The following is a 57671-nucleotide window of genomic DNA, read 5'->3' on the forward strand; positions in this document are numbered from 1 at the left end:
ATAAACAAGTTCAGCACTTTTAAAAACGCTAAAGGTGTTAAACAACTGAATGCGCAGTTAAGCCGCAACCCTGCTTTAGCCAAAAGCTATGTAGAGGGTTTATACGCTTTCCAAATGAAAGACGGCCGCTTTGGATTAAAAGCAGACTACCGCATTGATTTAAACAAGATAGACTTTAAACGTTACGGCTCATTATTAGAGAGCTTTTATAAAGAGACTGCTTTCCACAGCTTTTACATGCAGCACGAAGGCATGTACAGCGAAATGGTAGCCAAGGCAAACAATGCATTCACTTTGGCAGCAGCACAAAAGTCAGTAAGCGCACAAGGTTACCAGGTAGTGGTATCAGCATTAGCCAAAGGCACCAATACCATGAGCATCAAAGGCCATGCCTACACTGAGGGTGTGATCTTTGCAGGCATGCAAGCTGAGGCTCAAAGCACTCCTGCACAGGTACTGGCCAGCAGAGAATAAACTGCAAAGCAAATAAAATATAAAACTCTATTATTAACTCAAATAAAGCAAGAGGTCGTGTCGAATTGATACGGCCTCTTTTACATTATATCATTGGATTAGCACTGTAAAGCGTCCATAGCTCATCAAGTGATTTTCCGGTCAGTTGCTTCCAGCTATCGGTGTTGTAGGTATGATTCCGCAATTGCTTATCTAGTTCTTTTACTACACCTTCCTTTTGCTTTTGCTCAATCCAGTTCAAAAACCTGGCGGTAACCCTGTAACTATTGGTATAATACTGCGTTGCTTTGTATTCAGGAAGTTTCCAGTTTGCTGCGTTATTATTAACGCCAAATTTGTACCGTACGTAATCGGCAATACCCTCAGTAAGCCATCCTGGTCCTACACTTTGCTTATAGTCTTGTACTATGTGCATCCCTTCATGCGTTACTACATCAATATCTTCAGGATGTGTTTTAAACCAGCCGGGGTTATAAACAATACGACCATTTGAAGTTGCTGCCACCCCTTTGTAGGCCGTATCAATAACAAAAGTCACTTCTTTAAGCGTTTTATTATTATACTCTTTGGCAATCTTAGGGTACACGTCAAAGAACGTTTCAATAAGTTTTTGCTTAACCGTGGGATTAAAACTGTTGTCATTGCTCGTAAATACTAATGTGTAACCCTTACGTTTAATGGTTTCCTTGTTTTGAGCATAAGTATTGTTAAAGGCAACCAGTGCCGTTAAACACAAGCTTAAGTAAAGTGCATGCTTTTTCATATGGCAATTTACGGTCATAAAGCCAAATCGCATAAGCAGTGTTAACATATACTATGTAAAAAATCATATACATTTGCACTGAATGCGTTAACGCCTTTAAGGCCAAAGCACCTTTATGAATACCATTGAAACACTATATAGCGAGGCGGTCAACCTGTTGAAAAGCCTAATTTCTACCCAGTCATTCAGCAGAGAGGAGGATAAGACTGCCGATATTATTGAAGCTTTTTTTAAACAGCACAACATCGGTACACAACGCAAGCTTAATAATGTATGGGCGTATAACAAGTATTATGACAAGGCAAAGCCAACTATTTTGCTTAATTCTCATCATGACACTGTGAAGCCCAATTCGGGTTATACACGTAACCCGCTTGATCCTGCGGTTGAGGACGGAAAACTTTATGGTTTAGGCAGTAACGATGCCGGTGGATGCCTGGTTTCACTTATCGTAGTGTTTATGCATTTTTACGAGCAAACCGATTTAAAATATAACTTCTGCATTGCTACCACCGCCGAGGAAGAGGTATCAGGGACTAACGGGCTTGAATTGGTGATACCTGATTTGGGTGAGCTTGAATTTGCCATTGTGGGCGAGCCAACCCTTATGCAACTAGCCATTGCCGAACGTGGCCTGATGGTGCTTGATTGCACAGCACATGGTAAAGCCGGGCACGCCGCCCGCGAAGAAGGAGAAAATGCTATTTATAAAGCCCTGGCAGATATCGAATGGTTCCGTAATTACCGTTTTACTGAAGAATCGGAGTTATTTGGCCCTATCAAAATGTCGGTTACTATTATAAACGCAGGTTCGCAGCATAATGTGGTTCCGGCTACCTGCACTTTCACGGTAGATGTGCGCGTTACCGATGCTTACCGCAACGAGGAAGTACTAAACATTATTCAACAGCAGGTAAGCTGTGATGTTGTACCACGATCTATAAGACTTAAGCCATCATCTATAGATAAAAACCACCCAATAGTGCAAGCCGGCATAAAGCTTGGCAGAAGCACTTACGGATCGCCAACCACATCAGATCAGGCTTTACTTGATATCCCGTCATTAAAAATGGGGCCTGGCGATTCGGCAAGATCACATACCGCCAATGAATTCATTTACCTTAAGGAAATTGAAGAAGGTATAGAGCTATACATCAAATTACTTGAAGAAATTGTTTAACAGCATATGGAGTTTGGCAAAGTAGCACAGCAGCAGCTTAGTTTTATTGATTACACTTTGCCGCCCGATATGCCTGTAACCGCGGCTTCGCTACAGCGAAAAAACTCTGCGCAACCTGAGGTTTACGTTGGATGTTCGAGCTGGGCACAAAAAGTTTGGAAAGGCAATTTATACCCACCCAAAACGCGGGACGCTGACTTTTTACAAGAGTATGTTAAGCATTTTAACATGATTGAGCTTAACACTACCCATTACCGTATGTATGATGCGGAAGCCATACGTAAATGGAAGGATAAAGCGTCTGCCAACCCTCATTTTAAGTTTTGCCCAAAGTTTAACCAATTAATAAGCCATATTAAAAGGCTTAAGGGTGCAGATGAGATAACTACCGATTTTTTGACAAGTATGCTGGCCTTTGAAGAAAAGCTGGGTCCGCTGTTTTTGCAGTTGAATGATAATTTTACTCCTAAGGATTTCTCGGTGTTGAAAGCTTTTCTTGAAAGCCTTCCGCGCGACCTGGAGATTTTTTTGGAGTTGCGTCATCGTGATTGGTTTGGTGTACCACAAACCCGGGATGCCGTGTTTGAATTAATGCACCGTTTGGGGATTGGCGCAATTGTAACCGATACTGCCGGCCGGCGCGATGTAGTGCATATGGGCTTACCAACACCTGCTTTATTTTTACGTTTTGTAGGCAACGCTTTACACCCTACTGATTACGTGCGAATGGATGAGTGGATTGAGCGTATTAAAGAATGGAGTAAAGGATGCCTTAAATCGGTTTACTTGGGCATGCACCAGTCTGACGAAGTAGCCGCGCCGGTGCTGTGTGATTATTTTATTGAGCGTATAAACAACGAACTTAACATGAGCATTGCCCGGCCGTTCAATACCCCTGAGCCAAATACATTGTTTAATCAGTAATAAAAACTTTATTAGTTTTCAGGAGCTGGCGAAGCTTCCTCTTCTTCCAGTAACTGCTTTTCATAAAGGTCAAAGTAAATGCCTTGCTTTTCCATCAGTTCCTGATGCGTGCCTTGTTCGGCTATGTGACCCTCATCCATCACCAGTATCTTTTCAGCATTACGAATGGTTGAAATACGGTGCGCAATAATTACGCTGGTTTTGCCTTTCATAACCCGCCCTAAGTTTCCTAAAATTTCCTCTTCGGTACGTGTATCAACAGCCGAAAGGCAGTCATCAAAAACAAGAATTTGTGGTTGTTTCATTATGGCACGGGCAATACTAACACGCTGTTTTTGTCCGCCCGAAAGGGTTACACCGCGTTCACCTATCAACGTTTGAAACTGCTGTTCAAGCTCCATGATATTCTTGTACACGGCAGCATCTTTAGCAGCCTGTTCTACAGCATTGATATCAAGTACATCGGCGCTAAATGCTATATTATTAGCAATGGTATCTGAAAACAGGAATACCTCCTGTGGTACAAACCCTACCTGCGATCGGTATCCTTCCAGGTTCAATTGCTTTAAAGGGTAACCATCAATCAAAACTTCGCCAGCAGTAACGTCATACATCCGCATAAGCAAGTTGGCAATGGTAGATTTACCCGAACCCGTACGGCCTATAATTGCCACCAGCTGCCCGGGTTCAACACTAAAGGATACAGACCTGAGTGCTTCAATGCCGGTATCAGGGTAAACAAAGCTTACGTTATTAAACTCTATTTTACCGGTTACAGGTTTTGGTAACACCGCAGGCGAAAATATTTCGGGCTGCTCAAACAAGAATTCATTGATGCGCTTTTGTGATGCCGCTGCACGCTGTATTAATGACGACACCCAGCCTAACGACATTACCGGGAAGGTAAGCTGCCCTAAGTAAACTATAAACTCGGCTATATTGCCCGAGGTTATATTACCTTTCATTACCTCTACCCCACCAATGTAAATAATAAGCACACTGCTAATCCCTACAAGCAATAACATCATTGGAAAAAACAAAGCCTGAACCTTGGTTAATTCCATTGACTGCGTTTTATAGTTTTCGCTTTCGTGACTAAATTTCACGTTTACAAAGTCTTCGCGAACGTATGACTTTATTACCCTGATACCTGATAGATTTTCCTGTACAAAGCTTGAAAGGGCCGAGAGGCGTTCCTGTATCTTTTCGCTACGAAGCTCAATTATGTTATTTACATAATATATACTCAGCACCAATAAAGGCATTGGCAATAACGAAAAGAAAGCTAAACGGGTATTTACGCTCATCATGGCGTAAACAGTAAGCACAAACAATACAACAGTGTTAATGGCATACATTATACCCGGACCAAGATACATACGCACCCTGCTAACATCTTCGGTAACACGGTTCATTAAATCACCGGTGTTGTGCCTGCGGTAAAAAGCCAGCGAAAGAAGCTGGTAATGCTCATAAATTTCATTCTTAAGGTCAAACTCAATATGCCTGGACATAAGGATGATGGTTTGACGCATAAAAAACAAAAACAAGCCTCTTAAAAGCGATAATGCTAAAACTAATACGCCAAAAAGTAACAAGCTGGCTCCAAATATATCGTAAATAACATACTGCCGCTCAAAGCCTGCATACAGGTGGTATATTTGTATATTTTCGGCCACCAGGTTGAAAGATATGCGTATAACCTGCGCCGGTAAAACTCCAAAAATATTGGATATAATTACAAACAGCACACCCGGCACCAGCCTCCAGCGGTACTTGTAAAAGAACTTATTTAAGTAAGCAAGGCTTTTCATAAGCTTGGCAAAGGTAGTAAAAAACACGCAGCGCCCTTAAATGTTCGTCACTGTGAAAAACAGACTTTAGGCTTCCGTGATCAGTTTCATGTAAACAAGATAACACATACCCCTAGGCACCTATTTAGCCAACGCCGTTTAGGTTTAATCAAAAAAATATCTACTTTTGCACCAGCATTGGTTAACTGGTTTATTAAAGCAATAATAGCAGCAAGCTGGCGTTTATTTTTTGCAATTACAGCAACAAAACAATTGCTCAACTGCTTAACTTAATTCAACCCGTAACCGAAACATTAATTAGTACCGAAAAAACCGTTCTTACCCATGTTAAACAGAAGGCACCTTAGGGTTAAAGTATTACAGGCATTATACGCTTATCATCAATCTGAGCCAAAAGATAAGAAACAGCACGAAAAGCTTTTGTTGCAAAACATTGATAAGGTTTTCGAAATGTACATCTGGATGCTGTCATTAATTGATGAAGTAATACAATATGCCGCCAACGATGCCCAGGAACGCGCTAACAAGCACCTTCCTACCGCCGAGGATCTAAATCCTAATCTTAAAATTCTTGAAAACCGCTTTATTGCTTCGCTGCATGTAAACAAAGATTACATTGCTGCTATCAAAAAATACAAAGTATCGTGGGATTTTGAACCTGAGCTGGCAAAATCATTATTTATCACGCTGAAGAACTCTGACGACTACCGTGCGTACCTTCAAAAAACCGACGATACGCTGCAAACCGATAAAGACATCATTAAATTTATCTTTAAAAAGGTAATTCTTAAGTCGCAGTTAGCTGAGCAGGTTTTTGAAGATAAGTTTATTGCCTGGCCGGTTGATAAAGACGTATTGCAGGCATTGATAGCTAAAACTTTCAAAAACTTCTCATACGACGATCCGAAGCAGAATAAACTGGCTGATGTTACAGGTAACTGGGCAGAAGACCAAGACTTTATAGTTGACCTGTTTGAGCTGGCCGTGCGTTATGACGCCGACTACCAAGGCATGATTGGCCAGAAAACCCAAAACTGGGAGCCTGAACGTATTGCCATGATGGATACCCTGCTAATGAAAATGGCAATCACTGAATTTATAAACTTCAACTCAGTACCGGTTAAGGTTACTATAAATGAGTACCTGGAGATAGCCAAAGAATTCAGCACACCAAAAAGCAACTCGTTTATAAACGGTATTTTAGATAAAATTTTATTCGAATTAAAAGAGCAGAACCGTGTGCGTAAAACAGGCCGCGGACTTATTGAATAACAATGATCAAAAAAATTACCGCAGGTTTATGCCTGGCAATTGCCCTCAGCGCCTGCAACCAAACCAATAATACACAGCAAACTGCTGATAGTACAGCCGTTGCCGATGGGGCAGTAGCAAAGAGCTTAAGTGCAGCCGAGGCTCCGGTTATGAAGTTTGAAACAGAAGCTCATGATTTCGGAAAAATAAAACAGGGTGATAAGGTTACCTATGAGTTTAAATATACCAATTCGGGTAAATCACCTTTAATTATTAAAGATGCGTACGCAACCTGTGGCTGTACTGTACCTGAATTTGACAAAACACCAATAGCGCCTGGTGCCTCGAGCGTAATAAAGGTTACGTTTGACAGTGCCGGAAAAATTGGTATGCAGGAAAAAATTATAACCGTAGTAGCTAACACTGTACCGGCCGAAAACCGGGTACGCCTTATTGGCGAAGTTTTGGCAAAAGATGCGGTAAAAACTAAGTAGTACTTATTTAAGAATATATAGAATGTTAGGAACAATTTTATTACAAGCTGGCGGCGGTATGGCTACTCAGCAAATAGTGGTAATGGTTTTGATTATTGTGGTGTTTTATTTTTTTATGATACGCCCGCAAATGAAGAAACAAAAAGACCAGAAAAAGTATGTTGAGGAACTAAAAAAAGGCGATCGTATAGTTACAACAGCCGGCATACACGGCCGTATTGTTGACCTAAATGAAACCACCTTTTTGGTTGAAGTTGATAACGGCCGAATTCGCTTTGATAAAGCAGCCATTTCACTTGATGCCTCAAAAGCACTAAATGCACCGGCTAAAGAAAAAGAAGCCAAAGCTTAATAAACAGAATATTGAAAATGCCGTTTCTTTTTTTAGCAAGAGAAACGGCATTTTAATTTTGCGGTAAACCAAGCTACGCAAAGCGTTATAACTAAAGCACTATTTGCCTATGCCCATCATAAAACTATCTGTATCTGAAAGAAGGCGTTTGTCGGTATTTATCACCTGCTTCCTTATTGCCACAGTGGCATGGATTTTAGCTACCTTATCGGGCACTTATAGTTTTACAGTTAAACAGGCAATAACCTTTAAAAACGCACCACAAAAGCGCGCCTTCAGGGCATTACAGCCCGATACGGTAGAAGCAATAATGCAGGGCACCGGCTGGCAGGTATTATTTTCAAAAGTAAGTTCATCTACCGAACCGGTAAAGGTTGATTTGCATACCCTTGAGCATAGCAATTACATTGCTTTGAACACTCAAATTGCACAAATTAACAAAGTGATGGACGCGCGTCACAAAATAATTGCCTTCACACCCGATACGTTGTATTTCGATTTCACAAACCGGGTAGTTAAAAGGGTACCAATTGAACCGGTATTAAATTTAACTTACCAGCAGCAGTATCAGCAATCAGAGAAAATTCAGCTCAAACCGGCTTACGTTACCTTAAACGGGCCTGGTAATGTAATTGAACATATTACATCCTGGAAAACTGATACGCTTAAGCTTGATAACGTTAATCAACCAATCAATACGACGCTTGGCTTGCAACCGGTAAAAGAGGGCAACATTAGCATATATCCTAAAAGCACTCAACTTAAAGTACCGGTTGAGGAGTTTACCGAGAAGACGCTTAGCATACCCGTGAAACTTATAAATAACGTGCATTACTACAATGTAAAGATGGTACCGCATAGGGTTAATATTACCTTCACAGTTCCATTGAGCAGATACACAGAGCTTGACGAGGATTTTTTTGAGGCCACTGCTGATTTTGGATTATGGGAACAAGGCTATACCGTTTTACCTGTAAACATAACCCGTGTGCCTGCTTACTGCCGCATTGTTAAAACTGTTCCGCGTAACATTAACTTTCTTGTAAAAAAATAAGATGCTAAAAATTGGTATAACCGGCAACATAGGCAGTGGCAAAACAACAGTATGCCGTGTTTTTGAGCTTTTAGGCATACCTGTTTTCTACTCAGACGACGCTGCCAAGCAAGTGATGACTACTGATACGCAACTTATTAAAAACTTAAAGCAGCACTTTGGCAACGAGGCATACTTTGACAATGGCACCTTGAATAAAAAATTTATAAGTTCAATTGTGTTTAATAATGCCGCTGAGCTTAACAAACTTAACAGCCTAGTCCATCCTGCGGTATTCAGGGCATTTGATGCCTGGATAATTAATCATACTGCTGCTCCATACGTTTTAAAAGAAGCTGCCATATTGTTTGAAAGCGGCTCTTACAAAGATTGCGATCACACTATACTGGTTACAGCACCTACCCCAGCCCGGCTACAGCGTGTAATAGAGCGCGATAATATTACCATTGAACAAGCCGAAGCACGCAACTCAAAGCAAATGCCGCAGGAGGAAAAAGTAAAGCTGGCTGATTACATTATCAATAATGATAATTCAGCTCTGGTTATTCCGCAGGTACTGCACCTTCATAAATTATTTACCCGGCAATAACACCCAACTGTTTATTCATGATTTTAGAAGATTTTATTGCCTTTGATGCTAACGGGCTTTATTGTCGTTATGGCAACTTCTATTTAGATCCGCAGCAACCTGTAGAGCATGCCATAATTAGTCATGCACACGGCGACCATGCCGTACCTGGCAACCACAGCATACACTGCACTGCACCTACCCGTGATTTTATGCAGTTACGGTACGGTAAAAATGCTGGTAAAAACTTCGCAATACATGCATGGCATGAATACTTTGATGTTGGTGGGGTACGAATCAAATTCATATCGGCCGGACACATGCTTGGCTCAGCCCAAATAGTAATGGAATACAAAGGTGTTACTTACCTGTACACCGGCGACTATAAGTTACAGGCTAATCCTACCTGCCAACCTATTGAATGGGTACACGCCGATGTGCTTATTACTGAAAGTACCTTTGCCAATCCTCAAACCCTGCACCCTGATCCCGTTGCCGAAATAAAGAAACTGGACGATATTAAAACAAACATTTTACTGGGTGCTTACGGCTTAGGTAAAGCACAACGGTTAATAAGAATGATAAATGATTTTGTTCCGCAAAAAAAAGTACTTGTACACTTTCGTATCTCGCCACTAAATGCCATTTATGAAAAACATGGGGTTAATTTAGGAAATTATGAGCTGTACAGCCGCAAGCTGATGAAAGTGCAAAACGAGTACGTTTACATTGTTCCGCCGTTTACATTTGATAGTTACTACAAGGCTACAGGTGTCACAAGGCTGTTTGCTTCGGGATGGAAAAACCTTCAGGTGAATGAAAAAGACACGCTGTATATATCAGACCATGCCGATTGGAATGATGTTTTACAAACCATTGAACATGTAAAGCCCCAACAACTATGGACTTTGCACGGTGATGGCACGCATCTGAAAAAGCACTTTGCCGGTAAGTTAATTACTAAATCATTGTCTTAAAACATACGTATGATATTTGTCCTTAACAATTTGGAATCGATAGCGTAATTGTACAATCCTCTCTTGCCTTAGCTAAAAAATTAACTAATATTTGAATTTAATAAATTAAACAGCAAATTTACGCCGAAGATTAATAAATGCTATCTTACTTAAATTCAAGGTTTTTGATGTATTACAAAATCTTCAATACAAAATAATAAGCGGTTTTATAACCTTAAACAAAATTTAAGCAGGTAAATGTTACCCTCTTATTTATTATAATTGTAGTTGAATGAAAATAGAAGACGAAATACAGAGCAGCAAATTTGAAGATAATTACCACAAAGCTGTAATTAATATATCATACACTTCGGGCTGGCTAAGTAATTTGCTACGTTTAAATTTCGAAAAGTATAACCTCACCAGTCAGCAGTTTAACGTACTGCGTATTTTACGCGGACAAAGACCCAAACCTGTAACCATAAACATGATTAAGGAACGCATGATAGACAAGATGTCTGACGCATCGCGTATTGTTGACCGATTGGTTCAAAAGGAGTTGGTATCTCGCTGCACCAATAACATTGACCGGCGTGCGGTTGATATACATATTACCAATAAAGGCCTTGAAATTTTAGACAAGATGGATGTTGAATTTAAAACATCAGACTTGTTCAGGCATAACCTTACCGAAGACGAGGCATCACAGCTTAGCGACTTATTAGACAAACTTAGAGGATAGCAACTTGCCTATTACGTTTTGCCAAACGGTTTATTAAACAATAAACTTCCAGTTTTAGGGTTAATGTAAAAAATGTTAAACAATGCCTTTAAGTTAGGTAGCATGTTTTTAGCATAGTATATTTACCACCATTACACCATTGGAGTTTTCCTGATGATATACCGTTACGCTTTATTTATTTTTATCATATCCCTGTTTAGCTCTCCTGTATTTGCACAAAAGCAGGATAGTGTAAGCCTGAACAGCATTATCGAAAAAACAGGCAAAATGGCCAGCTCGCGGCCTATTGAAAAACTGTACCTGCATTTTGATAAACCTTACTATGCTGTTGATGATACCGTTTTTTTTAAAGCATACTTAACAGACAACTATAAGCAACCCTCTCAACTGAGTAAGGTTATATACGTTGAGCTGATGAATAGCCGCGACTCATTGGTGCAAATGCTTAAGCTGCCTGTAAAAGAAGGCGTAGCTTACGGAAGCATACCCCTGCCCGAACTTACTTTTAGGCAGGATAATTATCACATACGTGCCTACAGTAAGTGGATGGCCAACTTTGATGCCGCGTACTTCTTTACCAAAACGCTGCCTGTTGGCAATGCTATTGACAAGCAAATAAACACTTTCATTAGCTCCACAAAAACCGGTTCAGATAAATCCTTACAAGTTACATCACGTATAGTATTTAAAGATACGGATGGCAACCCTCAAGCCGGTAAAAAGGTTACCTGGGAAGTTAGCAGCAATGTTGATGATGTAGCCAAAGGCAAAGGCACAACCGATCAGAACGGCGCAATAACCGTAAGCTTCACCAACAACAAACAGGTTGACTTAACTGGTGCGGCAATTACTGCATTCATTGATTTAGGTAGCGGAAAAAGAGCGGGCCGAAACTTTCCGCTTAAATCAGTATTAGGCAATGCCGATGTACAGTTCTTTCCTGAGGGAGGAGAATTGCTTAATGGAACCCGTACGCGTGTTGCAGTAAAAGCCGTATCATCAAACGGACGCGGAATTAATTTTACCGGTGTTATAACTGATAACAGCGGCGCTACGGTTGCTAATATCAGCTCACAACACGCGGGCATGGGCTCATTCACCATGCTGCCCGAAACCGGCAAACAGTATAAAGCAAATATTACATTTACCAATGGCTTAAAAGCAAGTTATGACCTGCCTAAGGTGCAGGTTTCAGGTATCAATTTAAGCATGACAACAGCTGATGCTCAAAATGTAACGCTTAAAATGCTGGCCAGCCCTGCTTTCTTTGAAGCTAATAAGGGTAAAGTTTTTTATATCATAGCGCAAAGCTCAAACACAGTCTGCTTCGCAGCGCAAACAGCTTTAAAAGAGCAGATTTTTTCTGCCAATATTCCATCGAGTAAATTTCCTACGGGCTTAGTACAATTTACTTTGTTTACCAGTACAGGTATACCGGTAAGTGAGCGTTTGATATTTGTTCAGCATAAAGATCAGCTTAACCTCAATGTAACCAGTGATAAGCCTGCATATGGTGTAAGACAAAAGGTTAAATTTAATGTAACTGCCAAAAACAAAACCGGACCAGTTGATGGAAACTTCTCCGTATCGGTAATAGATGAAAGCAAGGTGCCTGTTGATGAGGATGGCGAAACAACCATACTAACCAGCTTGCTCCTAACGTCTGATTTAAAAGGTTACATTGAAAAACCAAACTATTATTTTAACAAGGTTAATAATCAAACCGTGTCCGACCTTGATGTATTGATGTTGACACAAGGATATCGTCGTTTTTCATATACTGATGTAATAGCAGGCAGGTTACAGCCCATTACCTATTTACCTGAGCAAGGCATTGAAATAGCAGGCACGTTGCGTACGCTTAACGGAATGCCTTTCAAAGGCGGAAATGTGCGTTTATACATCCCTGATAAGTATTTTTCGGCCAATGCCGTAAGTGATCCGGAGGGTCGTTTTAAATTCAGCAATTTGTCCTTCCCCGATTCTATGAAGATAATTGCTACTGCTAAAAATAACTATAACGGCAAAAACCTGATGTTGATGCTCGAGCCTATTACCTACCCGGCCATTAACAAAAATCAGCTTTACCCTGATGAGGTTGCCAATATTGACAGCACCATGCGCCCTTACCTGCTAAACAGTAAAAAACAGTTTAACAGTATGCACGTGCTTAAAGAAGTAGTTGTACGTGCGCCTAAAACTCCTAAAATTAACCATACGGCTTACCCCGCCCTATCAGGCTTAAGCAGTATTCCGGACCATTTAGTAACCGGCGACCGCTTTATTTGCCCTATGTTGTTAACCTGTTTACAAGGCACGCTTATGGGTGTAACTTATGATCAAAGCACTAATGCGTTTTACGTAACCCGCGATTACAATCAGGGCCGCAGGGTACCAATGGCTATTTATGTACGCGGTATGCCTGTTGATGTGAATTATCTTGCCAGCATGCAGTCAACAGATGTTGAATCGGTTGAAATCTTTTTGCGAGATGATTTGGGCTTGATTAACAACGCCAACCAAACTAACGGCGTATTGGTTTTTAACACCAAAACACCGCCAAAAGGCACAAAAATAAGCTTGCAAGAGTTACAGGAACTTATTCCGCAGCCTAATACTGTTAACATAATGCCTAAGGGTTATGATATTGCACGCGAGTTTTATATGCCTAAGTACGATGTGCCTAAACCCGTAGGGATGGATTTACGCAGCACCATTTATTGGAATCCCCGTGTAGTTACTGATAAGGCTACCGGCGCTACAAGCGTTGAATTTTACAATGCCGATGGCAAAGGAAGCTACCGTGCAGTAATTGAAGGCTTTGATAAAGATGGTAACATAGGCCGGTCGGTTTACCGGTACAAAGTGCAGTAAATGATGACTAATGATCTGCAGCAAACTTTCGGTAATATTGATATCTATCTGTTCGATCAGTTATTGAAGGGCCGTTATGACAATTGCCAAAAAGTGTTGGATGTAGGATGTGGAGGCGGCAGAAACCTGATTTGGTTTCTGCAAAACAATTACGAAGTGCACGGCATCGACCCTAACCCCGAAGCGATTGAAAATGTTAAGCAATTATCTGCTCACCTGGCCCCATTAAACAGCTTGCAAAACTTTGAGGTTGGTGTTGCAGAAAACTTACCCTTTGCAGATGGAAGCTTTGATTTGCTCATTTGCAGCGCCGTTTTGCATTTTGCCAGTAATCATGAGCATTTCGACAATATGCTTCGTTCCATGTGGCGTGTTTTAAAACATGGCGGCTATTTGTTTGTGCGGCTGGCATCAAACACAGGCATTGAAAACCTGGTACAGCACACCGGCGGCGGCCGTTATTTGCTGCCCGATGGTTCAGAGCGGTACTTGGTGGATGAAGAAAGATTGCTTAATTATACTACCGAATTAGGTGCCTATTTACATGAGCCAATCAAAACTACAAATGTTCAAAACTTACGATGTATGACAACATGGTGCCTGCAAAAACTATAAACACACAATAACGGGCGACTCCTGTCAGTTGTCTAAATCTTTAATTTGCAGTTTATACTTTGGTGGTAATATCGCTTCTTTAAGCAACCAATCGAATTTTAATTGCTTAGCTAACTTGTACAGCCACAATGCCGGCCTAAGCCACTGAAGGCTGTTAAAATTTAACAGCTTAAAAACCTGGTTTGGTACAAGCAGCATTTGTACCTGCTTTAACAATAGGTAACGCCCGGTGCCCAAATGTTTGCGGTACTGCCTGTATAGGTCAATTGTAAAGTTGCTGCAAACTAAGTTTTCTTTTAAATGATTTTCACGCGTTACAATCCATCCGTTATAGCTTTGGGGTAAGTCTTGTATTTGCATACGCTTACCAAGGCGATAAAAAACATCATAAAGCTCGCCCTTTTCGTTGTCTGTAAGTTTACGTTCAAGCAGTTCAAATGATCGCACCGAGTAATCAATCAAAAGATACAAAACATCGCGGTAAGCCCATTGAGGTATTTCCATACCTCTTGCTGTTTCTACTCCTTTATGTATAGCGGTTATTTTATCTATAGCCCACAAAGCATCATCATACTTTGAGAATAATATTTTCTTGGAATATTCAACGGTTGAAAACAAACGTGCTAACGGATCGGCAGGTAAGTTACCGGTGAAGTAAAGCCAGTCTACTGCCTTATTAAGTGCAAACTCAGCCGCTGCACCGGCAAATATAAAAAGAACCGTATCAGCCTTCCCCCATATATTACGCACTATTGAATTCTCACTCACGAAATATTTCATAATTAAAAGTACTTTTATATACAAAGTTAATCAATAAAACTGAGTTTTTATCACTTATATTTCTATAAATCATATATATACTCAAACCAAGGTACTTAGAAATCACTCATTGTACCTATCAAGTAGTAAAACATTATTTAAGTATGAACACTTATACAGTGCAATAAATCTCAGATGATCATGACAACTCTTACAAAGCTAATCCCGGGAATTATATTAATAGCAATTCTTACAACCTTCAGTCATACCGCTGTGGCGCAATCACAAGCAACTATGACAGCAGATGCTAACAAAAAGTACCAGCAAGCCGATAAGGAACTGAATACCGTATTTGCACAAATTGTTAAGGAGTATTCGAAAAAACCGTTTTTTGTAAGAAAAATGAAAGCAGCGCAGCGCTTATGGATTAAATTACGCAATGCGGACCTGACTGCCCGGTTTCCTGATGCCGGCGGAAGTTCGGCAGCAATGTGTAAGGCCTTTTACCTCGAAAACGTAACACGAGAACGAACAAAATATTTACGTGCCTGGATAACCGGAATACCTGAGGGAGATGTTTGCAGCGGATCTATAAAAATAGGGCAACCATAAAACTTAGGATTACCTACTGCAGGTAAAGGGAATGGTTCGATTATTTAGGGCATTTTCTGCTGCTTGCTTAATGTACAAGTTGCGACGCTGAAGCAATTTTGTAAGATAAGGTTTCAATAGCCACTTGTCAATCATGTTACCCAGATGGCCTAAAGGCGAACGGAAAACAAACTCATCTTCCATAAGTGTACCGTGAGGTTGCGGCCAAAAAGCATGGTAATGGCGCATATATTTAAACGGCCCAACAGTCATAGCGTCGACAAAATATCCGGGGTCATTCAGTTCAATAATCTTTACCGTCATTTTAAAAGGAAGGCAAAAGTGCATGGCTTTCCACGTTACGGCTTCATTTAAATGAATTAGGCCTTTGGTAATGCCTGCGATTGCCTTTTCCCTGTGGCTATGCATGCTTTCAACATGTACATCAATACTGCGCGCAAGGTTAAAGCAATTGGCAACCGGTGCTTCAATAAATGTTTGTAGTTTAATTACTGCCATTCAAGTTTTGAGTTTGATAGTCACAGCGAAAGCATATATTGATTAGCACGTGCCCATCTTTGTTAAAAATCATTTATTTATTGCTTATAATCTCATCTACAGCTTGTGGCGCAGCCACATACTTAAATGTATAGCCAGCATCAAGTAAGCGTTTTGGAGTAACCCAACGGCTTTTAAGTATCAACTCTGTTTCGGTTCCAATGAGCAGTGCACCTATTTCAAGCAACCAGCCCGGCGCAGGTAACCCAATTAATGAATTACAGCTCTTACGTATGCTAAGCATTAAATCTGAGTTTTGTATTGCTTGGGGTGCGGTGCAGTTAATTACTCCCTCAAGCTCATTGTGCTCTAAAAGAATTTGTGTTATTCCGGCAACATCACTTTCATGTATCCATGATACATATTGTTTTCCGTTACCTTGCTTGCCACCCAAGCCAAACTTCACCAGGTTGTGCAACCTCGGAAATACGCCGTCGCCGGCGCCTAAAACAATGCCCATTCGCAAGGCTATTTTACGTGTAGCGGGTGTAACGGTATTGAAAAAGGTTTGTTCCCATTGTTTACATACATCTACAGAAAACCCACTACCAATTTGGCCACTATATTCATCCTGAGCGCAATCTTCAGCGTGGCGGTAAATTGTGGCTGATGTTACATTGATCCAAAGTTTTGGCGGGTTAGCAAGCTTGCCTATAACTTCACCTAACAAGGCAGTAGGAACAACTCTTGATGCAATTATTTCCTTCTTATTTTTCTCGGTATACCGGCAGTTTACGTTTTTTCCACAAAGGTTTATCAGCATATCGGCATTATCCAATACTTCGGTCCAGTCACCTTCATTTTGGCCGTCCCAAACAACAGTTTTAATGTTTCCGTTGCTTACAGCCGGCTTGCGGCTTAGTATAATCACCTGGTTAGCCTCGTGTTTATAAAAGTTTGCCAATACTGTGCCCAGGTAACCGTTACCTCCAGCAAGTATAATTTTGTTGTACTTTTTCATTCTAGTTGTTTAAATAAATAAGCGCTAAAACCAATAACCGGTACGCCACCCAGCTTATGGTAAGCAGCCATCCGAGCTTCAATATCCGTGTGCGGCGTATATGCTCAAGCAACATTAAACCTGCTACGCCCATAAAACAAGCGATATAAATCCAGGCGTCCAAGGCTATAAAAACACCTACGCCCAAAAGCGGCAGTAACAACAAAGCGCCGCCAAAAGATATAGTCATCATATTACCCAGGTAGTCCCAGCGTTTAGCGGGCATAAACATTGAGATTATAATGCCCTGAAATATTATCTGACCGCCGCAAATAAAGTATTCCCTTAACATATGCCCTACCGGCACAACAGGTGCCAGATGTACTGCATAGCTGGTTAAAACCATGGCAACAACCAACCAGCTAAATATCAAATAGGCAACCCTGTAGCCCAATCTAAATGATGGCTGTAACTGATCATCCTCCTTGTTAACCGCAGGGACGATGACCCTGCGGTTATAAGATATAAATGCATAAACTTTACGCAGTAGCCAAATGAAAGGCGCAAAACCAAACAGCGGTTTAAAAACAGGCCATGCATTCCCAAATACTTTTAATAAACTTTGGATGCCGTAACTTACCTGGCCTGTTTTGGTATTCACTAAGGCAATTTCATTTACTGCACGGTGCAGGTCAACCACAGGGCAAACCTCGGTGGGCATGTTTTGATAACTTGCCCTGCCATTACTACCAAGCATGCCAGCGTTTACAAATGTTTTGGTATACAGCTTGCACATAGGGCAATTTGCATCGTAAAGTATGATGTGGTTTTCGAGCGTCTTCATGGCTTATTCAATTTGGCAATGCAATTGAAATACAAACACTATTGATTATGAGGCTGGCCAACTGTTTGCTGAGCACGGCTGCGCAGCTTAAAAAATATGGTAAGGTTAAGAAAATGCATGGCACCTAATATTAAAATGATAGTGCCTATTTTACGGCTCAATACCTCAATGAGTACACGGGCATCGGCAATTACTCCGGTTTCTTTAAGTACCAGTGATATGTAACCAACGTTGATAAGGTAGAACCCAACCACCAGTAATTTATTTACAGAATCGGCAAGGAGTGTATTTCCATGGAAAATGTCGACCAGGAACACCCGTCCGTTACTGAATAAAACCCTGGCAACCCAAACAGTTAAGGCAATGCTGATTAACAAATAAACAATGTAAGTTAAAATGAAGTAGTTCATGATGTTATAAATTAAATGTATAATAATTATTGAATTTTCAGTATTTTTTGAAACATTGATTTAAAAAAATAAGACCTATTTGAAGATCTTAAAAATTGAACCCCAAAACCAGTTTTCCTCAGCTTTCAGCATGGTTTCGAGCGTTTTATTTACGTTGCCTGCAAGTTTATTTATGCTGGTTATAGATGTTTTAAAAGTTTTGTACTCAGGGTCCTTTTCATCGCCTTTAACGGCAGATAGTTCGTTCAATACCTTAAGTATTGGGTCGAGCTCTCTTTTCTTTCTTTCCTGAGCAACCTGCCTTGCAATGGTCCAGGTATCTTTTTCAGCAAAAAAATACTCTTTGCGCTCGCCGGCTTTGTGCTGCTTCTCTATCAGCCCCCATCCTATCAGGTCGCGCAAGGTCATGTTCGCGTTTCCGCGTGATATGCTCAGTGCCTCCATAATTTCTTCGGTAGTCATGGCAACCGGTGATGTCAGCAGCAAAGCGTGCACCTGAGCCATGGTTCTGTTTATTCCCCACTCTGATCCCAGCTTACCCCACGCTTCAATAAACTTACTTTTGGCTTCCGCTAATTCCATGGTCAAATGTATCAATACTTATTAAACTTTCAAAACTTATTGAAAGTTTTTTTAGATATTATTCACTTTTTGATTTACTCAGCTTCTCAAAAGGCACAACTCCAATGCGGTTTGACCAGTTATTGTATAGTTGCTCAAGCTTTTTTACTGTTTGCGGGTACTTTACTGATAAATCATTTTGTTCAGAGCGATCTTCAACTATATTATACAAATGCCATTTATTGGCAGGATAATCAGACACCAGTTTCCAGCTGCCCTGCCTAACCGCCCTATTGCCTTCGTGCTCCCAAAAAAGAGCATCATGGCCTTTCCATGGCTTACCTTTTATTACAGGCAACAGGCTGATACCTTCGGTTGGCTTAATTGAATTGCCTTTGTAAGTTGACGGATATTTAGCCCCGGATAAATCAATACAGGTAGCCATTAAATCAACAAGGTGACCCGGCTGTTTACTTTCTATATGCTTCTTAATTACTGCCGGGTAACTTACTATAAAAGGCGTGGCTGTGCCACCCTCATAAACCCAGTGCTTAAAAAGCGTTAGTGGCGTGTTACTCACGTTAGCACCTTCAAAGCCGTAAGCCGTAAAAGATGATGGGTCGCTTGCCGGCTTTTGGTTTGCAGCAAGCATTTCAGGGGTAAAGCCCGGTCCCTTGATGCTTTCACTGCTTGCGCCATTGTCTGACAGAAACATAATTACGGTATTGTTTTCCTCTCCGCTTTCGCGTATTGCCTGTTTAATACGGCCAATATTTTGGTCCATACGATCAATCATGGCTGCATACACCGCCATTTTTTCATCCCAAACCGTTTTTTCAGCATCTGTAAGCGAGTTCCAATCAGGCACTTTGCTATCACGTGGAGACAGTGTGGTTGTAGTGTTAATAATTCCCAACTGCTTCATCCGATTAAAGCGTTGCTTACGCAGCTTATCCCAGCCGGCCATATATTTACCTTTATACTTTGCAACATCGGCAGGCAAGGCATGTAACGGCCAGTGCGGGGCGGTAAAGGCCATGTATAAAAAGAAAGGCTTCCCGCTTTGCTTGTTGTCTTTAATATACTTTACCGCATAATCGGCATATGCATCTGTTGCATAAAATCCTTTTTGTGGCACATACGACTGATCATCTAACGCAATAGTTAATTTTTGATTTGGCCGGTAAGGATTTGTAGGATCAAAATAGCTGCCCGCACCATCAATTAAACCAAAATGATGATCAAAGCCCCTGTTAACCGGCCACCTGCCGGGTGCTGTGCCTACATGCCACTTACCCGCCATATAAGTATTGTAACCAGCTCCTTTAAGCACCTCGGCAATGGTTACGCAATTATTGTTGAGCCACCCTTGGTACGCAGGCTCAACACGGTGGTTAACCATATCACCTACCCCTGCCTGGTGTTGGTAAAGTCCTGTTAACAAAGATGCTCTTGAGGGGCAACACCTTGATGCGTTATAAAACTGCGTCATTACCAAACCCGTTTTAGCCATACGGTCAAGGTTGGGTGTTTGCGTTTCTGAGCCAAAGCAACCAATGTCTGAGTAGCCCATATCATCGGCCAGTATAATTATGATGTTGGGCTTTTTTGTAACCACATGTTTTTTTTGTGCATGGGCTTGATTAAAAGCAAGTACTAATGCAGGAAAAATAAAAATTGCTTTAATGAAGTTCATAGAAAGGCGTGTTGAAAATTGGCTTAGCGTAAATATAGCCAATTGCATAATCATTTAAATTAAAGCAGATAAGAGCAGGATGGCAGTAGTGCAGCGTACTGCCGTTGCTCACATTCTTTATACAATACCTGCACATATTTAATTGCTTATCTTTGCATTTGTGAATCAAAATTCGCTCAAATACAGTCAATTAATTAAAGATGAGGCCAAACGCCTTGGCTTTATGTTTTGCGGTATTGCTAAAGCAGATTTTTTGGAAGAAGAGGCACCCCGACTGGAGAACTGGCTTAAACAGGGCAGACATGGCGAGATGCAATACATGGAAAACTACTTCGATAAACGCCTTGATCCGCGTTTACTGGTTGATGGAGCCCGTTCAGTAATATCGCTTGCTTTAAATTATTATACTGATAAGCAGCAAACCGATCCCCTGGCGCCTAAAATTTCCAAGTACGCTTACGGGATGGATTACCACGACGTAATTAAAAACAAACTTAAAGAGCTACTATACTTTATTCACGAAAATATTGGCGATGTTGGCGGAAGGGCTTTTGTTGATTCGGCCCCGGTGCTTGACAAGGCATGGGCGCAACGCGCCGGCCTGGGCTGGGTGGGTAAAAACGCAAACCTAATTAACAAAAAAAATGGTTCGTTCTTTTTTTTGGCCGAACTCATTGTAGATGCCGAACTGGCTTATGATATTGCCCCCACTACTGATCATTGCGGTACCTGCACCCGTTGCATAGATGCCTGCCCAACTGATGCCATTGTGGCTCCTTATGTGGTTGATGGCAGCCGGTGTATTTCATACCTCACCATTGAGCTAAAAAATAATATCCCTGAAGAATTTAAAGGAAAAACCGATGATTGGATGTTTGGCTGTGACGTATGCCAAAACGTTTGCCCCTGGAACCGTTTCTCACTAACCCATACCGAACCTGCCTTTACCCCACACCCCGATCTTTTAGAGATGAGCCGCCGCGACTGGCAGGAAATTACACAGGAGACGTTTCAGGCGGTTTTCAAAAAATCAGCGGTGAAGCGCACTAAGTACTCGGGGCTTAAAAGGAATATTGAGTTTTTAGGGTAATAAAAAAAATATGAGGATAAGCTGAAATAACAGGCTTATCCTCCTACCAGATATTCTTTCTTTTAACTTTTTTTAAATTTGTTAGCCAATGCCTGCAACATATCCCCGTCTACAGGTTTGGCTGGCTCATCCTTTTTAAAAGGACGTTGCTGTTGTGGGCGGTTATTGTTAAATGGCTGCTTATTGAACGGCTTTTGCTGAAAAGGCTTTTTTTCTGCATTACCCGAACCAGCCGACTGTTGTTGAGGTTGCACCGGCTTAGGCTGCTGCGGGCGGGTAGCCTTAGTGGCCGTCCAGCGCTCGTATACTTCCTTAAGTTTTTGCTTGGTATACAACGGAAAATCGCCGTTCATCATCCATGCGTAGTAGCTGGGCTCTACATCAAATACGTCTTCAACGCGTTTACCTTTATGCTTACCAAAGTTAAACAACTCTTCGCCTGCTTCATTGTAAACCATACGACCAACAAAGTCAACAGCGCGCTGCAAGTTTGTAAACTCATGTAAAGCAGCTACTTCATTTTGAACGGGTATAGTTTTATTACCTTTTTTATCAATAAATTCGGTATCCTTATAACGGTCAACCTGTGCAAGTAATACTTCCATAGTTGCACGTGTGTCGGCCTCGGCCGAGTGCGCATTTAGTATTTCTTTGTTGCAATAAAATTGGTAAGCAGCTTTTAAAGTTCGCTGCTCCATTTGGTGAAAAATGTTTTGCACATCAACAAAGTGCCTGCCCTTTAAATCAAATGCTACACCGGCGCGTAAAAACTCTTCAACCAGCATGGGTATATCAAACTTGTTTGAGTTGTAACCCGCCAAATCACAGTCTTCAAGAAATTCAGCTACTTCGGCAGCCACGCTTTTAAACACCGGCTTGTCTTTCACGTCATCATCATAAAAGCCATGAATTAATGACACCTCAAGCGGTATAGCCATCTCCGGATTTAAAACCCATACCTTGCTTTCTTCAGCTCCATCGGGCAATAATTTTATAACTGCCATTTCAATTATACGGTCAACACCTAAATTGGTGCCGGTGGCTTCAATATCAAAAAAGGCAAGCGGGCGTTTTAAATTCAGCTTCATTATATAAAATGCTTTGCGGCAAAGGTCGGGAAAAGCTTTAAAGTTTCGACATTAAGTTTTTATATTTATGGCAACTTATTTACAATAATAATTGACCTGATCTTTTCACAATGAAAAAACTCCTGCTTCTGGCATTGGGTGCTGTATTAATGCATACATCCGTTTTAGCCAGTGATTTTCCTTTTGGCAACTTTACCGTTGAGGAAATGAGCCTTAAAGCTTACGAAAAAGACAAAACAGCCAACGCCGTTGTACTCAATGAATTTGGAAAAAGCTGGATAAGCAGCACCGACGGAATACCGCTAATTCACGAATACCACATAAAAATCAAAATTTTCAACAGCAAAGCCTTTGAAAAAGGCAACGTTGAAATACCACTGTATAAAAGTGATAACAACAGCTTTGAGCGCGTACGCGATATTGAAGCCGTAACTTTTTATACTGATGATAATGGTGGTGTACAACGCATGGCGTTTAATGCTTCAAACATCATCAAAGAAAATAAAAACAAGTATTGGGATGTAGTAAAGTTTGCCATGCCCGGCCTGCGCGACGGTTGTATTATTGAATATAAATACACTATTGAATCGCCGTATACGCTCAACATGAAAGACTGGACCTTTCAAACCGATATACCAAAAATGAATTCGGAGTATGAGGTACACATACCTGGATACTTTAATTTTAAAGCTACTTTGGTTGGCCCTTTAAAGCTCACAAAAAATACCGGCGATTTAGAGCAGGAATGTTTTCAGGTGAGAGGCAATAAAGCCGATTGCTCAAAACTGGTATTTGGCATGGCCGATGTTCCGGCATTTATAGAGGAAGATCACATGACTTCGCCTAAAAATTTTATTGCGGCAATTGATTTTGAGCTTAACGATTACATTGACCCTTATGACGGCACAAAACACGTTAAAACCCAAACATGGACTGATATTGATAAAAGTTTAAAGCAAAGCGACAGCTTTGGCAGCCAGCTTAAAAAATCAGGTGTTTTTAAAGATAAGCTTCCGTTAATATTAACCGGCGCTACTGACAGCCTTTCAAAAGCCAGGGCTATATACGCCTACTTTCAAAAGAACGTAAAGTGTAATAACATTTATGGCATATGGTCAGACAATGGTGTAAGAAAAGCACTTGACACCCACTCAGGAAGTGTTGCTGATATAAACTTAGGTTTGGTTACAGCACTTAATACTGCCGGCTTAAACACAGAAGCCGTTATACTTGCCACGCGCGACCATGGCTTCATCAATAAACTTTACCCCGTAGTGGGCGGCTTTAACTATGTAGTGGCTAAAGTTAACGTTAACAACAAAACTTACCTGCTTGATGCCACGGAACCCTATTTGCCGTTTGGCATGCTGCCCGAACGTTGCCTTAATGACCAGGGAAGGGTAATGAGCTTAAATAAGCCATCGTACTGGATTGACATGAAGGCATCACAAAAATGGGCACGCACTTATGCTATGGATCTTACGCTGCAGCCAAACGGAAAGCTGACCGGAGTAATCAAAAACTTTTCGATGGGTTATGAAGCGCTTAACAAACGTAAGGCCATTAAGAAATTCAACAGCATTGACGAGTATGTGGAAAATCTGGATGAAAAAAACACCAAGCTCAAAATTTTAAAATCTGAGGTTTTAAATGTTGACAGTTTAGATTTGCCGCTAAGCGAAGTTTATGAAGTGGAGATAAGCTTATTTGACAACATGAACAACAATCGCATGGCGTTCAATCCTTTCTTTTTAAATCAAATTTCAGAAAACCCTTTCAAACTTGCCGAACGTACTTACCCGGTTGACTGGGGTGCACAATCAGATACCAAGGTTATCCTTACCATGCATTTGCCTGAAGGGTATGAAATTGAAAACCCACCTAAAGGCGTATCACTAGGGCTACCTAACAGCGGAGGACGCTTCTTAACGGCCTATGATTCGCAGGCCACTACATTTACGTTCTCGCATGTTATACAGCTCAATAACGCCATCTATTCGTCTGATGAATATCCTTATTTAAAGGAGTTATTCAACAAAATTATACAAGAGCAAAAATCAGATATCATTTTCAGAAAAAAATCATGATTAAGTATTTACTGTTTACCGGAATTTTATTGACCGGATTTGCAGGTGTTGCCCAAAACAAGTACGAAGCTTCAACCATACCCAAAGAACTTTTGCCTTATGCAAGTGCTGTGATACGCAACATGGAAATAACCTCTGAAGTAAAAGATTTAAATACATCTATTTACAAGCACCACGAGGTAGTCACAGTGCTGAATAAGAACGGTGATACTAACGCGGGAATTGAAATATGGTACGACAAAAATCGCCGTATAAAAAATATAAAAGGCACCGTATATGATGAGTTTGGAAAGGCGGTAAGCCAATTTAACGAACGTAACTTTAATGATTACAGCTCATACGACGGTTTTTCGATGTTTACCGACAACCGAATTAAGTATTATAAGCCGGCGGTTGTTAACTACCCTTATACTATTGACTATGAGTTTGAAATATCTTCAAAGCAATCATTAAATGTTGGCGACTGGAAACCCATTACAGAAGTTGGTACAGCTATAGAAAAAAGTACTTATACTTTTGTATGTAAGCCTGATTTTATTATTCGGTACAAGCAATTAAACTACGCCGGAGCACCTAAAGAAAGCACTACTGAAAAAGGGCTTAAAACTTACACATGGGAGGTAACTAACGTAAAAGCTATACGTAGTGAGCCCTTTGGGCCTCACCCCGAAATGTACCAGCCTATAGTAAAGGTGGTGCCTCAAAAATTCAATTATTTAGGTTACGAGGGAGCTTTTACAAATTGGAATGAACTTGGTAAATGGGTCTATGATAAGTTACTGGCCGGAAGAGCCACGTTACCACCTGCAACAGTACAAAACATCAAAAGCCTTACCGATACTATAAAAGATCAGAAGTTGAAGGCAAAGGCCATTTATGAATACATGCAACGTAAAAGCCGCTATGTAAGCATACAGGTTGGTATTGGCGGATTGCAGCCATTTACCGCTGCAGATGTAGATGCTTTAAGTTATGGCGATTGTAAAGGCTTGGTAAATTACACTCAGGCTTTACTGGCGGCGGCTAATATACCATCTTACTACTGTATAGTTGAGGCAGGCAACCTGAAGCGAGACCTGATGCCCGACTTTGCAAGCGTTGCACAAGGCAACCATATTATACTGTGCTTGCCATTTAAAAACGACACCACCTGGCTTGAATGTACCAGACAGGACAGTCCGTTTGGCTATTTAGGCGATTTTACAGATGACCGCAGGGTTTTAGCCTGCACTGCCGAAGGTGGAAAGCTGATGCGTACCCCCAAGTATAGTGCCCAGGAAAGCACCCAGATAAGAAAAGCTGTACTTGAGTTAAAAGCTGATGGGGAATTAGCAGGCAATATGACCACCATATTTGATGGATGGCAGTTTGATAACCGGCCAGTAAACCCCGGCGATATAAACGAGGAGATAAAAAACACCAAGAAAAATTACGGCATAAACAATCTGGAGATTGAAAACCTTCAACTAAAAGCGGTTAAAAACTTAAAGCCGGTAAATAATGAAACTATAAAGTTTAGTGCAAGAGACTATGCTTCGCAAGCCGGCAATACTTATTATTTTATGGCCAACCTGGCAAACAGGCGCACCAGTGTTCCGCGTGAGGTTAAAAACCGAACAACTAACGTATACATAAATCGCGGCTATACTGATATTGACGAAATTACTTATAAAGTACCTGAAGGCTTTAAACTTGATAGTAAACCACTACTGGTTAACTTGAAGAAACCATTTGGTAATTTTACCGCAACCGCTGTTAAAGTAGGCAACCAGGTTGTTTATAAGCGTAAGCTTGAGGTGCTGGACGGTGTGTACCCCAAAGAACAATACCAGGAATTAGTAGACTTTTTTCAGGCAATTGCCGATGCTGACAACTATAAAGTTGCGCTTGTAAAAAACTAACTGAATATGATTATGCCCAAGATGGTCCCAACAACCATAATTACGTAAAGCATAATTTCGTTGCCTGCAAACTGCTTGTACTTAGTCCAAAAGGTATAATCTTGTTTTTGCTTTTGCATGAGCAGGCAAATATACAGAAAAGCCCCGCTTTACCGGCGGGGCTTTTTCATTGCTATATCTATTCGTTTTGTGCCAAATTTGTGCCCTCGATGGAACCGCCGCGCGAAAAATATTTATACATCGAAGGGTCTTTAAGCCTTACAATCATCACGCCGCGGCGGGTACTGGCATGTACTACATACCCATTTTGAAGGTATACGCCTACATGGCTGAATTTCCGCCCGTCAAAATCAAAGAAAACCAGATCGCCTTCGCGCAAATCTTCTTCGTATTTACGTTTAATTACATTGATTTGCTTGCCCGTATTGCGTGGTATATTGATGCCATAAACTTCTTGCTGCAGTAAATAAGTAAAGCCCGAACAATCAACACCGTTATGATCAAGACCTGCAAATTTGTACGGCGTACCATACCATTGGTCAATAAAACTGTATAGCCTACCGTTGGTAATGTTGCGGGTATCAACATTCATCATTTCGGCATACTTATCGGCAATAAAGGCTTGCGGTTTAACCACATCGCCTGGCGAGCCTTTAAGCACAGCCCTCTTAGATTTACAAGAGGTAAACGCTACACAAGCCAATAACAACATCCAAATTAACCGGGAGTAATTTTTCAATAGCATAAGTTAAAGGTAGATATTATACCACCAAGAGACAAGAGCCAGAAACCAAGACGAGTGATTGTTACTTCAAAAAGCGGCACAATGCCCTATCCGAATAATTAACTTTTAATCAGTCTCTGAATCTCGTCCAGCTTCATCAACGCTTCTACCGGGGTTAGGGTATTTACGTCAAGGTTGTTCAGCATGTCGCGTATTTTAACCAGTATCGGGTCATCAATCGAAAACATTTGCAGCTGCATGGCCTGCTTCTGCACTTTCTTAATACTTTCTTTGATGTCCTCGCCACCGGTACGCTCGGCTTCAAGCTTTTTTAATATTTCGTTAGCGCGGGCTAACACTTTAGCAGGCATACCGGCCAGTTTGGCTACGTGTATACCAAAGCTATGCTCGCTGCCGCCGGGCACCAGTTTACGTAAAAAGATGATTTGGTTGCCTACTTCCTTTACCGTAACGTTAAAGTTTTTAATACGGCCAAACATATTGGTAAGCTCGTTTAACTCATGGTAGTGAGTAGCAAAAAGAGTTTTTGCTTTGGCCGTTGGATGATTGTGCAAGTATTCAGAAATGGCCCAGGCAATGGATATACCATCATAAGTTGAAGTACCCCGGCCAATTTCATCAAGAAGAATTAAACTGCGGTTACTTAAGTTGTTCAGAATACTGGCAGTTTCGTTCATCTCCACCATAAAGGTCGATTCGCCCGACGAAAGATTGTCTGATGCCCCTACCCTGGTGAATATTTTATCAACCAAACCAATTTGTGCATGCTTGGCCGGTACAAAGCAGCCCATTTGCGCCAGCAATACAATTAAACCGGTTTGCCTTAACAAAGCCGACTTACCCGCCATGTTCGGACCTGTAATAATGATGATTTGCTGACTGTCTGAGTCAAGGTAAACATCATTGGTAATGTACTCTTCACCCACCGGCAAATTTTTCTCAATTACCGGGTGGCGCCCTCCTTTAATGTCGATGAGGAGGCTATCGTTCATCTGAGGCTTTACGTAGTAGTTTTTAATAGATACTGTTGCAAAGTTCAACAACACATCTAATCGCGCTATTAGCTGTGCATTAAGCTGTATAGGTTTAATATACTCGGTAAGTGAGTACAGCAAATCATTGTACAACTGGGTTTCCAGAGCAAGTATTTTCTCTTCGGCACCCAAAATTTGTTCTTCGTATTCTTTTAGTTCGGGAGTAATATAGCGCTCGGCGTTTACAAGCGTTTGCTTACGTATCCAGTCGGTTGGCACCTTATCGCGGTGCGAGTGGGTAACCTCAAGGTAGTAACCAAATACGTTGTTAAATGCAACTTTCAATGAAGGTATCCCTGTAAGCTCGGCTTCACGCTTTTGTATTTCGAGTAAATATCCCTTACCCCCAAAAGCAATTTTGCGCAGGCGGTCAAGCTCCTCATGAATACCTTCGGCCATCACACCACCTTTTACCAGTTGTACAGGTGGCTCGGCGTTTAACTCATTACCAATTTTTTCGCAAATGTATTCGCAAGGGTTTAGCTGATTGCCAATGGCCATCAGGGCGTCGTTTGGCTTGGTTATGACTTTAGTATCGTCACTGCCGGTGCCTAAACAAAGCGTACGTATATTGCTTATAGCCTGCAAAGCTTTGCGCAACTGGCAAACCTCGCGCGGGTTGGCTTTTTGTAACCCTATTTTGCTAATGAGCCTTTCTAAATCGCCTACCTGGCGTATACAGCTCTGCAATTCATTACGCAGCTCTTCATGATCAATAAGATGCTGTACAACGTTTAACCTGTCATTTATAGGTTTGAGTTCCTTTAGAGGCATCACTATCCAGCGGCGCAGCAGGCGGGCTCCCATGGGTGAACAGGTATGGTCAAGCACATCAACCAGCGTCATCGCGTTATCGTTTGATGAACTCACTAACTCTAGGTTGCGTATGCTGAAACGGTCGAGCCATAAGTAGCGGTCTTCCTCAATACGGCTTATGGCGCTAATATGCTGTAAATTGCGGTGCTCTGTTTCGTTTAGGTAATGCAGCGCCACACCGGCAGCTACAATGCCTAATCCAAGTTTTTCTATACCGAAACCTTTTAACGATTTTACACCAAAGTGCTTGGTAAGCGTTTCATAGGCATAATCGCCGCTGTACGGCCACTCATCAAGTGTATAGGTATAATAACGATCACCAAACTTTTCAAAGAAATCGCGTTTGCAGCTTTTGGGGTAAATTACTTCACTCGGGCTAAAAGACTGCAGTAATTTGTCGATATAATCGGCGTTACCCTGTGCAGTTAAAAATTCACCGGTTGAAATATCAATAAGTGCAATACCCAGGCTGTTTTTTTCAAAATAGAGCGAGGCCAGGTAGTTATTACTTTTTTGCTGCAGGATATTATCGCTAACGGCCACACCCGGTGTTACTAACTCTGTTACACCCCGCTTAACGATGGTTTTGGTCATCTTGGGGTCTTCAAGCTGATCGCAAATGGCTACGCGTTGGCCTGCCCGTACCAACTTAGGCAAATAAGTTTCGAGCGAGTGATGGGGAAATCCGGCCAGCTCAATATGTGATGCTGAACCATTAGCACGCTTGGTAAGCACAATGCCTAATATACCGGCGGCCTTTACAGCATCCTCGCCAAACGTTTCGTAAAAATCGCCGACCCTGAACAGCAACAAGGCACCCGGATATTTGGCCTTGATTTGATTGTACTGCTGCATCAGCGGCGTTTCTTTGGTAGCAGATTTGCCCAAGCGTTATCCTTTTTTTAATTAAGAGGGTAAAATTAAGCGTTTAACGACGATTTGGCGGAGGGTGTTGAAAATTTATTAAAGTGTGAAGACTCAGTGATTAATTACGTGATTACAAGCAAGCTTTAAGTATGCCAGTTGTTAATAAACGCTCCCGCCGGTAACCATAGCAATTTTTCGCTTTACTTCATCATAGTTCTCCTTAACGGTTACGTATGACTCCTTATCGCCTATAACATAAACATGCACCTCTTCATTAGGCGTAGTGTAAACCACTACCGAAGTAATATTATTTACGTTGATTAAAGCCGGACGATCATTTTTATCGGTTAGTTCTATAAAGTGAGTTGTCATGTTATTAATACATTAACATTTGAAGATATGTTTTCGTGTTTCTCAGACAGGTTTCTAAACGCTTTTCTTCAATAGTCTTCCCTTTACAGCAACTTACTTATTCAGCTTTATTTTGGCCATAAAATCCCATAATACTATGCCGGCTGATATCACAATGTTAAACGAATGTTTGGTACCAAATTGAGGAATTTCTAAACAGGTATCAATTTGGGCCATGGCTTCTTCGCTTACGCCGTTTACTTCATTGCCAAATATGAGCGCGTATTTCTGATTGGCAGCCGGTTGAAACTCATGCAGCATTACACTGTTTTCGGCCTGCTCAATGGCTATGATGGTATAACCAAGGTCTCTTAGTTCAGCAATAGCCTCAGTAGTATCAGCATGATAGCTCCAGTCTACCGATTGGGTTGCGCCAAGAGCGGTTTTTTCAATTTCGCGGTGAGGGGGCTGTGCAGTGATTCCGCACAAACAAATATGCTCAACGGCAAAGCCATCGCCAGTACGAAATACCGACCCTACGTTATGCATGCTGCGCACGCTATCTAAAACAATAACAACCGGTAATTTTGATTGTCCTTTGAACTCCTCAACCGACACGCGATTCAGCTCATCTAATTTTAATTTGCGCATTATGTTCTATAAAAAAGTCCATAGCTGTAAAACTATGGACTACTAAAAGTAAAAATTATTTAGTCGACTAAAAGCCTATTTTAATTTACCAACTCGTGTACGCCGCTACTAATATTGGTGGCGTATACCGAAGGCGCATAACCTATTTTAGCGGTATAATAATCAATCAAATTTTTGCTGTAAGTTTCAAAAGCATCTGCCTTTACAATGGCAATGGCACATCCGCCAAAACCGGCACCTGTCATACGGGCGCCAATTACATTGCTATCTGTTTTACTATACTCAACAGCAGTATCTAACTCAACTCCGCTTACCTCATAGTCATGCTGCAATGATTGATGCGAAGCATACATCAGGCGGCCAAACTCGGCAAGGTTATGCTGTGCTAGGGCATCGGCAGCCAGCTTAACCCTCTCGTTTTCTTCAACAACGTGTTTAGCCCGCTTAAGCACAACCTCATCAGTAATTAAATGCTGATGACGGCTAAATGTATCGCTGTCAATATCACAAAGGTAGCTGATGTTAAGCTCTTGTTGTAAAGCTTTCAACGCTTGTGCACATTCTTCAACGCGTTCGTTGTACTTGCTTTCGGCCAGTTTGCGTGGCTTGTTAGTGTTTATTACCGCCAACACGTTATCGCCCAGGTAAGCATCAACGGCTTTGTATTCAAGGGTATCACAATTGAGCATTAAAGCTTTGTTGGCTTCGCCAAAAGCCACGGCAAACTGATCCATTATACCGCTGCTCAAACCAATGAAATTATTTTCAACCGACTTAGCCATTTTAACTAATTCAAGTTTTGAATAGCCTCTTTTAAAGTATTGATTAAAGGCAAACGCGGTAGCAATTTCAATAGAAGCCGATGATGATAGACCCGAACCAATTGGAACGTTACCAAAGTAGAGCACATCAAGTCCTTTCACTTGCTTGCCGTCAACCACAAAGTGATGAAGCACACCAAGCGGATAATTATACCACTCGCGACCAGTTTTTTCATAGCTGTCCTGCACGCCTATGTCGTAAGTATCTTCAAAGTTTACACTTCTAAACCTGAATACATTATCTTCATTTGGCGCAAGCAGCATCCAGGTGCCAAAATTAATAGCACAAGGCATAACTAGCCCGCCGTTATAGTCAATATGTTCGCCAATCAAATTAACGCGGCCAGGGCAAAAGTAAGTCTCTAACGCCTGCTGGTTAAATGCCGATTGGAATTGTTGTTTAAGTTGGTCTACTGTCATGGTGTGGCAAAAATAAAAAAGCTGTTTACATTTGCAGCTTAATTTTAATGTATTTTAACACATACTTATCAGGTTTACTACCAAATACTTATTCAAATCGATTGTGTTAATTATACACCACTTAACGCCTGCTGCTAATACATGAAACAATACGTTGTAACCGCTTACGATTTTACAGACAACAATGCACTTAACAGACGCATGGAAGCGCGTCCTGCACACTTGGAGGGAGTTAAGCTGCTAAAACACCACAACAACTTTGTTGCAGGCGGAGCTATACTTAACGATCAGGATCAAATGATTGGCTCGGTAATGATTGTACAATTTGAAACGGAGACCTTAATGCAGCAATGGCTTAAAAACGACCCTTATGTTACAGGCCAAGTTTGGGAGAAAGTTGATATCAAACCTTTTCGACAAGCGATAGTATGATCTTCGGCCTCGACGCTATTAAAATAAAATGCCCGTTACGTAGCATGCTAACAAACTATGTAACGGGCATTTTAAATCACAAAGCTGATTAACTCCAGCCTGTACCTTTTTTAGCATTACCATTTTTGATATGCTCTTCGGCGGTAGCTTTGCTCATGATAGCAGCCATTTTGTTGCCATCAGCATCTTTACCGGTTGCAATGTACCTGCCTGATTTTACGTCAATAACGGGATCAACCATTGGTACATTTTTAGTTTTGGTTTTAACAGAGTAAGCGGTTATTGCTCCTGAATCTGATTTAGTATCTTTTGCCTTAGCCATAGTAATTTGTTTTAAGAGTTTTAGGCTAAACTAACAACCTCATTATTTGTTTTATAAGTTACTAAATAAGCGGTAATTCATAACAATAATACCAGAATACGATGAAGTTGGGAGATGAAGTACTTAAGATTTTGAATAAAACTTACCAACCATCTACAATGGTTGAGCAAACATTTAAACGCTACGATTTAGCCTTTAAAACTGATGAAGCCGGCAGGCCCATACTTTTGTTTATGGGTAAAAAAGATGAGCGTGGAAATATTAAAGGCGAGCGCTTTGTCAGAACATTAAAAACAGACAACGATGGTAATATCATCAAGGATCACTGGGAAAACAAAGGTTCAGCAAGCTGATTCATTATAATTTATTTGCATTTTCACTTACCTGATAAACTGCAAACATATTGTGGAAAAACCTCATTTTTAGCATGTTTGTATTGCAGTAAAGGAATTAATAACATTGTTTATAGTTAAACTATACCTTTTATACATTTCGCAATTATCCACAATAATTGTTAATAAACCTCAGTATTGCTGTTAAAAACATGTTGAAACATTTTATATCGAAGGCACTAACACTGGCTTAGAAATTGCTGATTTACAATTACATAAGCTAATTGTATATGAATGCATTTTATGAAAGGCTATCGCACTTTGCCGACTTGGTTAAAGATGCGAGCAAAAGAGAGAGGCAGAATTACGCTAATTACTTTTTAGTGCAACACCCGCCCCACCCGGTGGTGAGTTCAACCCGTAGCGTAATGCCCAAATTGTTGTTTGATGAAAATTGCCCGGGCGAGCTAAGGCTTAAAATAAGGCAAATGCTCAAAAAATCTTTTAACCGCATACGTAATAAACAATAAAAGCTATTATGCCCGAATTACCCGACTTGCAAGTATTCAGTCAAAACTTAACCAAAGTTTTGGAAGGTTGTACCTTGCTTAAAATTGTTGTTATTCAAGCTAAAAAGCTTAACGTAAGTGCTGACGAGCTTAGTAAAGCGCTGAACGGCGCAAAATTAAAAGACGTTATAAGGGAAGGGAAAACTTTGCAATTCAGGTTTGACAATAATAGTACATTAGGCATCCATTTGATGTTGCACGGACAGCTTAAATGGTTTGAGCTTGAAAACCCGCACAAGTTTACCATACTTGAAATGCATTTTGAGAACGGAAAAGGACTAGCCCTTACAGATTTCCAAAAAGCAGCCACGCCTACTTTAAATCCCGGTAAATCAAATATTCCTGACGCACTGGATGAAGAGGTAAACTTAAAGTTTTGGAAAGAAAAATTTGCAAAGAGCCGTAAGCCGGTTAAAGCAATATTAACCGACCAAAAAATTGTAAGAGGTATTGGAAATGCCTATGCCGATGAAATTTTTTATCACGCCAAAATATCGCCTTTTTCTGCCGCTAATAAAATTCCTGACAAGGCAATTAAAATGTTTAACACATCCTTAAAGAAGGTGCTTGAACATGCCGAAAAAGAAATACATAAATTACAGCCCGATATTATAAGCGGCGAGGTAAGAGACTTTTTCAGCGTTCATCTACCTAAAGAAGACAAAACAGCTAAGGGCGAAACAATCAGGCAAAAGGATTTAGCATCACGTAAAACGTACTTTACCGATATGCAAGAAGTGTATAATTGAAATTTTAATTTTTTGGCGTACGAAATCAAAAATCGGTTAACCATTTTATCAATGAAATCGATTTTAAATTAAAGAATTCGTAAAAAATAAAATTAATGAATATAATATTTGCAAGATAATTGAACTCCTATTATATTTGTATCAACAAAGAGAAACAAACACACTGTAGGATGGTGAAACTTTGGCAGACACACCTCCTTGTCCCGGTGGCGGAGATCATGGGAACCTTAGCAATAAGATAACCACTCCTTGAAGGTTCGACTCCTTCTCCTACAGCTCTTCTCATAATTTAGGTTTATAATTGGTTAGTATAAGTCCCCTGCCCATCAGGGGGCTTTGCTGTTTTATAGGGTTTTCTAAACCAGCTTTTACAAACTTAATCAGCCTGATGCTATTTAGAAATTGATGCTCATGACAAAGGATTAGGTTTAGGTGCACCTGCAGTTTTAAACTTATCATCAGGCAGTGGTATAAATTCATGATTATCGTTTGGTGGCAGTACAATGCGTCCTTGCTTCCAATCTTCTTTAGCTTGTTCTATGCGTTCTTTTCTTGATGAAACAAAGTTCCACCATATGTACCTTTCGCCTAAGGGCTCACCACCTAATATCATCAATGAGGTTTGCGTTTTTGCAATTATTAGAGGATCGGTCTCTTTGGTAAATACCAAAAGCTGCCCGGCGGAATAAATATTTCCGGCAATTTCAATGCTCCCCTTTACAATGTAAAGTCCGCGTTCACTATGTTCCTGCGGCAACGCAAAAGGTGTGGCAGCATCAAGTTCAACGTGCAGGTAAAATAAAGGCGAATGCGTTTCCACGCTGTTGTGCAATCCGTAGGCAGTACCGGCTATCAGTCGCATCCAAATGCCTTTATCAGTATATACAGGCAACTGCTCAACGCTATAGTTGTCAAAAGCCGGATTGCACTCTTCATCCTCTTCTGGCAGTGCAACCCATGTTTGTATCATTTCAAGCCCGCCTGCTAACGCTGCCGGATCTTCAAACCGTTCAGAATGTGCAATGCCTTTACCAGCAGTCATCCAGTTAACCTCACCCGGACGTATAATTTGCTGCACACCCAGGCTATCGCGGTGGGTTACCTGCCCGCCAAATAAATAGCTTACCGTTGAAAGACCAATATGCGGATGAGGCAAAACATCCATAGCCGATGGTGGCGTTGGTATATTGGCGATTGGTCCGGCATGGTCCATAAAAACAAACGGACCAACCATACGGCGCAGACGGAAAGGCAGTATACGCTTTACGGCAACAGCTTCGCTTATAGCTGCCTTGCGGGCTTCAATTACAATATCGAGCATAAAGTTCTGTTTACTTGCATAAATATAACTATCACCCGGTAATTTTGCTAAGCATACCCCTGAAAATGAAGTAATGAAACGGAAGCATGCTCACCCAATACAATCTTCCCAATAAACCTAATGGCCTGAATGTAGCCGTTTGCTTTACACAATTATTGTCATCAATTTTAAACTCGAGCCATGCTTCGCCCGGCAATTTCATTTCGGCATAAAGCAGCAAACGTTTTTCCTGCTTGCTTGAGTATATAACCCTCCAAAAATCAAGCGCATCTCCCGGAGATAGATCTGATTGGTTGCGCCTGCCCCTACGCAACCCTACCCCACCAAAGAGCCGGTCAAAAAAACCTCTGAAGTCCCAAAGCCAGTTTGCATAATACCACCCATTTTTACCCCCTATGGCAAAAATGCGTTCAAGTGCTTTGCCTTCATCTTTAGTTTTCATGCTTTGTTTATCAGTAAATACCCCATATTGGGGCACTTCAATGTGCTCAGATAGTCCTTTTGAAAATATATTTGTTGTTACAGAATCATTCCAGGTAGAAAGCACCATATTTTGCTCAATTTTATCAAACGCAATCTTTATGGCTTCTTTGTAAGGTATTAAGTGGATGTCTAGCTTTTCGGGTAATTCATTTTTCTTTCCTATAACGTCAACCTTCATACTTTCCACTAAATTTTTGGCAAGCGGATAAGATGTTGAGGTAACAAAATATAACCAGTATGATGACAGCTTAGGCGTCATAACGGGTACAGTAAATATGCGGCGCTTTAATTTGCGTACTTCTGCAAACTGCAACAGCATTTGTTTATAGGTGAGCGTATCAGGTCCGTAAATATCAATGTGCTTATTGTAAGTAAACTCCTGCATAAGCACCCCTCCCAACATTTCAATTACATTACGTATTGAAATAGGCTGGCACCGCGTGTTGAGCCATTTGGGCGCTACCATTACAGGCAGTTTTTCAACCAAATCTCTTATAATTTCAAAAGATGCACTTCCAGAGCCTACGATAATACCTGCCCTTAAGGCCGTAACCGGAACCCTGCTCTTCCTTAGCTCATCTTCAACAGCCTTACGCGATGATAGATGCCTTGACAACTGCTGTTCATTAGTAATACCCCCAAGATAAATGATTTGCTGGGCCTGCGTACCATCAATATATTCAACAAAATTTCGAGCCGATTCCTTCTCCGTTTTACTGAAATCTCCTCCACTCATACTCATGGAATGTACCAGGTAGTATGCGGCATCAATATCAGTTGGTAAATTCTTTAACGAACCAGCGTTTGTCAAATCAGCTTCTGCAAGTTGTATTTTACCTGCCGGGTAGGCATCAATAGGGAAACGTTGCTTATCGCGCACCATGCAAATAATTTCGTGTCCTTGTTCAATTAAAACAGGCAGCAGGCGCCGGCCTATATATCCGGTGGCACCGGTAAGCAGTATCTTCATGATATTAAAAATTTCTATCGTCTGCCGATGGTCCGTAAATAGACGGGACAGCAATATCATTTAACCGCATATAAACGGTAAGCTGCCCGCGATGATGAACCATATGGTTAATGGTAGATTCAAGGCTTTGTCTTTTTGTGCTGGTAAACATCACTTGTCCGTTGCCTTTTAAATCAAACTTTGCATCTAACTGCCCGTTCTCCACACTCATTAAAGCCTTACGTGCACCTTTCACATTTTCATCAAAATGCGTTACTAATTCCTGAGTTGTTGTAGGTTTAAGGTGTTCAAACGTGGCATAATCTATATAATCGTTATATATCATGTGCGTAATCCATAAAGGTATTTCGGCAACCAGCAACGCCAGGTAACCTAACTCCATTGACTTTGGATGCGGTTTCCAGCTAAAAAGTTCTACAGGAATACGTTCAAGACACTTGCGGGTAGCGTTCGTTTCGGCTTCAAGTTCAGAGATATAGCTTTGCGCAAAAGTGATATCGTTCATAAGCAACAATTTCAGTTAGAACACGCATCATCTTCAATGGTTTGTTAACTAAGCCTGCCGTCACCTTTAAAACAAAAAGGCCTTCCTTGCGGAAAGCCTTTAATGTATTCAACAGTTAGCAAAAATCTACTAAAATCCCTAACTATTGGTTAGTATGCCGAGGCTAAACTGACCCCTGTTAGCTGATCGGCAAAGGCCACGAAAGCCTTGTTATCCGATATACGTTGCTGGTGAGTGATCAGATTTTGGAGATTGATTTTTCCTATCACATATTTAAAATCACCCGAGTAATAGCGCTCATAAATATGAATAAAGCCCAAATCATGTACTAAAAATTCATCTTCGTAACGCAGGTAAACGTTAAGCTCTATATTATTGGTAAATTTCAATTCGTTTTGTGCATGGGCTTTTTTATACTCGTAAGCATAATCATAACGCAGGGCCGCGATGTCTGATAATACCGCCGAACCGGTTGGGTGGCCTCCTGCCCCTTTACCAAAAAAGAATTGTTGATCAGCGAAGGCTGCTTGTACTGTAACACCGTTATATTCGTACTCAACGTTGTATAGAAATTCAGTTTCTGTTACAAATTTAGGCAGTACAAATAATGCGACACGCTTATCGTCAAGCTCTTTGGCAACAGGTACTAATTTTATTTTGATACCTTTTTCGCGGGCGTATTGCAAGTCATATGCCGAAAGGGTTTGTATACCTATGTTAAGTACATCCTCAGGCTTTATAATTACACCGTAGGCATGGGCAGCAGCAATAATGAGTTTAAACTTGGCATCATAACCGCCAACATCCATGGTTGGGTCGGTTTCGGCAAAGCCTAAATCCTGGGCTTGTTTAAGGGCAGCATCGTAATCAAGTCCCTCTAAAAATCCTTTTGAAAGAATGTAGTTTGATGAACCATTGAAAATACCGCTGATAGAGTGCAGCAATTCATTGTCATAATATTCCTCAAGGTTACGGATGATTGGTATACTACCGCAAACTGCAGCTTCATATAACAGAGACGTACCATGTTCTCGTTGCAAATCAAGCAACTCCTGCAAATGCAAGGCAACCATTTTTTTACTGGCCGATACCACATTTTTACCGGTTGATAAAGCGCGCGAAACAATTTCGAATGCAGCTTCGGTATCGTTGATCAGTTCGACCACGGTATTAATTTCTGGGTCGTTCAGTATCTCGTTACGGTCGGTTGTAAAAAGTTCGGCAGGGAGGGTACGTGACTTTTCAGGATTTTTTATTGCAATTTTTTTAATTTCTATATTTAGGTTTTTGGTTCTGATAATATCATGCAATCCTTGTCCAACAACACCAAAGCCAAATAAACCAATAGTCAGTTTTTTACTCATTAAGCTATTTTTTGTAATTCAATAATTTTTCCTCTAACGTCAGTTTTTATGAATGAGGAAATAATTTTAGTGAGGGTATCAGTTTCAATTAAAAAGCCATCATGGGCGTAAAACGAATCAAATTCTGCGTAAGCAGCTTTAGGAATGTGCTGAAACAAGTATTGCTGCTCCTCAACAGGAAATAAAATATCAGATTTAATACCTATTACCAGCGTTTGTGCCTTAATAGAAGCCAATGCTTTCTCCAGCCCGCCACGGTTGCGGCCGGCATGGTGCGAGTCCATAGCCTTGGTTAAGTACCAGTAGCTGTAGGCGTTAAAACGGTTCACTAACTTGTCACCCTGGTAACTTTGGTAACTTGAAGCACGGTAGTTATCAGTCATGTTATCATCCTCCTCGTGCTGGCGGATATTGTAGGCTTTATAACCCCTGTATGATAACAAGGCCATACTACGTGCCGCTTTTAAACCTGCACTGCCACCCTCGGGTGTGCCGTTGTTAAAAGTAGCGTCGGCCTGTAGGGCCAGCCTTTGCGATTCGTTAAAGGCAATACCCCATGGTGAATGCTTGGCATTAGTAGCTATCAAAATAAGATGTTTGATACGCTCAGGCTCCATAATGCTCCATTCCAGCGCCTGCTGACCGCCTAACGAGCCGCCAATTAAAATATCTATTTTATCAATTCCTAAGTAATTAGCCAGCAGTAAGTGTGCCTGCACCATGTCACGTATGGTAACTTGCGGAAAATCGAGATAAAAGGGCTGTCCTGTAGCCGGGTTTATACTTAGCGGATTGGTTGAGCCATAATTTGAACTCAGCACGTTGGCGCATACAATAAAATGCTCCTCCGGGTTAAAAAAGTAACCCTCACCAACAATACCTTTCCACCAGTCAAACACATCTGAATTTGCAGTTAGGGCATGGCAAACCCACACTACGTTATCTTTAGCAGCATTTAATTTGCCAAACGTGTGGTAGCCAATATCTATACCTTCGAGCTGTGCGCCCGATTCTAATTCAACTGTGCCGTTATACCGGTAGTGTTGTGTACTCATTCTAAAAATCTGAAAGCCTCCCTTGCAAACGCTGGGAAGACTTTACTATTAGTCAAAAAATATATCAGTTCAGTTCGGCCAATGCGGCTTCCTGTTGTTTAATTTTTGTAAAAGCCTGTTCAAAATCGGCTCTGATATCATCAATATGCTCAATACCTACTGCCACACGCAGTAACGTTGGTGTTACACCTGCCGACGCTTGTTCGGTTGCTGACAGTTGCTGATGCGTGGTAGCCGCAGGCTGAATAATAAGCGTTTTTGCATCACCAACATTTGCCAGGTGACTTACCAATTGCAACGAATCAATAAATGCCGATGCGTTTTGCTTATTACCTTTTAACTCAAATGACAGCACTGCACCGAAACCGTTTTTCAAATACTTTTTGGCAAGCGTGTGGTATGGTGATGATGGCAAGCCCGGATAATTTACTTTTTCTACCTGCGGGTGCTGCTCCAGCCAGGTAGCCAATTCGAGGGTATTATCAACATGGCGTTGCACACGTAACGATAAGGTTTCCAAGCCCTGAATTAGCAGGAAGGAATTGAACGGCGATTGCGAAGCGCCAAAATCACGTAAGCCTTCAACCCGTGCACGTATAATGTACTGGATATTGCCAAACGGCCCGTTTACGCCAAATACATCAGCAAAAACTAATCCGTGGTATCCTTCAGATGGTTCGGTAAATTGTGGGTACTTACCGTTGCCCCAGTTGTAATTACCCCCATCAACAATAACACCGCCAATACTGGTGCCGTGGCCCCCAATCCATTTGGTAGCACTCTCTACCACTATATTGGCGCCATGCTCCAGCGGACGAAACAAATAACCGCCTGCACCAAAAGTGTTATCCACAATTAACGGTAAATCATACTTGCGGGCGAGGGCTGCTATTTGTTCAAAATCGGGGATGTTAAAACCGGGGTTACCAATGGTTTCGAGGTAGATGGCTTTTGTCTTATCGTCAATGAGTTGCTCGATGCTATCTGCCTGATCGTTTTTGGCAAAACGTGCTTCAATGCCTAAGCGTTTAAAGGCAACTTTAAACTGGTTGTATGTACCACCGTATAAAAATGGTGAGGTTACAAAATTATCGCCCGCCTGTAATATGTTGTTAAGCGCTAAAAATTGCGCCGCCTGGCCCGATGCTGTTGCTAAGGCAGCCACACCACCTTCTAAAGCAGCAATACGCTTTTCAAAAACATCAGTAGTAGGGTTCATTAAACGCGTGTAGATGTTGCCAAACTCTTTTAAGGCAAAAAGATTGGCGCCGTGCTCGGCACTGTTAAATACGTATGAAGTGGTCTGATATAAAGGTACCGCACGCGAACCTGTTGTTGGGTCAACTTCCTGACCTGCGTGTAGCTGTAATGTTTCAAATTTTAATGCCGACATGTTTTTTGATTTTAAATAAGTTGAAAACTTTAATTGCTTGTTGCTACAGGCGGAGGTAGGCTTACGCGTTAGGTATAGCAGGGGCCGTTGCGTAAATACACGTTACATTATTGCAGTAAATTGCAGGGAATGCTTAACGTGCGTTGCCTTTAACAGCAGCAACACATGTACATGCAAGCGTCAGCAGCGTTGCAGGTTACAAATGCACCCGTGTGGGCAGTAAATACGTTAGCAGTAGTAAAGTAGTTAACTTGTGTCATGGCTATTAACTTATATTCCCCGGCCGTAATATCCAAACCGGGACAGGAATTGGCACCTTCTCCGTTCATCGGAGGGTTGCCAGCGGGTCAATGAGCCTGATCTCTCGCCGCTTCTTTATAAATCAAAACCTCATAGAAGAGAATTTTTGATCAATGGTGTTTAAACCGTTGTTGCAAAGTAAACGCTAAAGGAGGAATTATGCAAGAAATTTTTCGCTTTTGTTCACTTGTCGCTGCCAAGCACTATCCTATAACTAAAAAATTATCTTTTGTTAACGTTTTCACTCTCAACACTTCCTCACCTTTGTAATACAAAAAACAAAACACTCATGCATATCATCCTAGGAGCAGGCGGACCGGTAGCCAATGCACTTACCGCCCGTTTAATAAAAGCAAACAACCCGGTTAAGTTAGTAAGCAGGCGACCGGTTAATTTCAATAATCCTCTGGTTACCTGGCAAAAAGCCGATCTGTTACAGGCTAACGATGTTTTGCAGGCAACAAAAGGTGCAACTGTTATTTACATGTGCGCAGGGTTAGTCTATAATAAAGACATATGGAAACAACAATGGCCGGTAATTATGCAGAACATTATCAATGCAGGCAAGGCCGCCAACGCCCGGTTAATATTTTTTGATAACGTTTACATGTACGGTTTGGTAAACGGACCTATGCTCGAAACCACACCTTACAATCCTGTTAGCGTTAAAGGTGAAGTACGTGCTAAAGTGGCTGAGCAATTAATGGATGAAGCAAAAGCAGGTAACCTTCAGGCTACCATTGCCCGTGCTGCTGATTTTTATGGTGCTGAAAGCCTGAACAGCTTTTACGATATGATGGTGTTGGCTAAATATGCAAAAAAAGAAAAAGCCATGTGGATGGGCAACGCCAATACATTGCACAGTTTCACTTACGTGCCCGATGCCGGAGAGGCTATGTACTTATTAGGTCAGCACTCTAAAAGCGACAACCAGATATGGCACCTGCCCACTGCCAAATCATTAACAGGCAGCCAGTTCATCGAACTAGCGGCCCGCGTGTTTAACACTAAACCTCGCTACATGACCGTGAACAAGTTTATGCTTCAGTTAATGGGATTGTTTAGCAAAACCATACAAGGCACCGTTGAAATGTATTATCAATACGATCATGATTATATTTTTAATTCAGACAAGTTTGAGGAAGCGTTCAATGTTAAGCCCACAGGTTATGAGTATGGAATAAAAGCGTTGACACAAACGCTGTTTAAGTCAAAATGAGTTAGGGATTACAGTGGAAAGCCCACAGTGCAGCGTAGCGAAACGAGGACTTGCAACGGAAAGCCCGACCAGGAGGGGAACTCCCAAATTTTATATAGTAAACTATAATGGCCAAATTTAGTTTAAAACTAGTGCTTATGTAAATTCTCATGCTAATACTTGCTTTATCATCAGTACATCTGCACATTTGCACATAGCATATTTACAATGATAAACACTAAAGAAAGAACATACATCCCCGTCCAGCTTGATATTAATTGGGAAAACCTTGAACCGTTATATAAAGAGCTCACTTCGCGCCCAATAAATTCAGTTACCGAACTGGAACAATGGTTACGCGACCGTAGTGAACTGGAGGCTGCTTTGGAAGAAGATTTTGCCTGGCGATATATCAGAATGACGTGTAATACAGCAGATGAAGAATTGCTGCAGAAATTTCAATATTTTGCTACCGAAATTGGACCTAAAATTGCACCATATAATAATGAGCTTAATAAAAAGCTTGTTGAAAATGAGTACATAAACCAGCTCAACGAAGAAAAATACTTTGTATATCTCCGCTCAATAAAAAAATCGCTTGAGCTATTCCGTGAGGAAAATATACCAGTACAAACCGAAATTCAGGTTGAACAGCAAAAATACCAATCCATAACCGGGGCTATGTCGGTTGAAATTGGCGGCAAGGAATTTACTTTAGAACAGGCCGGCGCTATATTAAAAGATACCGACCGTACAAAAAGGCAGGAAGCCTGGGAGAAGATAACAGGCCGACGCTTGCAGGACAAAAAGCAATTGAACGAGCTTTTTGATTTACTGCTGGTTTTACGTCATAAAGTTGCGCTGAACGCCAATTTTGAAAACTTTAGAGATTATATGTTTCAGGCGCTTGGGCGCTTTGATTACACCCCGCAGGATTGCTATGATTTTCACGCGGCTATAGAAACCGAGATTGTTCCGATTTTACGTGAGCAGGCACAGAAACGCCAGGAAGCTTTAGGCCTTGAGAGCCTTAAACCGTGGGATATGGACGTTGACGTTACCGGCAAACCGGCTTTAAAACCATTTGCTAATGGCGATGATTTGATCAACAAATCAATACAATGCTTTAATGCTATTGATTCATACCTGGGTGAGCGCCTGGAAATTATGAAAGCTAATGGCTTGTTTGATGTTGATAGCCGTAAGGGCAAGGCCCCCGGAGGGTATAATTATCCGCTGGCCGAAACCGGTGCACCTTTCATTTTTATGAATTCGGCAAATACATTTCGTGATTTAACCACCATGGTACATGAGGGCGGACATGCTGTACATACCTTCCTTACTGCCGGGTTGGAACTGAATGATTTTAAACACTGCCCAAGCGAAGTTGCCGAGCTGGCTTCCATGTCAATGGAATTGATATCGATGGATAACTGGAATGTATATTTTGACAATGAGGAAGACCTGAAACGTGCCCGCCGCGACCAGTTGATCGATGTATTAAAAACCCTTCCATGGGTAGCGGTGGTTGACCAGTTTCAGCATTGGCTATACACCAACCCCGATCATACCGACGTTCAGCGTACTGAAGCATGGAAACAGATATATGAGCGCTTTGGTGCAGGCTTTATTGATTGGAGCGAACATACGGAAGCCGAACAAAACCTTTGGCAAAAACAACTGCACATCTTTGAAGTACCATTTTACTACATTGAATATGGCATGGCTCAGTTAGGCGCCATTGCAGTTTGGAAAAACTATAAAGAAAACCCTCAACAAGGACTGCAGCAGTATATGAATGCGCTTAAATTAGGGTATACTAAAACCATAAAAGAAATTTATGAAACGGCCGGTATTAAGTTTGATTTTAGCGCCGGTTACGTAAAAGAGCTGGCAGAATTTGTAAAAAGCGAATTAGATAAAATAAACTAAAACAGATTCAGGAGTTAAGCTTTAAATATAATTCAAAACATTTGTGTCATCTCGAACGGTAGTGAGAGATCTTTTTCAAACTGACAAATCAGTTGTTGCGAAAGATTTTTCCTATCGTCGAAATGACATTTTTATTTATTTATGAAGTCATTTGTTAAGTTTTATATCCTGGTTGTTGCATTAATATTTGCCGCTTGTAATCAGCCTGTAAATAATAAACAGCAACAATCCCCATCATACCCGGGCGAGCAAAAGGCTAAAACCCTGGAACTACAAGAGAATTTTGAAACCGGATCAAAACCATCATATGCCACAGGGCGAGTGAAACTCCTGAGCGGAACGTGGTATTTAAAAGATGCTTTGATAGCCTCAACAGATAAAGATGCTAAAGACGGCAACCAATCCGTACGTTTAAAAGGTAAAGGCGTTTTACGCATGGAGTTTGACGTAAACGGAGCATCAAAAGTAACTATTGAACATGCAGCCTACGGGGACAATAATGCTTCGGGCTGGCAACTTAAAATGTCGACAGATGGCGGCCAAACATTTACCCAAGTTGGTGCCGGCATGGTGGCTAATAAAGGCAACCTGCAAACTGTTACCTCCATTGTAAATCATAATGGTGCCGTACGTTTTGAAGTCTGCAAAAATTCGGGAGGTAACAATCGCATTAACATTGATAACATTACCATATACAGTTTCAATAACAATGCACCTGTGGGCACCACTACTCAAAGTGATACCACATTGCTTAAAGACAGTGCAGTTACCGGCGACAATACTAATTTACTTTTAGGCAACCCCAGCAATGCCACCGCAAGTACATCAAACGCAAACAACTTTTTAATGGAAAAACCCTACTATACCATCAGCTATAATCGTAGCCGGGGTACACCAAACTGGGTAAGCTGGTATGTTGGTAAAGAGTGGCTTGGCAATACCCGCCGCAGTAATGATTTCAGGCCCGATGAAACTTTACCAAAGGGCTGGTACCGCGTACAAACATCAAGTTATCAGGGTAGCGGTTTTGAACGGGGACACAATTGCCCATCGGCCGATAGAGCCATCTCTGTAAAAGCCAACTCATCAACTTTTTTAATGACTAATATGATACCCCAGGCGCCGGCTAATAACCAGCACACGTGGGGAAACCTTGAAGGATACGAACGAATGCTGGTTAAGCAAGGCAACGAGGTTTATGTAATAATGGGCAGCTATGGTACCGGCGGCTATGGTACCAGCGGTTTTCATAACACTATTGATAAAGGGCGGGTAACTGTTCCGGCTTATATATGGAAGGTTATTGTAGTACTACCTAACGGTAATGATGATTTGATGCGCATTAATACGGCAACAAGGCTTATAGCGGTAATAACCCCTAATAACAATAGTATTGATGCTAACTGGACGAAATATATAACAACCGTACGCGAAATTGAAAAGGCAACAGGGTACAACTTGCTGTCTAAGGTTCCTAAGAAAGTGCAGGATGTAATTGAAGTAAAGAGAGATAAAGGCATACTACCCGATGATGGTTACATAATGCGATTATAGTATTTAGTTGTAGCTTATGTCAAACAAATGTAAAGTTGATTGAGTTGATTCTTTACCACATTGTACAATTATGGCCAAAAGAATTTTCACACTCATGCTTTTTTACTGTTTTACATGCTTTTCGCTAAACGCAAATAAAGCGGTTGACCCGTGCGATATGATTTGCGGAAAATGGCAGTCAGAGAAAAAAAACTGTATTGTTGAAGTAAGCCATGATGATGACGACTATGTTGCGCGTTTAGTTTGGTTTGACGATTCTGATGACCCATCAAAACCAATGGAATCGCGCGTAGACGTTAATAACCCTGATAAAAAGCTACGTAGCCGCAAACTTGTTGGCATGAATGTGTTACAGGGCCTGGTTTATAAGTCTAAAACCAATAGCTGGGAAAACGGAATGATTTACGATGCACAAACCGGCAAAAAGTGGAATGCCGCTGCAAACCTAATAGCCCCGGGTAAACTTAAAGTAACCGGTTACTGGCACTTTAAATTTATTGGCCGCAGCATGATTTTTAATCGCGTATCCTCATAAATGCAATCAGGCAAACTGCTCAATAATTTGCTTTAATTGCCCGGCTTGAACTACTCCACTCTGTCGCCATTTATTTTGCCCGTTTTTAAATAGTATCAGCGTAGGCACTCCCTGTACATTATAAGCACTTGCTACCGAAGGGTTTTTATCAACATCTATCTTTACAATTTTTACCCTATCTCCCAGCTCGTCTTTTACCTGCTTTAAAATGGGGGCCATTGCCTTACACGGGCCACACCATTCAGCCGAAAAATCAATCAAAACCGGTTGCGGTGCATTTATTATATCTGAAAAGGTTGCCATAACTTTAAGTATTTACAAGTTTAACAATATGCTTTAAAATACGTTTTACTCAGCCAGCATTAAACGTTATACTTAAAAAGCAATAATTATATTTACCCAATTATACAGTAGCAATGGATACATCAATATTTAAAAAATTCAGCGATATAACACCCAAACAAATGTCGCCCGGGTATATGGCGCAACTAATTCACACCGAGGTTAACACACTTAACTTTCTTGAGGTTGAAGCGGGTGCAGTATCGGCCATACATACCCATCCTCATCATCAATGTGCATTTGTTTTAGAGGGCCAGTTTGAGCTTACCGTAAACGGACAACCGCAAATACTGGATGCTAATACATTTGCGGTTATACCCCCAAACGTACCACACGGAGGCCGGGCCATTACCAATTGCAAGCTGCTGGATATTTTTAGCCCCATAAGAGAAGATTTAAGAGATTTATAAAACCTCAGAAGAAATAAATAGGCCATATTTTCACACGACTACCTTACCGACCGGGCAAATTTTTTCAGGAGCGGCAATTATTTACCTTTCAAACCAATAAGCTATAATTCATCGGTTTATGAAAAGCAAATAAGTGCTAACTACATCTAATAGTTGTAAAAAAGTTTTTGTAAAATTTGGAAGCACTATATCTTTTTAGCTAACTTAAGTTCACCTTAATTAATTTAACTAAAAGATGGAACAAAACCCAAACATTGCTTCGTTGGGCTTTTATAGTGCCGATGGATTTTTTCAACCCTTAAAAGGGCTTAACACCAGTAATCTTGAATTTGTAAGCCGCTCGTTGTATGAGCTCGAAATGATGCTTGATGAAAACGTGCGCTCAGAGCGTTATGAAAAATGCGCACAAATACGAGATGAAATTATACGGCGAGCAATAAGCCGTACGTAATTCTAAAGTATCTTTTAACAAAAAAGCAGCCGAAATATATAAAACGGCTGTTTTTTTTTGCTTTGCCGCTAACCAGCAAGCGCTTCATAAATTTCGGCAGTTAGCAAACCACTGCCTCCGCCATAATGCTGTATGATTTTAGTAGCAGGGCGATGGGCTAAAAAATAAGCCCTTAAATTATCTTCCGAATCACTGCTGATTCCGTTACACAACAAAATAAGGTCAAATACTTCATGGTCAAACGCCTGAACGGCTTCCTTATCGGTAACAGCACCTTTGCCCTCCCAGGCATCATTGGCGTTTATAAGCCGTACAACTGTCTCTAATATCTCTTGGTTGCGGCCTACGGCGAGTATTTTAACCTTTTCGTTCATGTTTTTTTTAAAATATCATAGGCACTTCCATCAGCAAAAATTCGGCATCACTATCGGCTGTAATATAAAGTTCATCTACTCCCAAATGCCAAAGCCATCTCGTGTATTCAGCTGCTGCTGGTTTATGCTTATATCACCGTTTAATACAAAAGCATATACGCCATTGTTTTTACCTCCTTTTATTGTGTAGTTGGTGGCAACACCTTTATCAAATTTACCCATATGAAACCAGGCATTTTGGTATATCCAAATACCTTCGTCGTCTTTATTAGGTGAAAGCACCTGCTGTAACCGATTGTGGCGGTCGTTAAGGTTTAATGTTAACTGATCGTAGCGCGGCTCAACATTCTTTTGATTCGGATAAATCCATATTTGCAAAAACTTTACCTGCTGGTTTTCGTGTGCATTTTTCTCGCTATGATAAATACCTGTACCCGCACTCATGGCCTGAATATCACCTTTACGGATAATTGCGGTATTACCCATGCTATCCTGGTGCTCTAAATCGCCATCTAACGGAATAGAAATAATTTCCATGTTATCATGCGGGTGACGGCCAAAGCCCATACCTCCGCTCACCGTATCATCATTTAATACGCGCAGCGCACCAAAATTCATTGCCTGAGGGTTGTAATAACCGCCAAAGCTAAAGGTGTGAAAACTGTTTAACCAACCATGATTGGCATGGCCGCGCTGATTTGCTTTATGTAAGATAGTGTTTGACATGACTGTTTGTAATTAATATAACAAAGTTAGCTGCCCTGCCCCACCGCGCACTTAATGTAGGTTAAGAAATTTGATTCACAAAAAAAGGAGGCAATGCCTACTTAAACCCGTGTTATACATAGCTACTATTGCATAGCAACAATGGCTTACCTAGATTACAATACGTGCTGAGCAAGTATCTTTTGCAGGTCGTAAATATTTACCTGTTTGTTAAACTTTTTGGTTATGCTGGCTGCAGACTCGCCCGATACCCAAATGTTAAGCTCGGCATCTAAATCAAGGTGACCGGCCGTGGTTATGCTGAACCTTGAAATGCTTTTATAAGCTATTGACATGTACTCTACTTTGCTGCCGGTAATGCCTTGCTTATCTACCAGTATTAAACGTTTGTTGGTGAAGATGAAAACGTCGCGTATCAGTTTAAAGCCAATTTCAATGGCTTCGCCTTCAGCTAATAAATGTGCATAATCTTTGGTTAGTTCGGCTTCGTTAGCCACACCTGCGTTGCCAAGCAACTTAGAAAATAAACTCATGATGGTTTTAGATTGAGTGTTTTAAATAATTGCTTAAATATATCAATTAAAAGACAAGTGACTGTCTTTTTAAAAGAATTATAGCCTGATGAAGTATTGTTTATTGTAAGTGTGTTGTACTGCAATGTCAGCCAAATAAGTCATCTAGCTGCATAAAAGATTGGTTAAATACTATGACGCAGCGTTTGTAGGTAGCAACTGGTTGCTTAATTGCCTTTTATGATTTATTTTGGCGGAGTATGATTTTTCAACGCTCATCTGCCTTTGGTTTATATGTCAGGCTTATTGCTTTTAGCAGCATATTGTTCTCCTGTAATCAAAAGCCACCTAGGGATATAGCGGTACAAGGCACCTCTCCTGATAGCGAACACCAACGCGTAAGCTTTAAGCCTGTTGAAGGCATTGCCTATACCGAAATACGGCGTGAGTATGAAAACGGTGTTGGCTTTAACCCGCTTGGCTATCATTTACAACCCGAATGGAAAGTAACCTTTTTACCTGGTAAAGATTCGGTGCGCATATTTAGCCCGGTACTTGGGCGTTTTATAGTAAACGAGGTAATTTATGATCATGACTCGGTTGTAAACGTTGCACACTCATGGTTGAAGGTTAAATTACTTCACCCTGATAGCTTAAAATTCCAGGTACTTTATGTGCGCAATAAACGCATTATGGATACAACCGGGCAAATCTTCATGACGCTTTACAGTAATAAATATATAAAGGATAAACTTAAAACTACCGTAGAAGACCTACAAAAGCCGCCCCGCCGCGATAGTGTTTACATTAAAAACCTGGTGAGGCAATCATTAGCCCAGGTTACCAAAAAAGCTTTTGCCGCTACCGAGCCGGTTACTTTAACCAGCAAGGTTCCGCAGGTAAAAATAAAGCGGCAGGTACTATCACGTGATAATGCGCTTAAAGATGCTACCGTAGCCGATAACTACCTTTTGCCTACGTTTGATATTGAAATTCATAAAGCATATGCTAATTTCAACCACTCTATGCAGTTGATAGTTGATCAAAACGGTAAGCTTATATTTGATAAACCGACCGTTTTACTATATGACGAAGTTGAGAACCGAAAAAAAGTAATGAAAGGTGTTGTTGATGGCTACCTTACCTACTATATAACCACTACTCCGGGCAAAACTTTAGGCTTGGCTCACCCCAGCTTTATAAGGGTAAATGTAAAAGGCATTCAAGATTAGTTTGAGCAATGGAAGATTATAAAACTGTACAGTATTCACAAACTACTTTAACGGAATTAATGATACCTTCCTACTCCAACTTTGGCGGCAAGGTACACGGAGGCATCATATTAGGATTGATGGATAAGGTTGCGTACGCCTGCGCAGCCAAACATGCCGGTAATTACTGCGTTACCGTTTCTATCGATACTGTTAACTTTTTAGCACCTGTTGAAGTTGGTGAATTGGTTTCGCTGCTGGCCTCGGTTAATTACGTTGGCAATTCATCTATGGTAATTGGTATACGCGTACAAACCGAAAACGTTCGTACGAAAGAAGTTAAGCATACCAATTCCAGTTACTTTACTATGGTTGCCATGGGCGATGATCATAAACCGGCCCCAGTTCCGGGTTTAATTTTAAGGTCGCCGGTGGAAATTAAACGCTTTTACGAAGCATACCACCGTAAAGAGCTAACAAGATACTACAACAGTGAGCAGGCACGTATAAAAAACGATGCAGAAATTGAAGAAGCCTTGAAACTCATCAGCAATGAACGTTGCAGAATAGAGCTGGATAATAATTAGCCTAACGAATAATTTGTATATTATTACATACAAAAAAAGCGGCTCTAAAGCCGCTTTTTTATTTTTAATTACTTAGCTATTAAATAGTTGTAGTTGATGATGGCCCTCTAAACATACCCAACACCAATGATATAACTGCTAATACGATTAATATGTGTACTAAACCGCTTACTGAATAAGCAAATACGCTGATCGCCCAACCTATTACCAGGATAACTGCGATGATATACAATAGTGATCTCATAGTGAATGTTTTTTAGTTAAATGTTACTTAACTATATTCAAAATCGTGCCATTCACTGCCTCACTTAAAAATTTTCAATAAAATCTTAACCCTATTTTACATAGTTTCAATACTATCAGGGTGCCGTGGTTTCCACCATATATAGTAATACAGCAAACAAATCAGGCCCAACAAAAATGGCACTAAAGCTAAATGCTTAAAGGTTACTCCAGCAAAAACCATCAACTCATCAAAGTGCAAAAACTCGCTTATCATCCAATAGGAGTTAGCACTTATCCAAAAAGCAATAGCCAGGTTATGGCAAAGCTCCGAAACTAACTGACGGGTATTGTAAGCAATGAGTATAGCAATTAAAAGGGTAGGAAAAATCATTACTAAACCAAGAGGTTTCCAAATAAGGCACCAGCCTATATCTTTCAACAACCAAAAAACAATGTGCAAATTTTCCATTTTGCGATACCTGAGCGGAATGCTATACTGAGCCATGTGCCTAAAATAAAAAGAAATGATGAACTTTAACCCACTTCAATTTATTGCGCAATGCTGCTGCAACTGACTAAAAAGGCCAACTAAAACTTTATATTTGTAACAAATTAATGACGGCAACCCTTAATGTCTAAACTTGTAAAGCTGTTTACCAACCGTATTTTTGTTACCATACTTTGGTTTGCACTCAGCTTTTTTGCTATCCTTAAACAGGTACTGCACCAGCACATTAACAATTACTATATTTACAAATACACGTTTGTAAACCTGGTACACCGCGTTAACTTATACATACCGCAACCCCAATACTTTTTAGATACCAACCATTACGGGCCACTATTTGCGCTGGTTATTGCCCCTTTTACACTCTTGCCCGATGGCGTTGGTGCGATACTGTGGGTTATGGTAAACGCATGGGCGCTTTATGCCGTTATTGTTCGTTTGCCACTTACGGCCATGCAACGCACAGCGGTATTGCTGATTTGCGCTCATGAACTCATGACATCGTCATTCAATGTGCAGTTTAACCCAATGATGGCGGCTTTCATTGCACTCAGCTATATACTTATAGAGCGTAAACAAGATTTTTGGGCAGCGCTGGTTATTGTGGCCGGCACTTACATAAAACTATATGGTGTGGTAGGTCTGGCTTTTTTCTTCTTTTCCGAACATAAAATTAAGCTCATACTATCACTCCTGTTTTGGGGTGTGGTATTGTTTGTGCTCCCTATGCCGTTTTCATCACCATCATTTGTAATTCAAAGTTATTATGATTGGTACACGAGCCTGGTTGAAAAAAACATGCAAAATGCGGGCTCAACCATGCAAGACATATGCGTAATGGGCATGATCAGGCGCATATTCAACTACCCGCAACTATCAAACTTACTGGTAATGCTGCCTGCATTAATACTGTTTGGGTTAGCTTATTTAAGGTTCAATAGCTTTAAGCAAACCTCCTTTCAGTTGCTTGTGCTGGCATCTACCTTAATATTCACGGTTATTTTCAGTACCGGGTCTGAGTCGCCCACGTATATCATTGCCTTTGTAGGGGTTGCCATATGGTACGTTAATCTTGATAGGCCGGTAACCAAATTTGAGATCGGCTTGTTAATTTTTGCTTTAATTATAACCAGCTTGTCACCGTCTGACTTATTTCCAAAATACATCAATAAAACCTATATAAAACCATATGCACTTAAGGCTTTACCTTGCTTTGTGATATGGTTAAAAATTGTGTACGAGAGTTTAACCCGTGATTTTAGCCGCAAACCGGTTTACGTAGGTCAATAATGAGAAGAAAGATTTCTGTAGTGATTCCTTCATTTAATGAAGAAGGAAATATTGAGGTTTTAGCTACCAAACTGGTAGAAGTACTGAAAAAGGTAAATTACGACTACGAGGTAATTTTCGTTGATGACGGAAGCTCGGACGGTACATTAAACAGCTTAAAAACGCTAAACGGGTTAGATGAAAACCTTTACTACCTTGAATTATCGCGCAACTTTGGGCATCAAAATGCGCTAAAAGCCGGGTATGATTATGCTGATGGCGATGCTGTTATCAGCATGGATAGTGATATGCAGCACCCACCCGATATGATTCCGCAGTTTTTGGAAAAATGGGAAGCCGGGTATGACGTTGTTTATACCTGCCGCGAGTACCAGGATGAGGCTACTTTTTTCAAGACTAAATCATCGGATTTATTCTACTCGGTAATTAATTCCCTATCCGACACTAAACTGGAGCGCGGCACGGCCGATTTCCGCTTGATCGATCGGAAGGTAGCCAATGTGCTAAGCAGTTTAACTGAGGATGGCTTGTTCATTCGAGGCCTCATTAAATGGCTTGGCTTTAAACAATACGGCATACATTACCAGTGCGATGCACGTTTTTCGGGCAAGAGCAAATATAATTTAAAAAAGATGTTGCGCTTTGCCGTGCAGGGTATTACTGCGTTCAGTGTTAAGCCGCTTAACATGGCTATTGGCATCGGTGGCTTTTTTGCTGCCTGCAGTTTGCTGTACATACCCTATATTTTAATAAGTTACTTTGATGGCGAAGCCGTTTTGGGCTGGTCGTCTATTTTGGCTACTATAGTTTTTTTTGGAGGCGTTCAGCTGATGGTGATGGGTATTATTGGCCTATACCTAGGCAAACTGTTTATGCAAAGTAAACAGCGCCCCAACTACATCATTCGTTCAACAAACTTACAACGCATAACTCATGATAATACTAAGCTTCGATATTGAGGAGTTTGACATGCCCTTTGAATATGGCAAAAGCATTCCCTTTGATGAACAGCTTTCCATATCAACCCAGGGCACTTTAAGCATTTTAAAAATTTTAAAAGATGCCGGTGTTAAGGCCACGTTTTACACCACGGCCAACTATGCCATACACAAGCCCCAAATTGTACGTCAAATAATTGATGAAGGGCATGAGCTGGCATCACACGGTTTTTATCATTCTGATTTTAAGCCCGAGCATCTTTTACAATCAAAAGCCAAGCTTGAAGAAATTGGCGGTGTTGCGGTTAAAGGCTACCGCATGGCAAGGATGATGCCTGTAGATGAACGTGAGATTGAAAAGGCCGGTTACGTGTATAATTCGTCGATAAACCCAACATGGTTGCCGGGCCGTTATAATAACTTCAGTAAGCCACGTAAGTGGTTTTATCATCAAAACGTGTTACAGTTGCCTTCATCAGTATCGCCGCTTATACGTTTTCCATTGTTTTGGCTCAGCTTTCACAACCTGCCCATGGGAGTTATTAAGATGCTTAGTTCAGCTACACATCGCAAAGACGGGTATTTGAATTTGTATTTCCATCCGTGGGAATTTACCGACTTGGATCAACCTGAGCGCTTTAACTTTCCGAAATATGTAGTACGCAACACCGGTGAGGCGTTTATCAACCGCCTCAGCACATTCATAGCATGGGCAAAGGGCAAGGGTTTTGAATTTTCACGCACAGATGCATTCGTTGCTGCTATACAGGATAACCCAATTCTGAAGAAATAAACCGGCAGGTACTTAACAAACAGTATATCAGATTATCAAAAAACTAATCAAATGATTAGTTTTTTACTTTTCGCTCACAATACTCCTATTTAATTGCGTATTTTTGCAAAATATAAGCAAACTTAATAGTTATATAATTACGTAACATCATAAAATATACAGCGTCTTAGGTAGAGTTTAAACGGCCGGTAAAAGTTAAAAGATTATTAGAAACATGGCATTTTACACTTTCCCCGTTAATTATTACTCAAAAGTTTGTTACGGCGTCCTTAAAATTAAAATGTGTTACAAAGGTTATTTTAAATATTTATTAGTTGCTTTATTACTATTTACAGCGGTTACAGCTGTAAATGCTCAAAATACTATAGTAACCGGTTTTGTTACCGATGCTGCCACTAAGCAGCCTTTATCATACGTAACGGTTAGCTTTCCGGGTACAACCACGGGTATAAACACTGATAGTAAAGGCCGTTATACCCTTTCCACATCTAACCGTAGTTATACTAAGCTGCAAGTTTCTTTTGTAGGTTATAAAACATCAATTATTGATATTACGCCAGGCAAAGAGCAAACTGTAAACGTTAAACTACAACCTGATAACACTGAACTTGATGCTGTACTTATTAGACGCGGCAAAAAGAAGAAGTACAGCAATAAAGATAACCCTGCAGTAGAACTCATTAGAAAAGTAATAGCTAACAAAGAAAAAAACCGGCCCGAAGCATACAATTACGTAGAGTACAAAGGTTATGAGCGCCTTAACTTTTCGTTCATTAACGTGTCGGAAAACTTTAGCGATAAAAAGTTCTTCCGCAGGTACAAATTCCTGCTCGATAACCGCGATACCACAACCGTACCAGGAAAAAACCTCTTACCCGTATACCTGAACGAAAAAGTATACCAGTATTACTACAGCAAAAACCCTGAAAGAAAAAAAACAACTGTATTAGGAGAAAAAGGGGTAAACTTTGGTAGCTTTTTGGATAGTGAGGGTATTGGCGTTTACTTTAAGCACCTCTATCAAAACGTTGATATTTATGCCAACAGTACCGTTTTGGTAACTAACGAGTTTTTAAGTCCTATATCTGACGCTGCACCCTCAAGCTATAAATTCTTTATTACTGACACCATTGTTGTCGACAATAACAAGGTGGTTGAGCTAAGCTTTACACCGCGTAATACCAACGACCAGCTTTTTGAAGGCAGCATATACATAACGCTTGACGGTAACTACGCAGTACAAAAAGCCGACCTTACCATTAACCGCAAAATTAATTTGAACTGGGTAAAATCAATGCACATTATGCTTGACTTTGCCCGCAACACTGATGGACGCTATTACCTGAGCCGCAGTAATACCATGGCCGATTTTGGCATGTCTAAAAACAAAAAAGGCGGCTTATTTGGGCAACGTTTGGCAACATTCAATAATTATGTTACCAACGTGCCACGACCTGATACTACTTATCAGGGAACGCAGGAAATAACCTCCGATGCAGTAAAGCATCGCAGTGACGATTTTTGGGCGCAACAGCGGCAAGATACGCTTACCGGGCCGCAATCAAAGGTATATGCCAACATTGACAGCCTGGGCCGCATGAAATCCTTCCGCCGTACGGTTGACATTGCTTCATTGTTTTTATTTGGTTATAAACAAATTGGCCCGTTTGACCTAGGTCCGGCAAATGCATTTTATAGCTTTAACCCGGTTGAAGGATTCAGGCTGCGTGTAGGCGGGCGTACAAACGTTGAATTCAGTAAACGGGTTTTGCTTGAGGGCTACACTGCATACGGCTTTAAAGATCAGCGTTGGAAATACTTTTTATCCGGAACCTTTTCGCTCAATAACAGCTCTATATTCAGGTTTCCGCAACACTACATTAAAGTAGGCGTCCAACGTGATACCCGCATACCCGGACAAGAGTTGCTGTTTTTACGCGAAGACAATTTTTTGCTTTCATTTAAGCGCGGAAATAACGACAAGTATTTATATAACGAT

General features: G+C 41.0%; 61 protein-coding genes and 1 riboswitch (1 of these 62 running past the window's edge). Of the genes, 32 read left to right on the forward strand and 29 right to left on the reverse strand.

All coding sequences use genetic code 11. The features are described from left to right. Nucleotides 1-474: DUF4932 domain-containing protein (locus tag GO816_RS14330; RefSeq protein WP_157542637.1), on the forward strand; the 474-nt coding region annotated here is incomplete at its 5' end. Nucleotides 475-559: 85 nt separating this feature from the next. Here GO816_RS14330 and GO816_RS14335 read toward each other — a convergent pair. Continuing rightward, a complete protein-coding gene (locus GO816_RS14335) occupies nucleotides 560-1237 on the reverse strand; it encodes a basic secretory family protein (RefSeq protein WP_232336586.1) in 678 nt (225 codons plus the stop codon). 115 nt (nucleotides 1238-1352) lie between these two features. On the opposite strand from GO816_RS14335, the gene GO816_RS14340 reads away from it, so the two are divergent. Continuing rightward, nucleotides 1353-2417, forward strand: coding sequence for a M20 family metallo-hydrolase (locus GO816_RS14340; protein ID WP_157542638.1), 1065 nt, complete (start codon nucleotides 1353-1355; stop codon nucleotides 2415-2417). A 6-nt stretch (nucleotides 2418-2423) separates the two neighbouring features. Continuing rightward, nucleotides 2424-3341 (forward strand): DUF72 domain-containing protein, encoded by a 918-nt coding sequence (locus tag GO816_RS14345; protein WP_157542639.1) that lies wholly within the window; start codon nucleotides 2424-2426, stop codon nucleotides 3339-3341. A gap of 11 nt (nucleotides 3342-3352) precedes the next feature. Here the strand turns inward: GO816_RS14345 and GO816_RS14350 are convergent, their stop codons facing one another. Next, the gene (locus GO816_RS14350) at nucleotides 3353-5155 is read right to left on the reverse strand and encodes an ABC transporter ATP-binding protein (protein ID WP_157542640.1); all 1803 of its coding nucleotides are present in this window, start codon (nucleotides 5153-5155) and stop codon (nucleotides 3353-3355) included. Nucleotides 5156-5479: 324 nt separating this feature from the next. Here GO816_RS14350 and nusB point away from each other — a divergent pair, with 324 nt between their 5' ends. The 9 genes from nusB (at nucleotide 5480) to GO816_RS14395 (ending at nucleotide 14061) form a co-directional block, all read left to right on the forward strand. Continuing rightward, nucleotides 5480-6427, forward strand: a complete 948-nt coding sequence (gene nusB / locus GO816_RS14355) for a transcription antitermination factor NusB (RefSeq protein ID WP_157542641.1) — start codon at nucleotides 5480-5482, stop codon at nucleotides 6425-6427. A 2-nt stretch (nucleotides 6428-6429) separates the two neighbouring features. After that, nucleotides 6430-6900 carry a DUF1573 domain-containing protein gene (locus GO816_RS14360; protein WP_157542642.1) on the forward strand — a complete coding sequence of 157 codons (471 nt, stop codon included), beginning with the start codon at nucleotides 6430-6432 and terminating at the stop codon, nucleotides 6898-6900. A gap of 22 nt (nucleotides 6901-6922) precedes the next feature. Continuing rightward, nucleotides 6923-7252, forward strand: coding sequence for a preprotein translocase subunit YajC (gene yajC / locus GO816_RS14365; RefSeq protein ID WP_157542643.1), 330 nt, complete (start codon nucleotides 6923-6925; stop codon nucleotides 7250-7252). Between the two features lie 109 nt (nucleotides 7253-7361). Beyond that, a complete protein-coding gene (locus tag GO816_RS14370; RefSeq protein WP_157542644.1) occupies nucleotides 7362-8306 on the forward strand; it encodes a YbbR-like domain-containing protein in 945 nt (314 codons plus the stop codon). A gap of 1 nt (nucleotide 8307) precedes the next feature. Then, complete coding sequence (gene coaE, locus GO816_RS14375; protein ID WP_157542645.1) at nucleotides 8308-8895, forward strand: dephospho-CoA kinase; 588 nt, start codon at nucleotides 8308-8310, stop codon at nucleotides 8893-8895. A gap of 17 nt (nucleotides 8896-8912) precedes the next feature. Beyond that, the gene (locus GO816_RS14380; RefSeq protein ID WP_157542646.1) at nucleotides 8913-9851 is read left to right on the forward strand and encodes an exonuclease; all 939 of its coding nucleotides are present in this window, start codon (nucleotides 8913-8915) and stop codon (nucleotides 9849-9851) included. A 271-nt stretch (nucleotides 9852-10122) separates the two neighbouring features. Continuing rightward, a complete protein-coding gene (locus GO816_RS14385; protein ID WP_157542647.1) occupies nucleotides 10123-10572 on the forward strand; it encodes a MarR family winged helix-turn-helix transcriptional regulator in 450 nt (149 codons plus the stop codon). Between the two features lie 153 nt (nucleotides 10573-10725). Next, nucleotides 10726-13446 (forward strand): Ig-like domain-containing protein, encoded by a 2721-nt coding sequence (locus GO816_RS14390; protein ID WP_232336587.1) that lies wholly within the window; start codon nucleotides 10726-10728, stop codon nucleotides 13444-13446. Beyond that, a complete protein-coding gene (locus tag GO816_RS14395; protein ID WP_232336588.1) occupies nucleotides 13447-14061 on the forward strand; it encodes a class I SAM-dependent methyltransferase in 615 nt (204 codons plus the stop codon). Nucleotides 14062-14085: 24 nt separating this feature from the next. On the opposite strand, the gene GO816_RS14400 is transcribed toward GO816_RS14395, so the two are convergent. Continuing rightward, nucleotides 14086-14841 carry an oxygenase MpaB family protein gene (locus GO816_RS14400; protein WP_157542648.1) on the reverse strand — a complete coding sequence of 252 codons (756 nt, stop codon included), beginning with the start codon at nucleotides 14839-14841 and terminating at the stop codon, nucleotides 14086-14088. A gap of 180 nt (nucleotides 14842-15021) precedes the next feature. Between GO816_RS14400 and GO816_RS14405 the strand changes: the two genes are divergently transcribed. Further along, nucleotides 15022-15432 (forward strand): lysozyme inhibitor LprI family protein, encoded by a 411-nt coding sequence (locus tag GO816_RS14405; RefSeq protein WP_157542649.1) that lies wholly within the window; start codon nucleotides 15022-15024, stop codon nucleotides 15430-15432. Nucleotides 15433-15441: 9 nt separating this feature from the next. On the opposite strand, the gene GO816_RS14410 is transcribed toward GO816_RS14405, so the two are convergent. The 6 genes from GO816_RS14410 to GO816_RS14435 form a co-directional block, all read right to left on the reverse strand. Next, nucleotides 15442-15930, reverse strand: a complete 489-nt coding sequence (locus GO816_RS14410) for an SRPBCC family protein (protein ID WP_157542650.1) — start codon at nucleotides 15928-15930, stop codon at nucleotides 15442-15444. Between the two features lie 73 nt (nucleotides 15931-16003). Continuing rightward, nucleotides 16004-16930 carry a TIGR01777 family oxidoreductase gene (locus GO816_RS14415; protein WP_157542651.1) on the reverse strand — a complete coding sequence of 309 codons (927 nt, stop codon included), beginning with the start codon at nucleotides 16928-16930 and terminating at the stop codon, nucleotides 16004-16006. A gap of 1 nt (nucleotide 16931) precedes the next feature. Further along, entirely contained in the window at nucleotides 16932-17753 is an 822-nt protein-coding gene (locus GO816_RS14420) for a thiol-disulfide oxidoreductase DCC family protein (protein ID WP_157542652.1), read from the reverse strand. A gap of 38 nt (nucleotides 17754-17791) precedes the next feature. Next, a complete protein-coding gene (locus GO816_RS14425; protein WP_157542653.1) occupies nucleotides 17792-18163 on the reverse strand; it encodes a hypothetical protein in 372 nt (123 codons plus the stop codon). A 75-nt stretch (nucleotides 18164-18238) separates the two neighbouring features. Then, a complete protein-coding gene (locus tag GO816_RS14430) occupies nucleotides 18239-18745 on the reverse strand; it encodes a GbsR/MarR family transcriptional regulator (protein ID WP_157542654.1) in 507 nt (168 codons plus the stop codon). 58 nt (nucleotides 18746-18803) lie between these two features. Beyond that, nucleotides 18804-20420, reverse strand: coding sequence for an arylsulfatase (locus tag GO816_RS14435; protein WP_157542655.1), 1617 nt, complete (start codon nucleotides 20418-20420; stop codon nucleotides 18804-18806). A gap of 160 nt (nucleotides 20421-20580) precedes the next feature. Between GO816_RS14435 and queG the strand changes: the two genes are divergently transcribed. Continuing rightward, entirely contained in the window at nucleotides 20581-21510 is a 930-nt protein-coding gene (gene queG, locus GO816_RS14440) for a tRNA epoxyqueuosine(34) reductase QueG (RefSeq protein ID WP_317163639.1), read from the forward strand. A gap of 62 nt (nucleotides 21511-21572) precedes the next feature. Here queG and GO816_RS14445 read toward each other — a convergent pair whose 3' ends face one another. Continuing rightward, nucleotides 21573-22598, reverse strand: a complete 1026-nt coding sequence (locus GO816_RS14445) for a 3'-5' exonuclease (RefSeq protein WP_157542656.1) — start codon at nucleotides 22596-22598, stop codon at nucleotides 21573-21575. 110 nt (nucleotides 22599-22708) lie between these two features. On the opposite strand from GO816_RS14445, the gene GO816_RS14450 reads away from it, so the two are divergent. Together GO816_RS14450 and GO816_RS14455 are read left to right on the forward strand one after the other, a co-directional pair. After that, nucleotides 22709-24685: a DUF3857 domain-containing protein gene (locus tag GO816_RS14450; RefSeq protein WP_157542657.1), complete on the forward strand. Its 1977-nt coding sequence runs from the start codon at nucleotides 22709-22711 to the stop codon at nucleotides 24683-24685. Then, nucleotides 24682-26586: a DUF3857 domain-containing protein gene (locus tag GO816_RS14455; RefSeq protein ID WP_157542658.1), complete on the forward strand. Its 1905-nt coding sequence runs from the start codon at nucleotides 24682-24684 to the stop codon at nucleotides 26584-26586. The genes GO816_RS14450 and GO816_RS14455 overlap by 4 nt, the downstream gene beginning before the upstream one ends. Here GO816_RS14455 and GO816_RS18915 read toward each other — a convergent pair. From GO816_RS18915 to GO816_RS14480, 6 genes are all read right to left on the reverse strand, one after another. Beyond that, entirely contained in the window at nucleotides 26583-26705 is a 123-nt protein-coding gene (locus GO816_RS18915; protein ID WP_262884876.1) for a hypothetical protein, read from the reverse strand. The two genes, GO816_RS14455 and GO816_RS18915, sit on opposite strands and share 4 nt — an antisense overlap. 59 nt (nucleotides 26706-26764) lie before the next feature. Then, nucleotides 26765-27331 (reverse strand): C40 family peptidase, encoded by a 567-nt coding sequence (locus GO816_RS14460; protein ID WP_198171526.1) that lies wholly within the window; start codon nucleotides 27329-27331, stop codon nucleotides 26765-26767. A 98-nt stretch (nucleotides 27332-27429) separates the two neighbouring features. Beyond that, nucleotides 27430-30069 (reverse strand): DNA mismatch repair protein MutS, encoded by a 2640-nt coding sequence (gene mutS, locus GO816_RS14465; RefSeq protein WP_157542659.1) that lies wholly within the window; start codon nucleotides 30067-30069, stop codon nucleotides 27430-27432. Nucleotides 30070-30207: 138 nt separating this feature from the next. Beyond that, nucleotides 30208-30420, reverse strand: a complete 213-nt coding sequence (locus tag GO816_RS14470; protein ID WP_157542660.1) for a hypothetical protein — start codon at nucleotides 30418-30420, stop codon at nucleotides 30208-30210. Between the two features lie 93 nt (nucleotides 30421-30513). Next, complete coding sequence (locus GO816_RS14475) at nucleotides 30514-31050, reverse strand: RNA methyltransferase (RefSeq protein ID WP_157542661.1); 537 nt, start codon at nucleotides 31048-31050, stop codon at nucleotides 30514-30516. 80 nt (nucleotides 31051-31130) lie between these two features. Continuing rightward, the gene (locus GO816_RS14480; RefSeq protein WP_157542662.1) at nucleotides 31131-32291 is read right to left on the reverse strand and encodes a galactokinase; all 1161 of its coding nucleotides are present in this window, start codon (nucleotides 32289-32291) and stop codon (nucleotides 31131-31133) included. A 141-nt stretch (nucleotides 32292-32432) separates the two neighbouring features. Here GO816_RS14480 and GO816_RS14485 point away from each other — a divergent pair, with 141 nt between their 5' ends. Beyond that, nucleotides 32433-32723, forward strand: coding sequence for a YciI family protein (locus tag GO816_RS14485; protein WP_157542663.1), 291 nt, complete (start codon nucleotides 32433-32435; stop codon nucleotides 32721-32723). A gap of 88 nt (nucleotides 32724-32811) precedes the next feature. Here the strand turns inward: GO816_RS14485 and GO816_RS14490 are convergent, their stop codons facing one another. Then, nucleotides 32812-33045, reverse strand: coding sequence for a hypothetical protein (locus GO816_RS14490; RefSeq protein WP_157542664.1), 234 nt, complete (start codon nucleotides 33043-33045; stop codon nucleotides 32812-32814). Nucleotides 33046-33146: 101 nt separating this feature from the next. On the opposite strand from GO816_RS14490, the gene GO816_RS14495 reads away from it, so the two are divergent. The 3 genes from GO816_RS14495 (at nucleotide 33147) to GO816_RS14505 (ending at nucleotide 34695) form a co-directional block, all read left to right on the forward strand. Next, nucleotides 33147-33398 (forward strand): hypothetical protein, encoded by a 252-nt coding sequence (locus GO816_RS14495; protein ID WP_157542665.1) that lies wholly within the window; start codon nucleotides 33147-33149, stop codon nucleotides 33396-33398. A 269-nt stretch (nucleotides 33399-33667) separates the two neighbouring features. Beyond that, complete coding sequence (locus tag GO816_RS14500; RefSeq protein WP_157542666.1) at nucleotides 33668-33907, forward strand: hypothetical protein; 240 nt, start codon at nucleotides 33668-33670, stop codon at nucleotides 33905-33907. 8 nt (nucleotides 33908-33915) lie between these two features. After that, a complete protein-coding gene (locus tag GO816_RS14505) occupies nucleotides 33916-34695 on the forward strand; it encodes a DNA-formamidopyrimidine glycosylase family protein (protein WP_157542667.1) in 780 nt (259 codons plus the stop codon). Nucleotides 34696-35104: 409 nt separating this feature from the next. Here the strand turns inward: GO816_RS14505 and GO816_RS14510 are convergent, their stop codons facing one another. The 6 genes from GO816_RS14510 to GO816_RS14535 form a co-directional block, all read right to left on the reverse strand. After that, nucleotides 35105-36016, reverse strand: coding sequence for a pirin family protein (locus tag GO816_RS14510; RefSeq protein ID WP_157542668.1), 912 nt, complete (start codon nucleotides 36014-36016; stop codon nucleotides 35105-35107). A gap of 31 nt (nucleotides 36017-36047) precedes the next feature. Further along, nucleotides 36048-37469: an SDR family oxidoreductase gene (locus tag GO816_RS14515; RefSeq protein WP_157542669.1), complete on the reverse strand. Its 1422-nt coding sequence runs from the start codon at nucleotides 37467-37469 to the stop codon at nucleotides 36048-36050. A 4-nt stretch (nucleotides 37470-37473) separates the two neighbouring features. Continuing rightward, a complete protein-coding gene (locus GO816_RS14520; protein WP_157542670.1) occupies nucleotides 37474-37974 on the reverse strand; it encodes a DinB family protein in 501 nt (166 codons plus the stop codon). Between the two features lie 149 nt (nucleotides 37975-38123). Next, nucleotides 38124-39338, reverse strand: coding sequence for a homoserine dehydrogenase (locus GO816_RS14525; protein ID WP_157542671.1), 1215 nt, complete (start codon nucleotides 39336-39338; stop codon nucleotides 38124-38126). Then, nucleotides 39338-40393, reverse strand: coding sequence for a homoserine O-acetyltransferase family protein (locus GO816_RS14530; RefSeq protein WP_157542672.1), 1056 nt, complete (start codon nucleotides 40391-40393; stop codon nucleotides 39338-39340). Before GO816_RS14530 ends, GO816_RS14525 begins: the two co-directional genes overlap by 1 nt. A gap of 64 nt (nucleotides 40394-40457) precedes the next feature. After that, nucleotides 40458-41786: an O-acetylhomoserine aminocarboxypropyltransferase/cysteine synthase family protein gene (locus tag GO816_RS14535; protein WP_157542673.1), complete on the reverse strand. Its 1329-nt coding sequence runs from the start codon at nucleotides 41784-41786 to the stop codon at nucleotides 40458-40460. A 267-nt stretch (nucleotides 41787-42053) separates the two neighbouring features. Then, nucleotides 42054-42170: riboswitch (SAM riboswitch) on the reverse strand. A 205-nt stretch (nucleotides 42171-42375) separates the two neighbouring features. Here GO816_RS14535 and GO816_RS14540 point away from each other — a divergent pair. The 4 genes from GO816_RS14540 to GO816_RS14555 all read left to right on the forward strand — a co-directional run bounded on the left by GO816_RS14540 (nucleotide 42376) and on the right by GO816_RS14555 (nucleotide 47305). After that, on the forward strand, nucleotides 42376-43305 hold the full coding sequence (locus tag GO816_RS14540; RefSeq protein WP_157542674.1) for an NAD-dependent epimerase/dehydratase family protein: 930 nt from the start codon (nucleotides 42376-42378) through the stop codon (nucleotides 43303-43305). Nucleotides 43306-43512: 207 nt separating this feature from the next. Beyond that, on the forward strand, nucleotides 43513-45216 hold the full coding sequence (locus GO816_RS14545; RefSeq protein ID WP_157542675.1) for a M3 family oligoendopeptidase: 1704 nt from the start codon (nucleotides 43513-43515) through the stop codon (nucleotides 45214-45216). Nucleotides 45217-45357: 141 nt separating this feature from the next. Continuing rightward, the gene (locus GO816_RS14550) at nucleotides 45358-46770 is read left to right on the forward strand and encodes a DNA/RNA non-specific endonuclease (RefSeq protein ID WP_157542676.1); all 1413 of its coding nucleotides are present in this window, start codon (nucleotides 45358-45360) and stop codon (nucleotides 46768-46770) included. A gap of 70 nt (nucleotides 46771-46840) precedes the next feature. After that, entirely contained in the window at nucleotides 46841-47305 is a 465-nt protein-coding gene (locus tag GO816_RS14555; protein ID WP_157542677.1) for a DUF2147 domain-containing protein, read from the forward strand. 6 nt (nucleotides 47306-47311) lie between these two features. Here GO816_RS14555 and trxA read toward each other — a convergent pair whose 3' ends face one another. After that, nucleotides 47312-47608 carry a thioredoxin gene (trxA, locus tag GO816_RS14560; RefSeq protein WP_157542678.1) on the reverse strand — a complete coding sequence of 99 codons (297 nt, stop codon included), beginning with the start codon at nucleotides 47606-47608 and terminating at the stop codon, nucleotides 47312-47314. Nucleotides 47609-47721: 113 nt separating this feature from the next. On the opposite strand from trxA, the gene GO816_RS14565 reads away from it, so the two are divergent. Continuing rightward, nucleotides 47722-48057: a cupin domain-containing protein gene (locus GO816_RS14565; RefSeq protein ID WP_198171527.1), complete on the forward strand. Its 336-nt coding sequence runs from the start codon at nucleotides 47722-47724 to the stop codon at nucleotides 48055-48057. Between the two features lie 235 nt (nucleotides 48058-48292). Beyond that, the gene (locus tag GO816_RS14570; RefSeq protein WP_157542679.1) at nucleotides 48293-48508 is read left to right on the forward strand and encodes a hypothetical protein; all 216 of its coding nucleotides are present in this window, start codon (nucleotides 48293-48295) and stop codon (nucleotides 48506-48508) included. Nucleotides 48509-48576: 68 nt separating this feature from the next. On the opposite strand, the gene GO816_RS14575 is transcribed toward GO816_RS14570, so the two are convergent. The 3 genes from GO816_RS14575 to GO816_RS14585 form a co-directional block, all read right to left on the reverse strand. Further along, nucleotides 48577-48882: a hypothetical protein gene (locus GO816_RS14575; protein WP_157542680.1), complete on the reverse strand. Its 306-nt coding sequence runs from the start codon at nucleotides 48880-48882 to the stop codon at nucleotides 48577-48579. A gap of 75 nt (nucleotides 48883-48957) precedes the next feature. Beyond that, entirely contained in the window at nucleotides 48958-49608 is a 651-nt protein-coding gene (locus GO816_RS14580; RefSeq protein WP_317163640.1) for a pirin family protein, read from the reverse strand. 155 nt (nucleotides 49609-49763) lie between these two features. Beyond that, nucleotides 49764-50141 carry a PH domain-containing protein gene (locus GO816_RS14585; protein WP_157542681.1) on the reverse strand — a complete coding sequence of 126 codons (378 nt, stop codon included), beginning with the start codon at nucleotides 50139-50141 and terminating at the stop codon, nucleotides 49764-49766. A 239-nt stretch (nucleotides 50142-50380) separates the two neighbouring features. Between GO816_RS14585 and GO816_RS14590 the strand changes: the two genes are divergently transcribed. Both GO816_RS14590 and GO816_RS14595 read left to right on the forward strand, forming a co-directional pair. Continuing rightward, the gene (locus tag GO816_RS14590; protein WP_157542682.1) at nucleotides 50381-51352 is read left to right on the forward strand and encodes a hypothetical protein; all 972 of its coding nucleotides are present in this window, start codon (nucleotides 50381-50383) and stop codon (nucleotides 51350-51352) included. 8 nt (nucleotides 51353-51360) lie between these two features. Continuing rightward, nucleotides 51361-51918, forward strand: a complete 558-nt coding sequence (locus GO816_RS14595; RefSeq protein WP_157542683.1) for an acyl-CoA thioesterase — start codon at nucleotides 51361-51363, stop codon at nucleotides 51916-51918. Nucleotides 51919-51997: 79 nt separating this feature from the next. Here GO816_RS14595 and GO816_RS14600 read toward each other — a convergent pair whose 3' ends face one another. Continuing rightward, nucleotides 51998-52162, reverse strand: a complete 165-nt coding sequence (locus GO816_RS14600; protein ID WP_157542684.1) for a lmo0937 family membrane protein — start codon at nucleotides 52160-52162, stop codon at nucleotides 51998-52000. Nucleotides 52163-52258: 96 nt separating this feature from the next. Then, nucleotides 52259-52648: a hypothetical protein gene (locus tag GO816_RS14605; protein WP_198171528.1), complete on the reverse strand. Its 390-nt coding sequence runs from the start codon at nucleotides 52646-52648 to the stop codon at nucleotides 52259-52261. A 126-nt stretch (nucleotides 52649-52774) separates the two neighbouring features. Between GO816_RS14605 and GO816_RS14610 the strand changes: the two genes are divergently transcribed. From GO816_RS14610 to GO816_RS14625, 4 genes are all read left to right on the forward strand, one after another. Further along, complete coding sequence (locus tag GO816_RS14610; RefSeq protein ID WP_157542685.1) at nucleotides 52775-53941, forward strand: glycosyltransferase family 87 protein; 1167 nt, start codon at nucleotides 52775-52777, stop codon at nucleotides 53939-53941. Continuing rightward, nucleotides 53941-54900 (forward strand): glycosyltransferase family 2 protein, encoded by a 960-nt coding sequence (locus GO816_RS14615; RefSeq protein ID WP_157542686.1) that lies wholly within the window; start codon nucleotides 53941-53943, stop codon nucleotides 54898-54900. Before GO816_RS14610 ends, GO816_RS14615 begins: the two co-directional genes overlap by 1 nt. After that, entirely contained in the window at nucleotides 54875-55672 is a 798-nt protein-coding gene (locus GO816_RS14620; protein WP_157542687.1) for a polysaccharide deacetylase family protein, read from the forward strand. The genes GO816_RS14615 and GO816_RS14620 overlap by 26 nt, the downstream gene beginning before the upstream one ends. Before the next feature lie 214 nt (nucleotides 55673-55886). Further along, nucleotides 55887-57671, forward strand: the 5' portion of a protein-coding gene (locus tag GO816_RS14625; protein ID WP_232336589.1) for a DUF5686 and carboxypeptidase-like regulatory domain-containing protein. 840 nt of this gene lie beyond the right edge of the window; only the first 1785 of its 2625 coding nucleotides appear in the window; its start codon is at nucleotides 55887-55889; its stop codon lies off the right edge, out of view.

Source organism: Mucilaginibacter aquatilis, from assembly GCF_009755275.1.
Classification (GTDB): Bacteria; Bacteroidota; Bacteroidia; order Sphingobacteriales; family Sphingobacteriaceae; genus Mucilaginibacter; species Mucilaginibacter aquatilis.

Coding starts and splice junctions, on each gene's coding strand:
- GO816_RS14530 (WP_157542672.1), bottom strand. CDS start 40,393: ATGAGTACACAACACTACCGGTATAACGGCACAGTTGAATTAGAATCG.
- GO816_RS14500 (WP_157542666.1), top strand. CDS start 33,668: ATGAATGCATTTTATGAAAGGCTATCGCACTTTGCCGACTTGGTTAAA.
- GO816_RS14380 (WP_157542646.1), top strand. CDS start 8,913: ATGATTTTAGAAGATTTTATTGCCTTTGATGCTAACGGGCTTTATTGT.
- GO816_RS14545 (WP_157542675.1), top strand. CDS start 43,513: ATGATAAACACTAAAGAAAGAACATACATCCCCGTCCAGCTTGATATT.
- GO816_RS14565 (WP_198171527.1), top strand. CDS start 47,722: ATGGATACATCAATATTTAAAAAATTCAGCGATATAACACCCAAACAA.
- GO816_RS14405 (WP_157542649.1), top strand. CDS start 15,022: ATGACAACTCTTACAAAGCTAATCCCGGGAATTATATTAATAGCAATT.
- GO816_RS14385 (WP_157542647.1), top strand. CDS start 10,123: ATGAAAATAGAAGACGAAATACAGAGCAGCAAATTTGAAGATAATTAC.
- GO816_RS14425 (WP_157542653.1), bottom strand. CDS start 18,163: ATGAACTACTTCATTTTAACTTACATTGTTTATTTGTTAATCAGCATT.
- GO816_RS14505 (WP_157542667.1), top strand. CDS start 33,916: ATGCCCGAATTACCCGACTTGCAAGTATTCAGTCAAAACTTAACCAAA.
- GO816_RS14575 (WP_157542680.1), bottom strand. CDS start 48,882: ATGAACGAAAAGGTTAAAATACTCGCCGTAGGCCGCAACCAAGAGATA.
- GO816_RS14460 (WP_198171526.1), bottom strand. CDS start 27,331: ATGCTATTGAAAAATTACTCCCGGTTAATTTGGATGTTGTTATTGGCT.
- GO816_RS14395 (WP_232336588.1), top strand. CDS start 13,447: ATGATGACTAATGATCTGCAGCAAACTTTCGGTAATATTGATATCTAT.
- trxA (WP_157542678.1), bottom strand. CDS start 47,608: ATGGCAACCTTTTCAGATATAATAAATGCACCGCAACCGGTTTTGATT.
- GO816_RS14480 (WP_157542662.1), bottom strand. CDS start 32,291: ATGACAGTAGACCAACTTAAACAACAATTCCAATCGGCATTTAACCAG.
- GO816_RS14455 (WP_157542658.1), top strand. CDS start 24,682: ATGATTAAGTATTTACTGTTTACCGGAATTTTATTGACCGGATTTGCA.
- GO816_RS14390 (WP_232336587.1), top strand. CDS start 10,726: ATGATATACCGTTACGCTTTATTTATTTTTATCATATCCCTGTTTAGC.
- GO816_RS14550 (WP_157542676.1), top strand. CDS start 45,358: ATGAAGTCATTTGTTAAGTTTTATATCCTGGTTGTTGCATTAATATTT.
- GO816_RS14585 (WP_157542681.1), bottom strand. CDS start 50,141: ATGAGTTTATTTTCTAAGTTGCTTGGCAACGCAGGTGTGGCTAACGAA.
- GO816_RS14345 (WP_157542639.1), top strand. CDS start 2,424: ATGGAGTTTGGCAAAGTAGCACAGCAGCAGCTTAGTTTTATTGATTAC.
- GO816_RS14535 (WP_157542673.1), bottom strand. CDS start 41,786: ATGTCGGCATTAAAATTTGAAACATTACAGCTACACGCAGGTCAGGAA.
- GO816_RS14570 (WP_157542679.1), top strand. CDS start 48,293: ATGGAACAAAACCCAAACATTGCTTCGTTGGGCTTTTATAGTGCCGAT.
- GO816_RS14490 (WP_157542664.1), bottom strand. CDS start 33,045: ATGGCTAAGGCAAAAGATACTAAATCAGATTCAGGAGCAATAACCGCT.
- GO816_RS14590 (WP_157542682.1), top strand. CDS start 50,381: ATGATTTTTCAACGCTCATCTGCCTTTGGTTTATATGTCAGGCTTATT.
- GO816_RS14525 (WP_157542671.1), bottom strand. CDS start 39,338: ATGAGTAAAAAACTGACTATTGGTTTATTTGGCTTTGGTGTTGTTGGA.
- GO816_RS14450 (WP_157542657.1), top strand. CDS start 22,709: ATGAAAAAACTCCTGCTTCTGGCATTGGGTGCTGTATTAATGCATACA.
- GO816_RS14580 (WP_317163640.1), bottom strand. CDS start 49,608: ATGTCAAACACTATCTTACATAAAGCAAATCAGCGCGGCCATGCCAAT.
- GO816_RS14485 (WP_157542663.1), top strand. CDS start 32,433: ATGAAACAATACGTTGTAACCGCTTACGATTTTACAGACAACAATGCA.
- GO816_RS14620 (WP_157542687.1), top strand. CDS start 54,875: ATGATAATACTAAGCTTCGATATTGAGGAGTTTGACATGCCCTTTGAA.
- GO816_RS14430 (WP_157542654.1), bottom strand. CDS start 18,745: ATGGAATTAGCGGAAGCCAAAAGTAAGTTTATTGAAGCGTGGGGTAAG.
- GO816_RS14605 (WP_198171528.1), bottom strand. CDS start 52,648: ATGGCTCAGTATAGCATTCCGCTCAGGTATCGCAAAATGGAAAATTTG.
- GO816_RS14350 (WP_157542640.1), bottom strand. CDS start 5,155: ATGAAAAGCCTTGCTTACTTAAATAAGTTCTTTTACAAGTACCGCTGG.
- GO816_RS14415 (WP_157542651.1), bottom strand. CDS start 16,930: ATGAAAAAGTACAACAAAATTATACTTGCTGGAGGTAACGGTTACCTG.
- GO816_RS14420 (WP_157542652.1), bottom strand. CDS start 17,753: ATGAAGACGCTCGAAAACCACATCATACTTTACGATGCAAATTGCCCT.
- GO816_RS14360 (WP_157542642.1), top strand. CDS start 6,430: ATGATCAAAAAAATTACCGCAGGTTTATGCCTGGCAATTGCCCTCAGC.
- GO816_RS14615 (WP_157542686.1), top strand. CDS start 53,941: ATGAGAAGAAAGATTTCTGTAGTGATTCCTTCATTTAATGAAGAAGGA.
- GO816_RS14470 (WP_157542660.1), bottom strand. CDS start 30,420: ATGACAACTCACTTTATAGAACTAACCGATAAAAATGATCGTCCGGCT.
- GO816_RS14340 (WP_157542638.1), top strand. CDS start 1,353: ATGAATACCATTGAAACACTATATAGCGAGGCGGTCAACCTGTTGAAA.
- GO816_RS14510 (WP_157542668.1), bottom strand. CDS start 36,016: ATGCTCGATATTGTAATTGAAGCCCGCAAGGCAGCTATAAGCGAAGCT.
- GO816_RS14540 (WP_157542674.1), top strand. CDS start 42,376: ATGCATATCATCCTAGGAGCAGGCGGACCGGTAGCCAATGCACTTACC.
- GO816_RS14335 (WP_232336586.1), bottom strand. CDS start 1,237: ATGAAAAAGCATGCACTTTACTTAAGCTTGTGTTTAACGGCACTGGTT.
- GO816_RS14495 (WP_157542665.1), top strand. CDS start 33,147: ATGAAGTTGGGAGATGAAGTACTTAAGATTTTGAATAAAACTTACCAA.
- nusB (WP_157542641.1), top strand. CDS start 5,480: ATGTTAAACAGAAGGCACCTTAGGGTTAAAGTATTACAGGCATTATAC.
- GO816_RS14520 (WP_157542670.1), bottom strand. CDS start 37,974: ATGAACGATATCACTTTTGCGCAAAGCTATATCTCTGAACTTGAAGCC.
- GO816_RS14595 (WP_157542683.1), top strand. CDS start 51,361: ATGGAAGATTATAAAACTGTACAGTATTCACAAACTACTTTAACGGAA.
- GO816_RS14445 (WP_157542656.1), bottom strand. CDS start 22,598: ATGAAGCTGAATTTAAAACGCCCGCTTGCCTTTTTTGATATTGAAGCC.
- GO816_RS14600 (WP_157542684.1), bottom strand. CDS start 52,162: ATGAGATCACTATTGTATATCATCGCAGTTATCCTGGTAATAGGTTGG.
- GO816_RS14515 (WP_157542669.1), bottom strand. CDS start 37,469: ATGAAGATACTGCTTACCGGTGCCACCGGATATATAGGCCGGCGCCTG.
- GO816_RS14400 (WP_157542648.1), bottom strand. CDS start 14,841: ATGAAATATTTCGTGAGTGAGAATTCAATAGTGCGTAATATATGGGGG.
- yajC (WP_157542643.1), top strand. CDS start 6,923: ATGTTAGGAACAATTTTATTACAAGCTGGCGGCGGTATGGCTACTCAG.
- GO816_RS18915 (WP_262884876.1), bottom strand. CDS start 26,705: ATGCAAAAGCAAAAACAAGATTATACCTTTTGGACTAAGTACAAGCAG.
- GO816_RS14555 (WP_157542677.1), top strand. CDS start 46,841: ATGGCCAAAAGAATTTTCACACTCATGCTTTTTTACTGTTTTACATGC.
- GO816_RS14410 (WP_157542650.1), bottom strand. CDS start 15,930: ATGGCAGTAATTAAACTACAAACATTTATTGAAGCACCGGTTGCCAAT.
- GO816_RS14435 (WP_157542655.1), bottom strand. CDS start 20,420: ATGAACTTCATTAAAGCAATTTTTATTTTTCCTGCATTAGTACTTGCT.
- GO816_RS14370 (WP_157542644.1), top strand. CDS start 7,362: ATGCCCATCATAAAACTATCTGTATCTGAAAGAAGGCGTTTGTCGGTA.
- GO816_RS14475 (WP_157542661.1), bottom strand. CDS start 31,050: ATGCGCAAATTAAAATTAGATGAGCTGAATCGCGTGTCGGTTGAGGAG.
- coaE (WP_157542645.1), top strand. CDS start 8,308: ATGCTAAAAATTGGTATAACCGGCAACATAGGCAGTGGCAAAACAACA.
- GO816_RS14610 (WP_157542685.1), top strand. CDS start 52,775: ATGTCTAAACTTGTAAAGCTGTTTACCAACCGTATTTTTGTTACCATA.